Annotated in this window: 59 protein-coding genes (1 of these 59 running past the window's edge); 19 read left to right on the top strand and 40 right to left on the bottom strand. The window is 33.7% G+C overall.

From position 1 onward, the window contains the following. Positions 1-396, top strand: the 3' end of a protein-coding gene (locus AC1DY0_RS15270) for a M48 family metalloprotease (protein ID WP_477189443.1). It extends 465 nt beyond the left edge of the window; 396 of the gene's 861 nt are visible here — the last part of the coding sequence; its start codon lies off the left edge, out of view; it ends in the stop codon at positions 394-396. Positions 397-471: 75 nt separating this feature from the next. On the opposite strand, the gene AC1DY0_RS15265 is transcribed toward AC1DY0_RS15270, so the two are convergent. From AC1DY0_RS15265 to AC1DY0_RS15220, 10 genes are all read right to left on the bottom strand, one after another. Further along, entirely contained in the window at positions 472-1,299 is an 828-nt protein-coding gene (locus AC1DY0_RS15265; RefSeq protein WP_477189442.1) for an energy transducer TonB, read from the bottom strand. Between the two features lie 278 nt (positions 1,300-1,577). Further along, the gene (locus AC1DY0_RS15260; protein WP_477189441.1) at positions 1,578-2,129 is read right to left on the bottom strand and encodes an RNA polymerase sigma factor; all 552 of its coding nucleotides are present in this window, start codon (positions 2,127-2,129) and stop codon (positions 1,578-1,580) included. After that, complete coding sequence (locus AC1DY0_RS15255; protein WP_477189466.1) at positions 2,120-3,226, bottom strand: glycosyltransferase; 1,107 nt, start codon at positions 3,224-3,226, stop codon at positions 2,120-2,122. The genes AC1DY0_RS15260 and AC1DY0_RS15255 overlap by 10 nt, the downstream gene beginning before the upstream one ends. A 76-nt stretch (positions 3,227-3,302) precedes the next feature. After that, on the bottom strand, positions 3,303-3,917 hold the full coding sequence (locus AC1DY0_RS15250; protein WP_477189440.1) for an FMN-binding negative transcriptional regulator: 615 nt from the start codon (positions 3,915-3,917) through the stop codon (positions 3,303-3,305). Positions 3,918-3,928: 11 nt separating this feature from the next. Next, positions 3,929-4,375, bottom strand: a complete 447-nt coding sequence (locus tag AC1DY0_RS15245; protein ID WP_477189439.1) for a GNAT family N-acetyltransferase — start codon at positions 4,373-4,375, stop codon at positions 3,929-3,931. Positions 4,376-4,387: 12 nt separating this feature from the next. Next, positions 4,388-5,401: a UDP-N-acetylmuramate dehydrogenase gene (gene murB / locus AC1DY0_RS15240; RefSeq protein ID WP_477189438.1), complete on the bottom strand. Its 1,014-nt coding sequence runs from the start codon at positions 5,399-5,401 to the stop codon at positions 4,388-4,390. 34 nt (positions 5,402-5,435) lie between these two features. Continuing rightward, entirely contained in the window at positions 5,436-6,107 is a 672-nt protein-coding gene (locus tag AC1DY0_RS15235) for a DUF2461 domain-containing protein (RefSeq protein ID WP_477189437.1), read from the bottom strand. Between the two features lie 7 nt (positions 6,108-6,114). Beyond that, a complete protein-coding gene (locus tag AC1DY0_RS15230) occupies positions 6,115-6,813 on the bottom strand; it encodes a thioredoxin domain-containing protein (RefSeq protein ID WP_477189436.1) in 699 nt (232 codons plus the stop codon). Between the two features lie 261 nt (positions 6,814-7,074). Then, entirely contained in the window at positions 7,075-8,154 is a 1,080-nt protein-coding gene (recF, locus tag AC1DY0_RS15225) for a DNA replication/repair protein RecF (RefSeq protein WP_477189435.1), read from the bottom strand. A gap of 198 nt (positions 8,155-8,352) precedes the next feature. Beyond that, positions 8,353-9,120 carry an N-acetylmuramoyl-L-alanine amidase family protein gene (locus AC1DY0_RS15220; RefSeq protein WP_477189434.1) on the bottom strand — a complete coding sequence of 256 codons (768 nt, stop codon included), beginning with the start codon at positions 9,118-9,120 and terminating at the stop codon, positions 8,353-8,355. Positions 9,121-9,490: 370 nt separating this feature from the next. Here AC1DY0_RS15220 and AC1DY0_RS15215 point away from each other — a divergent pair, with 370 nt between their 5' ends. The 6 genes from AC1DY0_RS15215 (at position 9,491) to AC1DY0_RS15190 (ending at position 15,982) form a co-directional block, all read left to right on the top strand. Continuing rightward, positions 9,491-10,270 (top strand): tetratricopeptide repeat protein, encoded by a 780-nt coding sequence (locus tag AC1DY0_RS15215; RefSeq protein WP_477189433.1) that lies wholly within the window; start codon positions 9,491-9,493, stop codon positions 10,268-10,270. A gap of 100 nt (positions 10,271-10,370) precedes the next feature. Beyond that, positions 10,371-10,946, top strand: coding sequence for a 6,7-dimethyl-8-ribityllumazine synthase (gene ribH / locus AC1DY0_RS15210; RefSeq protein WP_477189432.1), 576 nt, complete (start codon positions 10,371-10,373; stop codon positions 10,944-10,946). A gap of 351 nt (positions 10,947-11,297) precedes the next feature. Next, positions 11,298-13,190 (top strand): DNA mismatch repair endonuclease MutL, encoded by a 1,893-nt coding sequence (gene mutL, locus AC1DY0_RS15205; RefSeq protein ID WP_477189431.1) that lies wholly within the window; start codon positions 11,298-11,300, stop codon positions 13,188-13,190. Further along, positions 13,187-13,942 carry a rhomboid family intramembrane serine protease gene (locus AC1DY0_RS15200; RefSeq protein ID WP_477189430.1) on the top strand — a complete coding sequence of 252 codons (756 nt, stop codon included), beginning with the start codon at positions 13,187-13,189 and terminating at the stop codon, positions 13,940-13,942. The genes mutL and AC1DY0_RS15200 overlap by 4 nt, the downstream gene beginning before the upstream one ends. 63 nt (positions 13,943-14,005) lie before the next feature. Then, positions 14,006-14,866: a rhomboid family intramembrane serine protease gene (locus tag AC1DY0_RS15195; protein WP_477189429.1), complete on the top strand. Its 861-nt coding sequence runs from the start codon at positions 14,006-14,008 to the stop codon at positions 14,864-14,866. A gap of 69 nt (positions 14,867-14,935) precedes the next feature. Further along, positions 14,936-15,982, top strand: a complete 1,047-nt coding sequence (locus AC1DY0_RS15190; RefSeq protein ID WP_477189428.1) for an endonuclease/exonuclease/phosphatase family protein — start codon at positions 14,936-14,938, stop codon at positions 15,980-15,982. Between the two features lie 101 nt (positions 15,983-16,083). Here AC1DY0_RS15190 and AC1DY0_RS15185 read toward each other — a convergent pair whose 3' ends face one another. The 13 genes from AC1DY0_RS15185 to dnaA form a co-directional block, all read right to left on the bottom strand. After that, entirely contained in the window at positions 16,084-16,707 is a 624-nt protein-coding gene (locus tag AC1DY0_RS15185) for a WbqC family protein (RefSeq protein WP_477189427.1), read from the bottom strand. Between the two features lie 68 nt (positions 16,708-16,775). Beyond that, positions 16,776-18,383 (bottom strand): signal peptidase I, encoded by a 1,608-nt coding sequence (gene lepB, locus AC1DY0_RS15180; RefSeq protein ID WP_477189426.1) that lies wholly within the window; start codon positions 18,381-18,383, stop codon positions 16,776-16,778. 11 nt (positions 18,384-18,394) lie between these two features. After that, positions 18,395-19,957: a signal peptidase I gene (gene lepB, locus AC1DY0_RS15175; protein WP_477189425.1), complete on the bottom strand. Its 1,563-nt coding sequence runs from the start codon at positions 19,955-19,957 to the stop codon at positions 18,395-18,397. A gap of 82 nt (positions 19,958-20,039) precedes the next feature. Continuing rightward, positions 20,040-20,747 carry a 4-hydroxy-tetrahydrodipicolinate reductase gene (gene dapB / locus AC1DY0_RS15170; protein ID WP_477189424.1) on the bottom strand — a complete coding sequence of 236 codons (708 nt, stop codon included), beginning with the start codon at positions 20,745-20,747 and terminating at the stop codon, positions 20,040-20,042. A gap of 47 nt (positions 20,748-20,794) precedes the next feature. Then, entirely contained in the window at positions 20,795-21,355 is a 561-nt protein-coding gene (locus AC1DY0_RS15165) for a DUF5683 domain-containing protein (protein ID WP_477189423.1), read from the bottom strand. Next, on the bottom strand, positions 21,355-22,254 hold the full coding sequence (locus AC1DY0_RS15160) for a ParB/RepB/Spo0J family partition protein (protein ID WP_077375483.1): 900 nt from the start codon (positions 22,252-22,254) through the stop codon (positions 21,355-21,357). The genes AC1DY0_RS15165 and AC1DY0_RS15160 overlap by 1 nt, the downstream gene beginning before the upstream one ends. Before the next feature lie 4 nt (positions 22,255-22,258). After that, positions 22,259-23,026, bottom strand: a complete 768-nt coding sequence (locus tag AC1DY0_RS15155) for a ParA family protein (protein WP_077375486.1) — start codon at positions 23,024-23,026, stop codon at positions 22,259-22,261. A gap of 258 nt (positions 23,027-23,284) precedes the next feature. Further along, positions 23,285-24,166 (bottom strand): SDR family oxidoreductase, encoded by an 882-nt coding sequence (locus tag AC1DY0_RS15150; protein WP_326402240.1) that lies wholly within the window; start codon positions 24,164-24,166, stop codon positions 23,285-23,287. A gap of 79 nt (positions 24,167-24,245) precedes the next feature. After that, positions 24,246-25,373, bottom strand: a complete 1,128-nt coding sequence (locus AC1DY0_RS15145) for a methionine aminotransferase (RefSeq protein ID WP_477189422.1) — start codon at positions 25,371-25,373, stop codon at positions 24,246-24,248. 331 nt (positions 25,374-25,704) lie between these two features. Continuing rightward, positions 25,705-26,550, bottom strand: a complete 846-nt coding sequence (locus AC1DY0_RS15140; RefSeq protein WP_477189421.1) for a tetratricopeptide repeat protein — start codon at positions 26,548-26,550, stop codon at positions 25,705-25,707. A 73-nt stretch (positions 26,551-26,623) separates the two neighbouring features. Further along, complete coding sequence (locus AC1DY0_RS15135; RefSeq protein WP_477189420.1) at positions 26,624-27,346, bottom strand: SAM-dependent methyltransferase; 723 nt, start codon at positions 27,344-27,346, stop codon at positions 26,624-26,626. 107 nt (positions 27,347-27,453) lie between these two features. Further along, positions 27,454-27,921, bottom strand: coding sequence for a low molecular weight protein-tyrosine-phosphatase (locus tag AC1DY0_RS15130; RefSeq protein WP_477189419.1), 468 nt, complete (start codon positions 27,919-27,921; stop codon positions 27,454-27,456). Positions 27,922-27,929: 8 nt separating this feature from the next. After that, positions 27,930-29,357, bottom strand: a complete 1,428-nt coding sequence (gene dnaA, locus AC1DY0_RS15125; RefSeq protein WP_116797344.1) for a chromosomal replication initiator protein DnaA — start codon at positions 29,355-29,357, stop codon at positions 27,930-27,932. A 183-nt stretch (positions 29,358-29,540) separates the two neighbouring features. On the opposite strand from dnaA, the gene AC1DY0_RS15120 reads away from it, so the two are divergent. Further along, on the top strand, positions 29,541-29,945 hold the full coding sequence (locus AC1DY0_RS15120; protein ID WP_310008943.1) for an acyl-CoA thioesterase: 405 nt from the start codon (positions 29,541-29,543) through the stop codon (positions 29,943-29,945). A 30-nt stretch (positions 29,946-29,975) separates the two neighbouring features. Here the strand turns inward: AC1DY0_RS15120 and AC1DY0_RS15115 are convergent, their stop codons facing one another. Genes AC1DY0_RS15115 through ribD form a run of 3 tightly spaced genes read right to left on the bottom strand, consistent with a single transcriptional unit; the run spans position 29,976 to position 32,255 of the window. Next, complete coding sequence (locus AC1DY0_RS15115) at positions 29,976-30,605, bottom strand: IMPACT family protein (RefSeq protein ID WP_477189418.1); 630 nt, start codon at positions 30,603-30,605, stop codon at positions 29,976-29,978. Positions 30,606-30,616: 11 nt separating this feature from the next. After that, positions 30,617-31,219 carry an HAD family hydrolase gene (locus AC1DY0_RS15110; RefSeq protein WP_477189417.1) on the bottom strand — a complete coding sequence of 201 codons (603 nt, stop codon included), beginning with the start codon at positions 31,217-31,219 and terminating at the stop codon, positions 30,617-30,619. Further along, positions 31,212-32,255, bottom strand: coding sequence for a bifunctional diaminohydroxyphosphoribosylaminopyrimidine deaminase/5-amino-6-(5-phosphoribosylamino)uracil reductase RibD (ribD, locus tag AC1DY0_RS15105; RefSeq protein WP_477189416.1), 1,044 nt, complete (start codon positions 32,253-32,255; stop codon positions 31,212-31,214). The genes AC1DY0_RS15110 and ribD overlap by 8 nt, the downstream gene beginning before the upstream one ends. A 107-nt stretch (positions 32,256-32,362) precedes the next feature. On the opposite strand from ribD, the gene AC1DY0_RS15100 reads away from it, so the two are divergent. Then, positions 32,363-32,854, top strand: coding sequence for a GNAT family N-acetyltransferase (locus tag AC1DY0_RS15100; RefSeq protein WP_477189415.1), 492 nt, complete (start codon positions 32,363-32,365; stop codon positions 32,852-32,854). Between the two features lie 28 nt (positions 32,855-32,882). Next, positions 32,883-33,740 (top strand): peptide chain release factor N(5)-glutamine methyltransferase, encoded by an 858-nt coding sequence (gene prmC / locus AC1DY0_RS15095; protein WP_477189414.1) that lies wholly within the window; start codon positions 32,883-32,885, stop codon positions 33,738-33,740. A 292-nt stretch (positions 33,741-34,032) separates the two neighbouring features. Here prmC and AC1DY0_RS15090 read toward each other — a convergent pair whose 3' ends face one another. Next, positions 34,033-35,277, bottom strand: coding sequence for an ABC transporter permease (locus tag AC1DY0_RS15090; RefSeq protein ID WP_477189465.1), 1,245 nt, complete (start codon positions 35,275-35,277; stop codon positions 34,033-34,035). A 1,440-nt stretch (positions 35,278-36,717) separates the two neighbouring features. On the opposite strand from AC1DY0_RS15090, the gene hisS reads away from it, so the two are divergent. Next, positions 36,718-38,088 (top strand): histidine--tRNA ligase, encoded by a 1,371-nt coding sequence (gene hisS, locus AC1DY0_RS15085; RefSeq protein WP_477189413.1) that lies wholly within the window; start codon positions 36,718-36,720, stop codon positions 38,086-38,088. A 265-nt stretch (positions 38,089-38,353) separates the two neighbouring features. Here the strand turns inward: hisS and AC1DY0_RS15080 are convergent, their stop codons facing one another. After that, positions 38,354-38,713, bottom strand: coding sequence for a hypothetical protein (locus AC1DY0_RS15080; protein WP_477189412.1), 360 nt, complete (start codon positions 38,711-38,713; stop codon positions 38,354-38,356). Between the two features lie 663 nt (positions 38,714-39,376). On the opposite strand from AC1DY0_RS15080, the gene AC1DY0_RS15075 reads away from it, so the two are divergent. Continuing rightward, complete coding sequence (locus AC1DY0_RS15075) at positions 39,377-40,360, top strand: DUF2971 domain-containing protein (RefSeq protein WP_477189411.1); 984 nt, start codon at positions 39,377-39,379, stop codon at positions 40,358-40,360. 154 nt (positions 40,361-40,514) lie between these two features. Here the strand turns inward: AC1DY0_RS15075 and AC1DY0_RS15070 are convergent, their stop codons facing one another. Then, a complete protein-coding gene (locus AC1DY0_RS15070) occupies positions 40,515-41,207 on the bottom strand; it encodes a carboxylesterase family protein (protein WP_477189410.1) in 693 nt (230 codons plus the stop codon). Between the two features lie 402 nt (positions 41,208-41,609). On the opposite strand from AC1DY0_RS15070, the gene AC1DY0_RS15065 reads away from it, so the two are divergent. Continuing rightward, positions 41,610-43,373: an Ig-like domain-containing protein gene (locus AC1DY0_RS15065; RefSeq protein ID WP_477189409.1), complete on the top strand. Its 1,764-nt coding sequence runs from the start codon at positions 41,610-41,612 to the stop codon at positions 43,371-43,373. Between the two features lie 77 nt (positions 43,374-43,450). Further along, positions 43,451-45,469 (top strand): OmpA family protein, encoded by a 2,019-nt coding sequence (locus AC1DY0_RS15060; RefSeq protein ID WP_477189408.1) that lies wholly within the window; start codon positions 43,451-43,453, stop codon positions 45,467-45,469. Positions 45,470-45,811: 342 nt separating this feature from the next. On the opposite strand, the gene AC1DY0_RS15055 is transcribed toward AC1DY0_RS15060, so the two are convergent. The 5 genes from AC1DY0_RS15055 to AC1DY0_RS15035 all read right to left on the bottom strand — a co-directional run bounded on the left by AC1DY0_RS15055 (position 45,812) and on the right by AC1DY0_RS15035 (position 48,798). Further along, positions 45,812-46,309 carry a PIN domain-containing protein gene (locus AC1DY0_RS15055; protein ID WP_477189407.1) on the bottom strand — a complete coding sequence of 166 codons (498 nt, stop codon included), beginning with the start codon at positions 46,307-46,309 and terminating at the stop codon, positions 45,812-45,814. Further along, a complete protein-coding gene (locus AC1DY0_RS15050; protein WP_477189406.1) occupies positions 46,306-46,563 on the bottom strand; it encodes a hypothetical protein in 258 nt (85 codons plus the stop codon). Before AC1DY0_RS15050 ends, AC1DY0_RS15055 begins: the two co-directional genes overlap by 4 nt. Before the next feature lie 55 nt (positions 46,564-46,618). Beyond that, entirely contained in the window at positions 46,619-47,539 is a 921-nt protein-coding gene (locus AC1DY0_RS15045) for a hypothetical protein (RefSeq protein WP_477189405.1), read from the bottom strand. Positions 47,540-47,767: 228 nt separating this feature from the next. Further along, the gene (locus AC1DY0_RS15040) at positions 47,768-48,367 is read right to left on the bottom strand and encodes a recombinase family protein (protein WP_477189404.1); all 600 of its coding nucleotides are present in this window, start codon (positions 48,365-48,367) and stop codon (positions 47,768-47,770) included. A gap of 161 nt (positions 48,368-48,528) precedes the next feature. After that, the gene (locus AC1DY0_RS15035) at positions 48,529-48,798 is read right to left on the bottom strand and encodes a helix-turn-helix domain-containing protein (RefSeq protein ID WP_477189403.1); all 270 of its coding nucleotides are present in this window, start codon (positions 48,796-48,798) and stop codon (positions 48,529-48,531) included. A 120-nt stretch (positions 48,799-48,918) separates the two neighbouring features. Here AC1DY0_RS15035 and AC1DY0_RS15030 point away from each other — a divergent pair, with 120 nt between their 5' ends. Further along, positions 48,919-49,386 carry a hypothetical protein gene (locus tag AC1DY0_RS15030; RefSeq protein WP_477189402.1) on the top strand — a complete coding sequence of 156 codons (468 nt, stop codon included), beginning with the start codon at positions 48,919-48,921 and terminating at the stop codon, positions 49,384-49,386. A gap of 42 nt (positions 49,387-49,428) precedes the next feature. After that, a complete protein-coding gene (locus AC1DY0_RS15025) occupies positions 49,429-50,004 on the top strand; it encodes a hypothetical protein (protein ID WP_477189401.1) in 576 nt (191 codons plus the stop codon). 52 nt (positions 50,005-50,056) lie between these two features. Here the strand turns inward: AC1DY0_RS15025 and AC1DY0_RS15020 are convergent, their stop codons facing one another. From AC1DY0_RS15020 to AC1DY0_RS15005, 4 genes are all read right to left on the bottom strand, one after another. Further along, a complete protein-coding gene (locus AC1DY0_RS15020) occupies positions 50,057-50,191 on the bottom strand; it encodes a hypothetical protein (RefSeq protein WP_477189400.1) in 135 nt (44 codons plus the stop codon). Between the two features lie 396 nt (positions 50,192-50,587). Continuing rightward, positions 50,588-51,289 (bottom strand): hypothetical protein, encoded by a 702-nt coding sequence (locus tag AC1DY0_RS15015; RefSeq protein ID WP_477189399.1) that lies wholly within the window; start codon positions 51,287-51,289, stop codon positions 50,588-50,590. Positions 51,290-51,728: 439 nt separating this feature from the next. Next, positions 51,729-52,232 (bottom strand): hypothetical protein, encoded by a 504-nt coding sequence (locus tag AC1DY0_RS15010; RefSeq protein WP_477189398.1) that lies wholly within the window; start codon positions 52,230-52,232, stop codon positions 51,729-51,731. Positions 52,233-52,321: 89 nt separating this feature from the next. Beyond that, positions 52,322-53,140 (bottom strand): hypothetical protein, encoded by an 819-nt coding sequence (locus AC1DY0_RS15005; RefSeq protein ID WP_477189397.1) that lies wholly within the window; start codon positions 53,138-53,140, stop codon positions 52,322-52,324. Positions 53,141-53,309: 169 nt separating this feature from the next. Here AC1DY0_RS15005 and AC1DY0_RS15000 point away from each other — a divergent pair, with 169 nt between their 5' ends. From AC1DY0_RS15000 to AC1DY0_RS14990, 3 genes are read left to right on the top strand one after another with little or no spacing between them, the layout of a single operon-like run. Further along, complete coding sequence (locus AC1DY0_RS15000; protein ID WP_477189396.1) at positions 53,310-53,738, top strand: hypothetical protein; 429 nt, start codon at positions 53,310-53,312, stop codon at positions 53,736-53,738. After that, a complete protein-coding gene (locus AC1DY0_RS14995; RefSeq protein ID WP_477189395.1) occupies positions 53,735-54,988 on the top strand; it encodes a tyrosine-type recombinase/integrase in 1,254 nt (417 codons plus the stop codon). The genes AC1DY0_RS15000 and AC1DY0_RS14995 overlap by 4 nt, the downstream gene beginning before the upstream one ends. A 52-nt stretch (positions 54,989-55,040) precedes the next feature. Next, positions 55,041-55,985, top strand: a complete 945-nt coding sequence (locus AC1DY0_RS14990; RefSeq protein WP_477189394.1) for an AbiTii domain-containing protein — start codon at positions 55,041-55,043, stop codon at positions 55,983-55,985. On the opposite strand, the gene AC1DY0_RS14985 is transcribed toward AC1DY0_RS14990, so the two are convergent. Together AC1DY0_RS14985 and AC1DY0_RS14980 are read right to left on the bottom strand one after the other, a co-directional pair. After that, complete coding sequence (locus AC1DY0_RS14985; protein ID WP_477189393.1) at positions 55,970-57,049, bottom strand: hypothetical protein; 1,080 nt, start codon at positions 57,047-57,049, stop codon at positions 55,970-55,972. The two genes, AC1DY0_RS14990 and AC1DY0_RS14985, sit on opposite strands and share 16 nt — an antisense overlap. Then, the coding region (locus tag AC1DY0_RS14980; RefSeq protein ID WP_477189392.1) for an AbiTii domain-containing protein at positions 57,036-57,671 on the bottom strand (636 nt) is incomplete at its 5' end. The genes AC1DY0_RS14980 and AC1DY0_RS14985, both read right to left, overlap by 14 nt.

Here is a 57,671-nt window from a genome sequence, read left to right as displayed (position 1 = left end):
ATTGATGCTGCAGCTTCACAATCTACTAAAGTGGCTGCTGTAACCGATAGTCAATTGGCTAAAATTGGTAGTGCAATGATTGACAGTAAATACAGTCGTAAACAAGAATCGGAAGCCGATTTGTTTGCTTATGAATTTATGAAAAAAAATGGGTATGATGTAAATGCTGAGGAATCTGCATTTAGAATATTGGCTAAAATGAGTGAAGGTGCTCAAAGCTCGTTTATTGATCAAATGATGAGTTCTCATCCTGATTCTAGTTTAAGAGCGGATGAAGCCAAAGCAAGGGCTGAGAAAGATGGTTTGTATAAACTTTATGTAAAAAAGCCTGCTGTGACAGCTCCTGTAAAGAAAACAACAACCAAAAAGAAGAAAACTACTAAAAAGAAAAAATAAATTTTCATACTGGAGTTTAATTAAAAAGAGAAAGCCGAACTTTTGAAGTTCGGCTTTCTCTTTTTAATTTAAAGCCTAATTAGGCTGGATGGTAATTGGTAGATTATAGGAAGTTCTAACCGCTTTGCCTTCAAACATACCTGGAGACCATTTAGTTTTTAAGGATTTTAAAACACGAATAGCTTCAGCTCCTAAACCATAACCAGGGTCTTTTAAAACTTTTATATCCGTCATGCTTCCATCTTTTTCTATAACAAAAGAAACACTTACTCGAATTGCATTTTCGCTTTCTAATTCTGGTTTTTCAAAATTATTACCAACATAAGTGTAGAACTTTTTGATTCCACCAGGAAATTCGGGCATTTTATCAACCACATTGCTTGATAGAATGGTGGTATCAGTAATGCCAGGAGTGCTTGCGACAGCAGTACCAGTTGAAGGAGTTGTTCCTACTCCTGAACTAACTATTCCTGATGTATTATCACTTGGATTGTTTTTGAGGTCAATGTTGGTTGCAATATCTTTTGGTGTTGCTGCTTCAGCATGAACAATCTCCGGATTTATAAGTTGTGCATTGGTATTGATATTCTCTGTAATTGGATTCTTAATTTCGGGAATAACAACTTCTTCAACTTTTGTTTCAGGTAGTACATAAGGATCGATATCCACAACTACAATTGGAGGTAAGTCTGGAACTAATGATGGAATCCGGTGTTCTGGATTTAGATAATTATAAACCATTGGTATACTAATGGCCGCAGTCAAAAGTGATACTCCCATAAAGAGTGCAAAAAAGGATGTCTTAGTGTTTTCTTGGCGTAAATGATACGCACCGTACTCTTTGTTTCTGTTTTCGAATACAAGGTTAATCCAGCTAGTTTCGAAGATGTTTGATTTAGACATAATTCATGGATTTAATGGTTAAGTAATAATTAAATCATAAGCTAAAGTAGTTTTAGTTTCTAACGCAAATAACAGGAATTTTAGTATATGTAAATGTGATTATTATTTAATAAAGTTGTTAAATGAATGTTGTTGTGAGTAAATATAGAAAAATTTACTGAATATAATCGTAATTATTTAACAAATTAAGTTCTGTTAATGTAATTAAGTTTTGGAGATTTTAATATAGCTGGGTAGTGTGTTTTCCGAGTATTGTTTAGTAAGATCTTTTAATGAAATTATCGTCTGTTTTGGATAATTTCTGAAAGTAATTTTTTGGCACGAAGCAATTTGATCTTTACATTGCTCAAAGGCTCGCCTATTTTATTGGCAATTTCCTGATAACTCATTTCCTGAAAATAACGCAACTGAATCACTTCTTGATAATGCGGTTTCAATTCTTTGATGAATTGTAATAGTTGTGAAAGATTTTGTTCGGTAATCAATACATCTTCTGCCGATGGAGTAGTGTCGGCAACATTATAAGCTGTTTGGTCTTGTTCATCAGTGATTTCGATAAAAAGACTCGATTTTTTTTTACGAATTAAATCGATATGCACATTCTTGGCAATAGAAATCAACCAGGTGTTGAATTGAAATTCGGAGTTATATGTGGCTATTTTGTCAAATGCCTTGGAGAATGTTTCTATGGTAATGTCTTCGGCAGTAGTTTCGTTTTCAGTGCGTTTTAGCATAAAACCATATACCTCATTCCAATAGTAATCTAACAGAAAAGTAAAGGCAACTTGATTTCCTTTTTTTGCTTTTTCTATTTGCTTGCTTATTTCCAATTCGCAGGTTTTGAGAAGATGTTGGTTATAAAGATATTAATTTGAGTGAATATAAGTATAATTTCTATAATAGGATACCAATACATCACATCTTTTTCTTTTAATTTTCCAGCTGCAAATCCAGTAACTATCCAAGTAATTAAATATCGAGATCCAATAAGGCTCAATACTAATATCCATTGAAACTGAAAAGCTAACAATAAAATTGGCAATAATAGAAACAACAATTGGGAACTAAAGAAAAGTCCTAGTTGTATTTTATCAAATGTTTTATAATGTTTGGCAGTGGCAACATGTCTTCTTTTTTGAATAAACCAATCTTGGAAAGTGGTTTTTGGAGCCGAGTATGTAAAACTATCAGGAGTATAACTAATTGTAGTATTATCTGAGTCCGCGGCTTGATTGATGAATAAATCGTCGTCACCCGAACGAATTTGTATATGATCGATAAAACCGTTCACGTTGAAAAATTCTTCTTTTTTGTAAGCTAAATTACGGCCAACTCCCATGTATGGTTTGCCTATTTTTGCCCAAGAAAAATATTGGGTTGCGGTAAGTAAAGTTTCGTATCGGATTATTTTATTCAAAAAGGAATTGGCTATTTTTTCATAACCTCCATAACCTAAAACAATAGTTTTTTGTTTTGTGAATTGGGAGCTCATAGCAGTTATCCAATCTTTCGTAGTTGGATAACAATCAGCATCAGTAAATAACAAGTATTCTTTTTTTGCAGCTTTGATTCCCAGTGTTAATGCGTATTTTTTGTTACCCCAAAAAGCTTCGTTGTTTTTTACTTTAACCAAACGAATATTAGGGTACTGTTTTTCAAATTCTTCAAAAATGTCCAAAGTATTATCTCTCGAAGCATCGTCAATTAAAACGATTTCAAAATCTGGATAATTTTGTTCGGCCAATAAAGGAATGTATTTAATGATATTTTCTTCTTCGTTTTTCGCACAAACAATTACAGAAATTGGAATGTTTTTAGGTTCAATTTCCTGTGCTCTGGCAAAAGAAAATTTTGCAAAAACTACTAAATAATAAAAAAGTTGAATGACAACTATTGCAATAAAAAAATATAAAGTAAAGGTTAGCATCATTTGTATTTTTTGGCTTTTAAAAACGATTGCAAATGTAATTAGCAATTGTCAATTATCAATGTAAAATCAGTAATTACTTTCTATTTTCAGCCATTTCTTTTGCTACAGCCATGGATTGAGGGTTTTCTGTTTTTTCTAATTCGGAAATAATATTCGAATAATTTTTGTCATCTCGGTTTTGCGACATTTTAGTTTGTGCCTGAATTTCTTCTATTTTAATTTCAAAAGCTACTATTCCTCTGGTTTGCATCATTGTTTTCTTTGATAAATCTGCCACTCGAACTGGACATTTGGAATTTTGCTCATATTTGTCCACCAGTTTGGTTAAGGAATCAATTACGGCATCTCCTTCAATGATTTTTATTTTTCCATAAACATGAACTGCCGAATAATTCCAAGTGGGTACATTCTCGTGGTCGTACCAAGAAGAAGAAATATAAGCGTGAGGTCCCGTGAATACTGCAAGAACTTGATCATTCGAGTCAAAGGCGGTCCACTGCGGATTTTCTTTTGAAATATGCCCCATCAAAACTTCTTCGCCTTCTTTGTTGATTTCTAGCTCTAATGGAATGTGGGTTGCCCATAATTTCCCGTTAGTTTGATTAATGAGTAGACCAAAAGCATTTGCATTTAGAAAGGTTCTGATAGCTTCTTTATCTTCGTTTTTATATAAATCTGGAATGTGCATTTTTTATAGATTTAAAGTGTTTTTTGAAAACAAACAGCGTCTAAGCGGTTTACATATTTACCGTAGTTTGGAATTTTTATATAATTTGATTTCAAGTAAAATGAACAAGCTTCTTCGTTTTTTACCCTTGTTTCTAAAACTAGCTTTTCATAATCCAGCTCTTTTGCTTTTGTTTCCAAAAAAGATAAAATAGATTGTCCAATATTTTTTCTAGGATATTTGGCAAACATTCGTTTTACTTCTCCTCTTTTTTCTGAGAGCGGTCTAATGGCTCCACATCCAACAATTTCGGCATTTAATTCGGCTATTACAAATACAAATTTAGGATTGTTGTATTCCCAATCTGTAAAAGAGTTTTTGCCGTCGCTTCCAAAACGGTCATAAAGATTCTGCGATAATTCCTCTATTATAGCATAAGCGTTAGGATTATTTGGATTTGAAATTTTAATTGCCAACATTTATTTTTGAATTTATATTATATTCACTTCAGCTTCGATGTGTATGCCAAATGTATTGAAAACTGTGTCTTGAACAGTTTTGGAAACATCTAAAATTTCTTGACCTGTTGCACCTCCATAATTCACTAAAACTAATGCTTGGTTTTTATGAATTCCGGCATCTCCAAAACGTTTTCCTTTCAAACCTGCATGCTCAATAAGCCAACCCGCAGGAACTTTGACTTCCGTTTCTGAAATGTCAAAGAATCTCATCTCTGGAAAATTTTGATGGATTTTCTTAAAATCAGATTTTAAAAGAATTGGATTTTTGAAAAAACTACCACTATTTCCTAATTCGGCAGGATCGGGTAATTTACTTTTTCTAATGGCAATTACTGCATTACTCACGTCTTTTAAACCGGGAGTTGTAATATTGTTTTTGGCTAATTCGGCGGTGATGTCTCCGTACGAAATATTTATTTTATGATTTTGTTTTGTTAGTTTAAAAACAACAGAAGTTATAATGTATTGGTCTTTTACCTCGTGTTTGAAAATGCTTTCTCGGTATCCAAAATTACATTCTTCTTTAGTAAAAGTCCTTATTTCCTGATTTTCGATATTGACCGCTTCGCAGGAAACAAAAGTATCTTTTATTTCAGTACCATAAGCACCTATATTTTGCACTGGTGTTGTGCCAACATTCCCTGGAATAAGTGACATGTTTTCGAGTCCGCCAAAGTTTTGTTCAATTGCCCAAAGCACAAATTGATGCCAGTTTTCACCTGCTTGACTTTCGACCCAAACATAATCGGCATCTTCTTTCAGTATTTTTTTTCCTTTTAAATCAATATGGATTACGAGAGCTTCGATGTTTTTTGTCAAAAGCATATTGCTTCCGCCTCCAAGAATAAATTTCTTTTGGTTTTTGTTTTGTTCCAAAATGCTTTTCAATTCAGATACACTGTGAACGGCAACAAATTGTTCGGCTTTGGCTTCAATGCCAAATGTATTGTAGTTTTTTAAAGAAAAATTATTTAAAATCTCCATAAAGAATTGTAATTAAGAGTGTTTTGCTTTGGATTTATTCCGAATATAAAGCTCTGTCGATAAAATTATTAAAAGGTTTCAATGCCATCATTTTTTCCACCATTATCGAAACGAAATCTTTTTGAGTCACCAATTTAGTATCGAAAGGTTGAGTGGCCGTAAAGCTTTTCAGTTTCAAGTATTCAACGGATGGATCTTCTTTATCGTAACCTTTTGGCGGATTTTTCAAAGTTGAATTTTCGTCCCTGTTCAGATTTTGATAAATGGATTGGAATTTTTTGTCGTTTATAATTTCGACCAAATCATCATAAAAAAAGTGAATTTCTTTTCTGATTTTCTGAAGTTGATCTGGTTGTGGGCAATATATTCCACCTCCAACAAAACATTTTCCGTTTTCTATATGGAGATAATAACCTGAAGCTTCAGTGTGTTTGGAACCTGCAGATATCCAAATACCCAAATTTGTTTTGTAGGGTGATTTGTCTTTGGCAAATCGAACGTCACGATTGATTCTAAAAACACAGTTTTTGACTTCCAACATTTCTAATGAAGGGTCAAGCGGTTTAAGTGCGTCAAGAAAAGCAGCAACCAATTGATGGTAGTCTTTCTTTACGGTTTCATAGCGTTTTTTGTTTTCAAGAAACCAATCGCGATTGTTGTTGGCTTTTAAATCTTCGAGGAATTGTAAGGTATCTTTTGAGAGCATAGACCGTTTATTGTAATTGGTTTTTTAAATCCTCTTCACTAGTGAATCCTGATTTTTGCCATTTTATTACTTTATTTTCATACAATACTAAAGTAGGAAGTTCACTGATTTTCAATTCCTGCATAATGGTTTTATTCTCGTCAGCATTTAACCTGATGATAACGACTTTGTCTCCCATTTCTTTTTGCATTTTTAGGATATAAGGTTCCATTTTTTTGCAGGGAGCACACCAAGGGGCATAAAAATTGACTAATACTTTCTTGTCGGATTTTAATAATTCGGCATATTCCTGAGGGCAAACACCAATGATTTTAGTATCGGGTTTTGCTAAACCCGCAGCTTCCCATTTTAGCATTCCGCCGTCAAGGTTGTAAACAGTTGTAAAGCCCAATTCGGCTAATTTTTCGGAAGCTTTGATACTTCTTCCTCCACTTTTACAATAAACAAAAACAGGTTTTGTTTTGTCGTACTTGTCGGTTCTTAAAACAAAACTCTCACTGAGAAAGTTTACATTGTCTGAGTTTTCGATATGTCCTGTTGCATATTCCTCGGGTGTGCGAACATCTAGGATTTGGGCATTTGGAGTTGCTTTTATTTTCTCTGAATACGAAGCAACATCAATAGTTTTAACATTAGGTGACGTTTGTCCATTGCAGGAAAATATGATAAAGGATATAAGGAATAAATAAAGAGGTTTGAAGTTCATTTGATTTTTGAATTATATATTGGTGTAAAATTAAGCAATTTGAAATTATTCAACTCATAGGGATAGGTTAAAAGTGATTCGTTATTCTGATTGTCAAAAAAACATATTATTTACAGATTTCCTGCAAGGTTTTTTTCAAACCTTGTAGGTATGAAATGAAGATAATGGTAAGTTTTTGAATTTTGATAATCAATTATAAAAAATACCTACAAGGTCAAAAAAAAAGACCTTGCAGGATTGTCGGTAGTCATTAAATAATAGTTACAAATTGAAAATAGTATAACTCTGAAGCGTCGATTTTACGATTGCTTCTGTGCGTTCGGGATGTGTGTCTGATATAAAAAGTTGTCCAAAGGTGTCGTTGTTGACCATTTCAATGATTTTGGATACTCGATTTTCGTCTAATTTATCGAAGATATCATCAAAAAGCAGGATGGGTTTTACGCCACTTTGTTTTTTTAGGAATTCAAATTGTGCGAGTTTCAATGCGATTAAAAAAGATTTTTGCTGTCCTTGTGAACCAAATTTCTTGATTGGATAATTATCGATTTCAAAAGAGAGGTCGTCTTTATGGATACCCACACTGGTGTATTGCAGCATTCTGTCTTTGTTGATGCTTTGCTGTAAAAGCGTCAATAAATCATTTTCGAATAAATGACTTTCATAAATCAATTGCACGGATTCCTGCGAACCTGTTATGTTGTGATGATGAAAGTTGAAAATAGGAACGAATTCGGCAATGAAAGCTTTTCTTTTTTCGAAAATGGATTGGCCAAATTCGGTTAGTTGCTCATTATATATAGATAAGGTATCATTATCATACGTATGGTTCAGTGCAAAATACTTCAGCAAAGCATTGCGCTGACTCATTACTTTTTGATATTGGATGAGTTGTTGTAGATAGTGCGGATCCAATTGGGATATCACGCTGTCCATAAATTTTCTTCGGGTTTCGCTTCCTTCCACGATTAAATCTCTGTCGGCTGGAGAAATAATCACCAACGGAATGAACCCGATGTGGTCTGAAAATTTATCGTAAGCTTTTCCGTTGCGTTTCAGTATTTTTTTTTGACCTTTTTTGAGACTGCAGACAATTTGTTCAGTTCTTTCGTTTTTTTCAAATTCGGCGTCAATTACAAAAAACTCTTCGCCGTGTTTGATATTTTGAACTGCCAATGGATTGAAATAACTTTTTCCATACGACAAATGATAGATGGCATCTAATACATTGGTTTTTCCGATGCCGTTTTTGCCTACAAAACAATTTATTTTGCTGTCAAATTCGAAATTGGCTTCGGAAAAATTTTTGTAATTGAATAAGGATATTTTTTTTAAATACATCTGAAGGTCTTGCTGGAATTGTTGACTTTGAAACCTTTTTTTGGAACGGTTTCTAAGAGGGTGCAAATTATTGAAAAATATCGATATAAAGGATGTGGATTTGTGTTTTTGGTTTTTTTTGAATCTGGTTCAATATGTGTTATCGAGTTTCTTTAAGTATTTGTTAAGTTTTTCTTCAAGAGTTTCTGCTCTGCCATCTCAAAAATTTTCATTCTTATAACTTATGATAGCATTCGCAATTGCTTTTGCAATATCGTTTTGTCCATCTTCAGATTCTAGTATGCTCACATCAGTTTGGTTAGAAATAAATCCTATCTCTATTAAAACTCCTGGCATTGTAGTAGCATCCAAAACCCATAGCGGTTCTTGTTTAATTCCTCTTGATTTTATGGTTATAGAATTTGAAAAATTAGTCTGTATTTTAGTAGCAAGATCAATACTACTCGTTAAATTACTTTCTTGTACGATTTGTAATCCTATTAATGTTTCCGGTTTGTTTGGATCAAACCCTTTATATGTTTTCTGGTAATTATCTTCTAAAAAGATTACGGAGTTTTCCGCTTTGGAAACTTCTAAATTCATATTTGCTCTTGACATACCCATTACATAAGTCTCGCTTCCGTTTCCAATCGGACTTCTGTTTGCATTACAATGAATTGAAACAAATAAATTTGCATTAGCCCGATTGGCAATTTTTGCCCTTTCTCTAAGTTCAATAAACTCGTCGGTTTGGCGAGTGTATATTAAAGTAATATTTGGATTTTGTTCTAATATTTTGCCTACTTTCAATGTAACTGCCAAGGTTAAGTCTTTTTCTTTATTGCCAAAATACTTGGCCCCATCATCTTTACCGCCATGACCCGCATCTAAAGTAACTTTGAAATTATCGGATTGTCCATAAGTATCGATCATTGATAGCATTGTTAAAAATGCGAATGCAATTTTTATGTTTTTTGAAATACTCATCTAATAGTTAATTTAAAGATTACAAATCTGTGCTGTTGGGTGCAAATTATTGAAAAATATCGATATAAAGGATGGGAATTTGTGTTTTCGTTTTTTTACTACGTCCGTTCGCTCGCGTGAGGGATAGAAGCTAGCTACCGAAGTAGCGTGGATAGCCCGACAGCAGCTAGGAAAAAGGGCCCTGACGACAAAGTGAATAGCCCTTTTTTCTAGCTGGTGGCACGCCCTGATTATTCGGATATTAGGGGGTGTTTTTTCAGTGAAAATAAGGGATTAAAAATATTTTTCTAAATTTTAATATAAAATTCATTTTTTTTACGTGCATTAGAATAAAAATTTTATTTTTGCCGTTCACTAAATTAAATTTTAAATGGCTACTTACAGTAAAAGAGGATATAAAACACCAAAAGAAAAGGAAGTTAAAGACGATGCAGTTGAAAATGTAATGATTGACGAAAAAGACAGTGCTACTGCTGAGGTTTTTTCAAAATTAGACGAAACAGCTTCTAAAACAGAAGACTGGGTTGCTAAAAATCAAAAAATTATTATTGGGGTTGTTGGTGCTATTACATTGGTAACTGTTGGATATTTTGCTTATCAAAAATTTATCGCTAATCCTAAAGAAGATGATGCTGCTAACGAAATGTTTGTTGCACAATCTAACTTTGAAAAAGCGACTAACGGTGTTGCAAGTGATTCATTGTACAAATTATCATTGAATGGATCTGAAGGTAAATTTGGATTTGTAAAAATAGCTGATGAATATTCTGGTACAGCTGCTGGAAATTTGGCTAACTATTATGCTGGAATCGCTTACTTGAATACAGGTAAATATGATGAGGCTATCAATTATTTAGGTAAATTCAGTTCAAGTGATTTAATGTTGAGCGCTTTGGCAAAAGGAGCTATCGGAGATGCTTACTCTCAAAAAAATCAACCAAAAGAAGCTTTGGAGAACTATATTAAAGCGGTTGAAGCTAGCAAAAATGATTTCACAACTCCACGTTTCTTGATGAAAGCAGGTAAAGTTGCTTTGGCTTTAGGAAATAAAGCGGATGCTTTGAAATATTTTACAGATATTAAAGAAAATTATGAAAACGCTCCTGAAGCTGCTACAGTGGATGGTTTGATAGGTTTGTCACAAGAATAGAAAGATTAAGATTATTGATTTAAGATTATTGATTTTTGATTTCAAAACTCTATCTTTAATATCTGAAATCTAAGTTCTAATTTCTAAAATCTAAAATTAAATGGCTACCGTAAATAAAAATTTATCGGATTACGATAAAAACACAGTCCCAAACGCGAAAGACTTTCGCTTTGGGATTGTTGTTTCAGAATGGAATGATACTATCACTGAAGGACTTTATAATGGAGCACTTGCTGCGTTATTAGAAAATGAAGTTCCTTCTCATCACATTATTCGTTGGAATGTTCCTGGAAGTTTTGAGTTGATATATGGTTCTAAAAAAATGTTGCAAACTCAAAATGTAGATGCTGTAATTGCCATTGGTTGCGTAATTCAAGGGCAAACAAAACATTTTGATTTTGTGTGTGAAGGAGTAACTCAAGGGATTAAGGACTTGAATGTCCAAACGGATATTCCGGTTATTTTCTGTGTATTGACCGATGATACTATGCAGCAATCTATTGACAGAAGTGGTGGTATTCACGGAAATAAAGGTACTGAAGCAGCTATAGCGGCCATAAAAATGGCTTATATTCGTCAACAAGCTTCATTAACTCATCGTGCGATTGACGACCAACATTTATTGTCGTCCGGAGCTTTGAGAATTGAAAATTTGCCTTTGCAAATAGAAGAATAAAAAATAGTTTTAAAATTTTAAAAGCCTATACTGTTCACTGAATGGTATAGGCTTTTTTTATGCTTTTTTTGTGATTAAGGAAATTTCAAGAAACATTCTTAATTGGTATATTTGAGGGGATAGTAAGTTAGCTTTTAGCTTTTAACAGCTAGGAGATAGCAGACAGTTGTAAAAAAAATTGACTCAAATATAGATAAGTGGAGATTCAGTTGTTGGTTTTAAAAGAGTTAGCTCTAATAGAAAATTGGTTTTTTTATGCCTTACAAACAGTCAAAACCCAATAGAAATTCCTTAAATTTGTCCTCCTTTGGTTTTTAAAAATAGTCCCCATAAATTAAAATAAGTTATTTAATGTCGAGTATAATTCAATTGCTTCCTGATCATGTTGCCAACCAAATTGCCGCTGGAGAAGTGGTGCAAAGACCTGCTTCAGTAGTAAAAGAACTATTGGAAAATGCGGTGGACGCAAAAGCAACTGACATTAAGTTGATTATTAAAGATGCAGGTAAGTCATTGGTGCAAGTGATTGATAATGGCTCGGGAATGAATGTTACTGATGCCCGTATGTGCTTTGAGCGTCATGCCACTTCCAAGATTCGCCAGGCCGAAGATTTATTTTCATTGCATACTAAAGGGTTTCGAGGAGAGGCATTGGCTTCTATTGCTGCGATTGCCCATATGGAAATGAAAACCAAATTGGAACAGGAAGAATTAGGAACTCATATCATTATTGAGGGGAGTAAGTTTATGTCCCAAGATGTCGCGGTTTTGCCAAAAGGAACTTCATTTGCGGTTAAAAACTTATTTTTTAATATTCCTGCCAGACGTAATTTTTTGAAATCAGATACTGTAGAGTATCGTCATATAATTGATGAATTTCAGCGTGTGGCTTTGGCACATCCCAAAATTCATTTTACGTTTTACCACAATGGTAGCGATATGTACAATTTGCCTCCGTCTAGTTTAAGACAGCGAATTGTTAATTTTTTTGGTGGAAAAACCAATGAAAAATTAGTTCCCGTAGTAGAAGATACAGAGATGATGAATATTCAAGGTTTTGTAAGCAAACCTGAATTTGCCAAAAAAAATAGAGGAGAACAGTTTTTCTTTGTTAATGATCGTTTTATAAAAAGCCCTTATTTGCATCATGCTGTTATGGCTGCTTATGAAGGCATTTTGAAAGATGGTTCACAACCTAGTTATTATTTGTATTTGACGGTGCCTCCAAATACTATCGATATCAATATACATCCGACGAAAACCGAAATCAAGTTTGATAATGAAAGTGCAATGTATGCTATTCTAAGGGCCTCGATAAAACACAGTTTAGGTCAGTTTAATGTAGCCCCTGTTTTGGATTTTGAGCGTGATGCCAATTTGGATACACCTTATCATTATAAAAATTTAGATGCAGAAGTGCCAACCATTCAGATAGACACGAATTTCAATCCTTTTGCAGAGGATAAGCCCAATAAGCTTTTTTCAACATATAAGAAAGTGGAACCAACTGCCAGTTGGGAAAGCTTGTATGTAGGTGTTAAACATGATACTGAAGTCGTTTCTGGTGGAGATGAATTTGCTTCCAGTAACAATGAATATACTTTTGAGAATAATGAATTTACTTTTGAAAATGAAGAGGTAACATCTTCTTTATTTGATTACGAGGAAGTGGAACAAACTGCTCATAAGAGCTATCAAATTAATAAAAAATATATAGTGTCGCCTATCAAGTCGGGGATGGTGATTGTGGATCAAAGCAGAGCTCATCAGCGTGTTTTGTATGAACAATTTCTAGTGAATATGACAGTTCAGCATGCGTCAAGTCAGCAATTGTTGTTTCCTATCAACTTGTTTTATTCAGCGACCGAAATGGAACTTATAGCAGAGTTGCAGCAATCATTAGTCAATACAGGATTTGTTTTTGAGGAGTCTAATCCCGATCATATAGTGATTTCGGGAATTCCTGTAAATATTACAGAGAGTGAAGTTGCTGCGGTTTTAGATCAGTTATTGAGTGATTTGCATAACGGAATTCCAGAAAATAGTTTCAGCCAAAATGATACTATTGCCAAATCAATGGCCAAAAGTTTGGCTGTAAAAACAGGTGCTTATTTAACCGAAAAAGAACAAGAGAATTTAGTAAATGGACTTTTCGCTTGCAAGGACCCGAATGTTTCCCCATTTCAGAAACCCACTTTCATAACTATGCGTGTGGAAGACTTAGATAAAAAATTTGCATTATGATGAATATTACACCTACAGTAAAGCAGTTATTAATTATAAATGTGCTGTTTTATATTGGCTCGATGATTGTTGGCGAGCCTGCTTATAAATTACTTTCGATGTATTTTTTCGAGAGTCCCGATTTTCATTTTTGGCAAATTTTCACACACATGTTTATGCATGCGCCATTACCTAACATCATGCATATTGCTTTCAATATGTTTGCTTTGTATTCTTTTGGTTCTGCGTTAGAACATTTTTGGGGAGGAAAAAAGTTTGTATTCTTTTATATTTCCTGTGGAGTGGGTGCCGCCTTATTGCATACTGCTGTGAATTACTATTTTTTTGAAGATGGATTGAACATATTGATGAATCAAGGTTTTTCTAAAGCAGAAATTATGGCAGTATTAAATGGGAAAGAGAATAATGAAATTGTTTCAATATTGAATAGTCCTGATTTTATAAATTTTGTTAGTGCATATTTTGGTAATGTAGTGGGTGCTTCAGGGGCTATTTATGGTTTATTGGTCGCTTTTGCTTTTATGTTTCCTAATGCTGAATTGGCTTTGATGTTTATTCCAATTCCAATCAAAGCAAAGTATTTTGTTCCTGGATTGCTTTTAATTGATTTATATTTGGGTGTTTCTGGAGGATCTTTATTTGGAGGGTCGAGTGGAATTGCACATTTTGCACACCTTGGAGGCGCATTGGTTGGTTATTTGATGATGTGGTATTGGAAGAAAAATCAATTCGATAACCACCGTTGGAATTAAAGCTCTTAAGCCATAAAAAGATTAATTAAAGAAAATGATAACCCATAACTGATTATATCAAATATGAACATCTTAGACGATTTGAAAATGCAATATAAATTAGGTGGCATCGCCTTAAAAATGATCTATTGGAATATAGGTTGCTTTTTGGTTTCCCTAGTGTTTTTCTATCAATTTAAGGTTGGGGCTTTTGACTTTCCTAATTGGATTGCTTTGTCATCAGAGCCAACCATCTTTGTATTAAAACCTTGGACTTTTCTGTCTTATGCTTTTTTTCATGATGGATTTTTCCATTTGCTTTTTAATATGATGGTGCTGAACTTTGCGAGTTACTTGTTTTTGACTTTTTTCTCTTCCAAACAGTATTTGGGACTATATATTTTAAGCGCCATTTTTTCGGGATTGATTTTTGCTTTGGGCTTTAATCTAATGCATTACAGTGGAGCCATAATTGGGGCATCGGCGGCAATAATGGCTATTTTGGTGGCGGTAACAACTTATAGTCCTTTGATGAATGTACGATTGTTGCTTATTGGGAATGTGAAATTATGGCATATTACGGCGGTAATTATTATTTTGGATTTAATGCAATTCCGATTAGAAAATTCTGGCGGACATATTTCTCATTTGGCGGGTGCTTTTTTTGGGTTTGTATATATTAAATTGCTTCAAAACGGAACTGATTTGAGTAAGATAGTGAGTGCTGTTTTGGATTTCTTTACCAATTTGTTTAAAAAGCCTTCGACACCTTTCAAAAAAGTACATAAAAATTATAGAAAACCAGTCGAAAAACCAGTTTCAAAAATAGTAGTAAAAGATAAAAAGCAACAGCAAATAGACGAGATTTTGGATAAAATTAGCCAGTCTGGTTATGAAAGTTTGAGCCAAGAAGAAAAAGAATTCTTGTTTCAAGCCGGAAAATAACCTATTTTTATCTAATTATTGAAGTGTAAAACGTTAACTTTTAGATTGCAAAGTTTAAACACATTAAATATGAAGAACCTTTCATGGTTTAATAAAGGAATGTTTTTTTTGAATTTAGTACTGATTGTGCTAACATTCATCGCCTATTTACTCCCTTTTTTGGCACCAAAAATCTTTCCGCTTTTATCGGTTTTCACTTTATTTATGCCTTTGTTTTTTTTGGCGAATGGATTGTTCTTTTTGTATTGGGCAATTCAGTTTAAAAAACGCATGATTTTATCAGGCTTAGTTCTTTTAGTTGGAATTACTTTTTTTAATAAGTTTTATAAGTTCTCTGCCAAAGAATTTGAGGAAAGCGATAAGGACTTTACTGTTATGAGTTATAACGTAAGATTGTTCAATGTTTTTAAATGGTTGGATCGTGACGATATACCAGATGTAATTTTAGAATTCATCAATACAGAGAATCCGGATATATTATGCATCCAGGAGTTTTCTAATTCTGCTAATATTGATCTAAAAGTATATCCTTATAAATTTGTTTTGATGGAGGGAAAACAAATTAAAACAGGCCAAGCAATATTTTCTAAATTTCCTATTATTGAACACGGAAATATTGTATTTCCGAATTCCAATAATAATGTTGTTTTTGCCGACATTAAAAAGGGAAAAGATATAATACGAGTGTATAATATGCATTTGCAGTCCATAAAAATTTCTCCGGATGTAAATGAAATTTCTGAAAATATTGATGTAATTGACCAACAAAAATCCAAGTTTCTTTTTATTCGTATCAGTAAAGCCTTTAAGCAGCAACAGGAGCAAGCAGCAATTTTTAAGGAGCATGAAAAGAATTGTAAATACCCAATTATTATCTGTGGCGACATGAATAACAGTGCTTTTTCCTATGTGTATAGGAATATAAAAGGAAAGCTTAAAGACAGTTTTGAAGAAGCTGGAGTAGGTTTTGGGGCTACATATAAGTTTAAGTATTACCCGGCCCGAATAGATTATATTTTTGCCGACGAAACTATGGAGGTAAAAGAATTTGAGAGCTTTCCCGAATTTCAAAACTCAGATCATTATCCCATTATGGCAAAGTTATCAATGAAATAGTTTTAATTCTTTTTAGAAAAAATAAAAACCCTTCCTAAAGATTTTTAAATTAGGAAGGGTTTAAAATTTTAAGAAGTTTGAGTTTTATTAAGTGCTGAATTTTATTTGATAAGGACTTGATTTTTTAAATAATCCATTGCAAATTTCCCCTCATTAAACAATAAATCAAGAACACTTAGATTGTTTAAATAACCGTATTTATCATCAAAAACCTGTGTATAGTTTTCAAAAACAGAATTGTCTTTTTTTCCGTTTACCAAATGTCTAAAATCGCTAATTTGAGGATTGTCTATTTCGTGAAAATATTCGGTTGTGGTGTCAAACTCAAATTTCATTCGCAAACACTTGCATGTTATTTCTAATACTTCAAAATTGAGATCCATTAAAAAAGTATGCTTCTTTTGAAAAATTGGAAGTAAATCATCTTCAAAATACTCAAAGAAAGGAGAGCTTCTGTAAGCGGCTTCAAGTGATTTAAAATGCTGTTTTTGCCAATCAAACTCTGATTCTATTTTAATGTCTTTTGTCTTCTGATGGTTTAAATTAGAATGTTTTATTGGGATATTCAACAACTGAATCCCGTTTGGACTATAAATGTAAGTTCTGTTGCGATTGGTTTGTTTTTGAAAATTATCCTCCATTTCAAACGTAATACTATCCGATTGGGCCATTGCAACAAAATGACTTATAGATGGGAAATAGGAGGGATGTATTAGGATATTCATTGTTTTAACGATTTTGAAGTTTAGAAAGGTTAGCTTAAAATCCTAAATTTTCTAAACAATATATACTTCTAAACTTTTTTCTCTTTTCTTTTTTTCCAAAAATACTCACCAACAAAGAAGGCTGCAACAGCGATTAAGAAATGAATTAAATAAGATTTAGGTTCACCATCATTTACAAAAGAGAAAACTCGATTCCATCTTATTTTATGGATTCCTTTACCATCTTTATCCCAACTAAACCAAATGAATACAGGTTTACCGACAACATGGTCAAAAGGAACATAGCCCCAAAATCTTGCATCTAAAGAGTTTTGGCGATTATCTCCCATCATCCAATAATAATCTTGTTTAAAAGTGTAGCTGTTAGCTGGCTTTCCGTTTATTATAATTTCATTACCATTAATGAGTAATGTGTTTTTTTCGTATTCCTGTATGATGCGTTTGTAAAATGGAAGTGTTTTTTTGTCTAATTTAATTGTCACTCCTTTTTTTGGAATATAAATAGGTCCAAAATTGTCTATGTTCCACCCTAACGAATGAATGTGCGGAAATACATCTCCATCTTCTCCCTTTGGGGCTAAATATTTTTTAACACCTTTAACTACTGGATTATTCGTTATTTTGATTGCTTCGTCGTCGGTTAAAGTTAATACATATTCCCCATTATTGGTCAATGCAAAATCTCCATTCACATCCTTCAAACCATCTCTAGCACCATAAATGTTTGCAAGGGAGCTCTGGTCCATATGTGTACCTTGAGTATTTACAAAAAAGTTATATTGGAGTTTTGCACTTTCGGGCAATTTGCTTGGCTTTCCATTGATGTAAATGTCTCCTTTACGAATCTCCAAAGAATCTCCGGGTATAGCAACACAGCGTTTTACTAAATTTGTTTTTTTGTCAATTGGTTTGTAATAATTTCTTGCCGGTTTAAAATTATCCATATCCAACAAAGTATCCGCGGGCTGATTAAACACTACTATGTCATTTCGTTTAATCGTTTCAAACGAAGGAAATCTAAAGTAGGGTAATTGAAACTTGTTCAAAATCGAAGTTTCCTTTTTTGTAATATCATCATTGAACAAGTATGACTTAACGCCTAAAAGCGGGATTGAATCATGCATCATAGGCATTGCAATCGTAGTCATAGGAGCTCTTGCCCCAAAATTTAATTTACTTACAAATAAAAAATCGCCAATGTATAATGTTTTTTCTAATGAAGAAGACGGAATCGTAAATGGCTGTATAAAATAGGTGTGAACCAAAGTAGCAACAATAATAGCAAAAAGCAAAGAGCTAATGGTATCGGCAGTTTTATTCTCTGGGTTTAAGTTCCGCTCTGCTTTATAATTTAATTTTTGTGTATAACTGATGTAATAAATGTAAAAGCCTAGAGTAACAATAGTTAAAAAGCTGTCTAATTTTGAATTCCTTCCAAAACTTCGTAATGTTTCCACCCAAATAACTGGAAACATGATCAGATTAATGATTGGAATAAATAGGAGTATAGTCCACCAAGTGGGTCTACCAATGATTTTCATCAAAATGATAGCATTGTAAACTGGAATTAAAGCTTCCCAGCGTTTTCTTCCTGCAATTTCATATAGTTTCCATGTTCCTAAAAAATGGACTACCTGTATGAACAGAAAAAAAAGAAACCATTGGTATATTGACATATTAGCCTTGTTTATAATTCTTTTTTCGCTTTTCTTTTTTTCCAGAAATACTCACCAACAAAAAAGGCAGCAAGGGCAATAAGGAAGTATTTAAAATAAGATTGTGGTTGTCCTTCACCACTAACGGTTGTGAATACTCTGTCCCAACGAACTTTCCAATTGCTCTTAGGACCATTAATACCATCGATGCTCATCCAGATAAAAATTGGTTTTCCTACGATGTGATTTTCAGGAACATAGCCCCAGTAGCGACTATCTTCAGAATTATGGCGGTTGTCTCCCATCATCCAATAATAGTTTTGATCAAAAGTATAGGTTGTAGCTACTTTACCGTCAATTCTGATTTCATTGCCATTTACTTTCAAATCCTTTTTCTCATAATCGGTTATGATGGTTTTGTAGAAAGGCAAACTCTCTAAGTTTAAGGCAACAGTTTTTCCTTTTTGAGGGATGTAGATTGGCCCAAAATTATCTCTATTCCATTTGTTGATATGTGGAAAAATGCCGTCTTCAACATTTTTTGAAATAATTCTGTTTACAGCTTTGATTCCTGGGATATTTTTGAATCTCTCTGCATTGGCAGCAGTTAAAGCACTGATGAATAAAGTGTCTCTTGTTTGTTGGTTTAAGAAACCAGCGCCATCAGTGATGTCCATGTCTTTGAAAAGATATTCAAAGTCAATAGGTGTTTTACCATCCAAAACTAAGTTGTAGGAGAACTGTGGTTTAGCACGTTCCGGCAAAATTAATTCTTTTCCGTTAATGTAAACCAATCCGTCTTTTATGGATAAGCTATCGCCGGGAACACCAACGCAACGTTTTACATAATTTGATTTTTTGTCAATTGGTTTGTCAACTCTTAGTCCAGATCGGTCTCTGAATTTATACACAGTATCTGCTGGCCAGTTGAAAACAACAATATCAGTGCGTTCAATGGTTTGAAAGCCTGGAAGTCTTAAATAAGGTAATTGAGGCCAAGTCAAATAAGATTTTCTTTTGGTCAATGGAATGGTATCATGTACCATTGGCATTGCTACTGTAGTCATCGGAACTCTAGCTCCATAATTCATTTTGCTCACAAACAAAAAGTCACCAACCAATAAGGATTTTTCTAATGAAGAAGTGGGAATAGTATAAGGCTGGATAAAATAGGTGTGAACAATAGTGGCCACAATTACTGCAAAAAGTAATGAGCTAATAGTGTCAGCTGCTTTATGGTCTGGACTTAAATTTCTATCTGCTTCATAATTTAAAGTCTGAGTGTAATTAAGGTAATAGATGTAAAATCCTAAAGTTCCAATTACAAGTACTGTGTCTAAAAAAGATTTTTTACCAAAACTGCGAATAGTTTCTACCCAAATTACGGGAAACATAATCAGGTTAATGATTGGGATAAAAAGTAAAAGTGTCCACCAAGTTGGTCGTCCAATTATTTTCATTAAAACAATTGCATTGTAAACTGGAATTGCTGCTTCCCAACGTTTTCTTCCCGCACTTTCATACATTTTCCAAGTTCCTAAGAAGTGAATAACCTGAACGGCCAAAAAGAATACAAACCAGAGATATAGTGTCATAATTTTAGATTTTAAACTTTAGAATTTTAGATCAAATTTCTATTAGAATTTTGGGGTTTTATTATTTGGGATTTAATTCTTTTTATTTAGAATTTAAATTCAATACGTCTTTCATAGTATAAACACCGTGTTTTCCGGCAAGCCATTCGGCAGCGATTACGGCACCCAACGCAAATCCTTCACGATTGTGTGCAGTGTGTTTTATTTCGATAGAATCTACTTCAGAGTTGTAAGTTACAGTGTGAGTTCCTGGAACTGTTCCTACTCTTACTGCTTCGATATGAATTTCGTTTTCTTTCGGGGTGTCTAATGTCCAATTAGTATAATTACTATTTTCAATAACACCTTTGGCCAATGAAATAGCTGTTCCGCTTGGTGCATCTAGTTTTTGATCATGATGGATTTCTTCCATGTCCACTTTGTAATGATCAAATTGAGACATAATTTTGGCCAAATATTCGTTGAATTCAAAAAATAAATTCACGCCAAGACTAAAGTTGGAACTAGAGATAAAACCTCCGTTTTTAGCTTTACAAAGAGCGATCATTTCATCATAATGTTGCAACCAACCTGTTGTTCCGGAAACTACGGGAACATTGGCATTGAAACAACTAGAGATGTTACTTACTGCAGCTGATGGGACACTGAAATCGATGGCGACATCAGCAGCGGAAAGTCCTTCGTAGGTGTTAAATTCGTCTTTTCTCAAAACAATTTCATGTCCTCTTTCTAAAGCAATTCTTTCGATTACATGCCCCATTTTTCCGTATCCTAAAAGCGCAATTTTCATTTGTATATATTTTTTGATTTTTAAAAAGAAACGAAGATTATTCGAATCTAAAAACGATAATTAAGTGTTAGTCCTAAATTTGATTTTAATGTTACAGGATCTGGAGTTATTTCTGGTTGAAAAGATAAACTCTGATTTACATTAAATTGTATTAAGGCAGCATCAACATTGGCATCTATAATGTTTAATACATAAAAACCAATTACAAAAAGCCCTGATAACGAAGCGTTTCTTTGATAGAACTCTTGAGCTGATATTAGTTGTTTGTCAGAGAGATAGTCGTAGTTAGGGTCTGGATTTCCGGCCAAACGACTTTTATAAGCATCTCTATATTCATTGTATTTTTTTTTGTTGTCAACATATAGATACAAGCTGGTTCCCATTGCTCCATAAACTAATGGAATTTTCCAGTATTTTTTATTGTATGCTTGACCTAAACCAGGTAATATAGCCGAATAGAAAGCGGCTTTTGCAGGTGTCAAAGGGTCTATGTCTATTGATTTTAAAGTGTCTTTAGGCTTTAAAACAGCTTCGGTTTTTGCTTGTGCAAAAACCGAAGCGTTTCCTAAAAGAAAAAGCAATAGCCCTATGGATATGATTTTATTCACTACCCTTCTATTAATTTTATAATTCTGTTGAAGTCTTCTTCAGAATGAAAAGGAATTGTGATTTTCCCTTTTCCGTTTCCGGCCACTTTTACATCAATTTTTGTTCCAAAATACTTATTGAAAGTACTCACGTCTTCGTCGTTGATTTCAAAAGAAGATGCTTTTGTTGGAATAGCAGGTTTTGGTTTTAAACTTTCGTGGTAATTTTTCACCAAAGTCTCAGTCTCTCTAACAGAAAGATTTTGACTTACTATTTTTTGGTAAATATCGGTCTGAACATCATGGTCTTCGATGTTGATGATAGCACGACCATGACCCATACTGATAAAACCATCACGAATTCCGGTTTGAATGATTGGGTCTAATTTTAAAAGTCTTAAATAATTGGCAATAGTAGAACGTTTTTTACCAACTCTTTCACTCATTTGTTCTTGAGTTAATTGAATTTCGTCAATCAAACGTTGGTAAGAAAGCGCAATCTCTATTGGATCCAAGTCATGACGCTGGATGTTTTCAACCAAGGCCATTACTAGAGACTCGTTATCGTTTGCAATACGAATGTAAGCAGGGACTGTTGTAAGTCCAATTAATGTGGAAGCTCGTAAACGACGTTCCCCAGAAATTAATTGATATTTATTGAAGTCTAATTTACGAACAGTAATAGGTTGAATTACACCTAACTCCTTGATAGAAGTGGCTAATTCACGTAATGATTCTTCATTGAAATTACTTCGGGGCTGAAATGGATTTATTTCTATAGCATCAATTTCAAGCTCTATAATATTTCCTACTACTTTATCTGCATTTTTATCTTCAACCGATTGAATATCGTTTTCAGGATCTTTTAATAACGCAGATAAACCTCTACCTAAGGCTTGTTTTTTTATTGCTTTTGACATACAACTATTTACTGTTTTTCTTTATAATTTCTTGAGCTAAATGAATATAATTTACCGCTCCTTTGCTGGTCGCATCATAGTTGATAATGCTTTCTCCAAAACTAGGTGCCTCGCTCAATTTTACATTTCTCTGTATCACAGTTTCAAAAACCATATCGTTAAAATGTTTTTGAACTTCTTCTACAACTTGGTTTGATAAACGCAATCTAGAATCAAACATTGTTAGCAATAAACCTTCAATGTCCAAATCGGGATTGTGAATTTTTTGAATACTTTTTATGGTATTCAATAATTTACCCAAACCTTCTAATGCAAAATACTCGCACTGAATTGGAATTACTACAGAATCTGCAGCAGTTAAGGCATTTAATGTCAAAAGTCCAAGAGATGGCGCGCAATCAATTAAGATATAATCGTATTGATCTTTTACACTTTCCAATGCTTTTTTAAGCATATATTCTCTGTTTTCTTTGTCGACTAGTTCGATTTCAATCGCAACAAGATCAATATGTGCAGGAATTACATCTACATTTGGTGATGAACATTTTATGATAGCCTCCGATGGAGTATGGCTATGTTCAAGAATTTGATAGGTTCCAATTTCAACTGTTTCTACATCAATCCCTAAACCTGATGTGGCATTTGCCTGAGGATCAGCGTCTATTAGTAATACTTTTTTTTCTAAAACACCCAATGAAGCAGCTAGGTTAATTGAAGTAGTTGTCTTTCCAACTCCACCTTTCTGATTCGCAATCGCTATGATTTTGCCCATTTATTTTCTAAATTTTGAACGGTAAAAATACAATTATTTATGGGTTTTGAAAATCTATTTTGTTAACAAAAACAAATAGTTTTCATAGTCCCCAATTTATCTTAACAATACTGTATATTCTTTGCTTTTTTGTTGACTAATATATCTGAAAAAAGAGAACTATACAAATAGTTCTCTTTTTTTTGAATTTATTATTTAGACTTTATTCGGGACTATTTTCAATCTTTATTGGTGCTAATCACGGAATATTGTAAACTACTAACTTCTTTTTTTTGCTTTAATCATCATTTCCAATTGATCCCAAAGTTCTTCAGGAATTGCTTCCAATAAATTGAATTGTCCTGCACCTTTCAGCCACTCACCTCCATCAATAACAACCACTTCTCCATTCACATAGGCAGAAAAGTCTGAAACTAAATAAGCGGCTAAATTGGCTAATTCTTGATGGTCACCGACTCTTTTTAATGGCACTTTTTTGGCCATATCAAATTTCTCTGCAAGGTCACCAGGTAATAGTCGGTCCCAGGCTCCTTTGGTAGGGAATGGTCCAGGTGCAATTGCGTTCGTACGAATACCGTATTTGGCCCATTCCACAGCAAGACTTCTTGTCATAGCCAGAACTCCTGCTTTTGCAGTTGCACTAGGGACAACATAAGCTGAACCAGTCCAAGCATACGTAGTGACAATATTTAGAACAGTTGATGAAGTTTGTTTGGTGTCTATCCAATGTTTTCCAAAGGCAAGGGTGCAGTTTTTGGTTCCTTTTAAAACGATGTCAATTACAGTATCAAAGGCATTGGCTGACAAGCGTTCAGTTGGTGAGATGAAATTTCCCGCGGCATTATTCAATAATACATCAACTTTGCCAAAAGCTTTTAACACAGCCTGAAGCATGTTTTCAACTTCTTCATAATGACGAACATCGCATTGCAATGGTAAACAAGTACCTCCTGTTTCTGTTTCTAGTTCTTGGGCAGTATTTTTAAGCTTTTCTAAATCTCTAGAGGTAATGGCTACTTGAGCTCCTAATTCTAAGAAATATTTGGTCATAGCTTTTCCTAATCCACTTCCACCACCAGTTACTACTATTACTTTGCCTTTTAAAGCATCGTCTCTCAACATTTTATCGGTATAACTCATAATTTATATTTTTTTTGGATTGTAAATGTAGCAAAATAAAATAGTATGCATGCATAATAAAAAAATAAAAATCTATTTTTTAAATTCTGGACAATCTTTTTGCGGCTTCTTCCAGTGTATGATTGTCTTTGGCGAAGCAAAAGCGTATTAATTTTAGATCTTTTCCATTGGCATAAAAAGTGGATATTGGAATTGCAGCAACTCTATAGTCCGTAATTAAGCGTTTGCAAAAATCAACATCATTCTCGTTGGAAATATTGGCATACGAAACTACTTGAAAATAAGTTCCTTCACAGGGCATCAATTGGAATCGGCTGTTTTTCATCAGAGATCTGAAATAATCTCTTTTTTCTTGATAGAATGGGCTAATTTCATTGATATCGACTAAATCTAAATATTCTGAAACTGCTATTTGGCAAATGCTATTGACGCTAAAAACCAAAAATTGATGCACCTTTTTGATTTCTTTCATCAAATACTCAGGAGCTACAAGATAACCTATTTTCCAGCCTGTAACGTGAAATGATTTTCCAAATGAAGAAACTGTAATACAACGGTCTAGTAGTTTTGTTCTTGTATGAGTAGAAATGTGTTTTTGTTCGAAGGTGATGTATTCGTAAACTTCATCGGAAAGTAACAGTACATTGGGGTGTTTTTCTAAAAGTGCTTCCAGATTTTCTAAATCAGATTCATTTAGAATTTTCCCCGTTGGATTGTGCGGATTATTGATGATGATCATTTTGGTTTTTTCCGAAAAGGCACTGGCGATAGTATTCCAGTTTGGTGTGTAATCATCATTGAGTGATACTCGTATTGGTTTTGCTTGGCTTAATAATATTGGAGCTTCATAACAATCGTAGCTTGGGTCGAGAATAATTACTTCGTCATTTGGTTTTAGCAAAGCCAGTAATGTGGTGAAAATGGCTTGAGTTGCACCTGCTGTAACGAGTATTTCCGTTTCTGGGAAAATAGTGCGGTTGTATGACGACTTTACCAATGTTGCAATTTTTGCCAACAATGGAGGGTAACCCGACATAGGCGTATATTGGTGAACATCTTCAAGTGCCAATCGAGAAACAATTTCAGTTAATCTTTCGTCAACTGGGAAGTTTGGAAATCCTTGGGAAAGATTGATTGCATTGTGTTCTGCTGCCATTTTGGACATCACCGTAAAGATGCTAGTCGTTACATTTGGTAGTTTACTCATGTAATAAATGAATTTATTTAGGAGTATAAAAGTAGTTTTTTTAAGCCGATTTTTCCTTTTTTGGAGGAATGATGTTCGGGGAAAATTAAATATCTGGTGTAAAACGAATGTTCTTGCGAGCTGCGTGAGGGGTAGGAGCTGGTTACCTTGTAACGCGGATGACCCGACAGCATAAAAGAAATGGGCCGACTCGCAAGTGTGATGAGTAGGCCCATTTTTTTTATGGTGGCACGCCCAAAAGGACTTTGTTATTTATATTTTATGGATGATAAAAATAGTGGGACGTTTGTGTAAATCGACAGTTTCTTTTTCCAGGTTAAAATTTTGAAAACTAATTTAGCTTTTCCAAATCCTTTTTAAATTTCTCGACATAAGGACCAAAGCGTTCGTCTTTGTCAATTTGAGTAAAGTTTACCCACTCGTTGAATTTTTTTAAATTATTCTGGCTGTAGAATGCACATAAAATATTAAATGCGTTTTCAGATTTATAAGTTTTGTCGGTTATATCCTTTTCTATCTTATAATAGGTTTTTAGTGCATCGGGGAGCTGGTTGTTATGTACTTGTGAATAAAGTAATTCTTTGTAAGCATAAGCATCGTTCGGTGTCTCTTTAATTGCTTCTTTCAGGATATTAATCGCATTTTGAGGTTGATTTAAACAATTATATGAAAAAGCAATCTCAGTTTTGAGTCCTTTGTAATTCGGGTCGATCTTTTTTACTTTTTCTAAGTATGTCAATCCTTTAGCGCATTCGTTCCAGATGTTATAAGTAGCGCCCCATCTGAGTAACCTATTGGTTGAGTTTTCGTCTTCTTGATATGCTTTGAGCCAATCGGGAGTTTTTGAAATATCAAATTCGGCAAAATAAGATTCAGGAATGATTGCTACTAATGATTTGTTTGGTTGTAATCTGATTTTCATGGAACGTCCTGCTTCATTTTTACTGATAAGAAATTTACCATTGCTGTTTATTTTGAGTGAACCAGCAAAATCGAAAGTTAAACCAGCTTGACTGTCCATGTATACAAAACCATAGGTGTAGGAGCCGAATGAGTCAGATGGAAAGACCACCCATTTATTTTCGCAATCAATAGGTTTTGAATCGAAATTTAATTTGTCTTGAGCTACACAACAAATGCTTATAAAAAAGCTTATAATTAAAATGAAGGTTTTCATATATCATTGTTGGTTTTAAAAAGAAGGCTTAGTCTTAAGATTGCATAAATAATGGTGCAATAAATCTAATTGCTTACATCTTATGGATGATAAAAATAGTGGGGCGTTTGTGTAAATCGATAGTTTCCTTTTTCCAGGCTGAAATTTTCTTTGTTTTGATGTATTCCGTAGGTAAGGTGATATCGGTGGCTATGCATAAATGTGTTTCAGGATGCAAGGTTTGGATTAGATCTTCCAATAATTTATTGTTGCGGTACGGTGTTTCGATGAAAATCTGAGACTGGTTTTTTTCAAAAGATATGCGTTCTAGGCTTTTGAAACTGGCTTTTTTTTCGTCTTTTTCAATGGGTAAATAACCATGAAAAGTAAAGCTTTGGCCGTTCATTCCGGATGCCATCATAGCCAATAATATGGAGGACGGACCTACGAGCGGAACAACTTGAATTCCTTTTTCGTGGGCCAATTTTACTATTACAGCGCCTGGATCGGCTACACCTGGACATCCTGCTTCGCTCATGAGTCCCATATCTTTACCTTCCAAAAGCGGTTTGATAAACTCCTGATGCTCTTTAGTTTCAGTATGTTTATTGAGGATGAAAAGTTTTAATTCGGATTGTTTTTTCTCTGGGTTGGTCAGTTTGATTGATTTTCTAGCTGTTTTGTCATTCTCAACCACATAGTAATCAATTAGATCTACGCATCTTTTTATGGTTTGCGGTAATACGTCCATAGGGTCGCATTCTCCCATAGTAGTTGGGATTAAATATAGTTTTCCAAGAAGAGGTGTTGATTTCATTTGATTGTTTTCAATTTTTGAAATGAGATGTTTTTTGCCGTCGGTGAATGACATTGGAGGATAGAGTCACCATTTTTAACAAAGTTATAAAAACTTATTTAGTTTTCTTAGGAATGTTTGGTAATCAGCTTTTGGGCAATTGCTTCGCAAGCTTCGTCGAGCATTTGATAAACCATATCAAAACCATTTGCTACTCCGTAGTATGGGTCTGGAACATCAACATTTTCATTTGGAAAGATGGCGTCCAAAATGAGTTGGACTTTTTCTTTTTGGGTCTCGCTTTGGGCGAGATGAATCACATCGTTGTAATTACTGTTGTCCATTACAAAAATGTAATCAAAAGAATCGAAATCGGTTTTTTGAAATTGTCTCCCTTTTTGGTTGGAAATATTTAAACCATTTTTTTTGGCAGTGGCTATAGAACGATTATCTGGGGATCGTCCAACATGCCAAGAACCAGTTCCTGCAGAATCTACAAGAAATTTGTCATTGGGGAGTTTGGAGGCTAATATACCTTCTGCCAGTGGAGAACGGCAGATATTACCCAAACAAACCATTAAAATTTTGACAGGCATATTGCTTTTTATAGCGTTAATTTTGAATTAATATCCTCGACATACTTTTTGAATTGTTTGTCGGTTGCTACTAAATTATCTACTGTTTTGCAAGCGTGCAATACAGTAGCGTGATCACGGTCACCAATTTGGGAACCGATATTGGCCAATGAAGCTTTAGTGAATTTTTTGGCAAAAAACATTGCCAATTGTCTTGCTTGTACAACGTGCCTTTTTCTTGTTTTGGATTGTAAAGTTTCTAAATCCAATTGGAAATAATCGGAAACAATTTTTTGAATGTAATCGATTGAAATTTCTCTCTTTACATTTTTTACAAATTTTTCCACGACACTTTTGGCAAGTTCGATGGTTACTTCTTTTTTGTTGAAAGAAGATTGTGCAATCAATGAAATGATAGCTCCTTCTAGCTCACGAACATTCGATTTAATGTTGCGGGCTACATATTCTATAATATCGTCTGGCATTTCAACACCATCACGATAAAGTATGTTTTTTAGGATTGAAATTCTTGTTTCATAATCCGGTTGGTGCAACTCGGCAGATAATCCCCATTTGAAACGGGATAATAAGCGTTGCTCAATGTCTTGCATGTCAACAGGAGCTTTGTCCGAAGTCAAGATAACCTGTTTTCCGTTTTGGTGCAAGTAATTGAAAATATGGAAAAATACATCTTGTGTTCCTGATTTTCCAGAAAGGAATTGAACATCATCAATGATTAAAACATCAATTAATTGGTAGAAATGTATAAAATCGTTTCTGTTGTTTTTCTTTACCGAATCAATATATTGTTGGGTAAAAATTTCGGCAGAAATATATAAAACTGTTTTTTCAGGATATTTGTCTTTGATTTCAACACCAATAGCGTGGGCTAAGTGTGTTTTTCCCAATCCAACACCACCAAAAATTAATAATGGGTTGAAAGATGTTCCACCTGGTTTATTGGCAACAGCCATACCTGCAGAACGGGCTAATCTATTAGAATCTCCTTCCAGGAAGTTATCAAAACTATAATTTGGATTCAGTTGGGATTCGATTTTTAAATTTCGAATACCAGGAATGACAAATGGGTTTTTTAATTCTGGGTTTAGGTTTTTGAATGGAGCATCTACTTCTTGAGCTTTCATTGGAGCTCTATTGGCACTTGGCAACTGTTCCGTAAACGGTTGTTTGTTGCCATAAGTGTTTTCCATTTTGATTTTATAGAGTAACTTTGCGTTTTTTCCAAGTTCTTTGGTTAGGGCCACTTTTAATAATTTCACATAGTGCTCTTCTAGCCATTCGTAGAAAAATTTACTTGGTACTTGAATATATAATGCATTATCGGTAAGTTCAACTGATTTAATTGGTTCGAACCAAGTTTTATAAGCTTGATCCTGAATGTTGTCCTTTATGAAGGACAAACAGTTTTCCCATACTGATTGTGCAGTCTTGTTCATATATCTAGTTAAATTTTTTTATTTGGGTACTTATTATCTTACAAAAAGAATGTGAAATAGATTCTTTTTTCGGGATAACAAATATGTGAACAATTATCTGTAAAAAAAAATATTTTAGGTTATAATTTTTGAAAATATTATTGTAAGGAGGTTTTTAAAATTTAAAATTTTAATTCATAATTAATGAAAGATCATCAAATTCAAGTTCGTGTTCGTTATTCAGAAACAGACCAAATGGGGGTTGTTTATCACGGAAATTACATACCCTATTTTGAGATAGGAAGGGTCGAATGGCTTAGAAACAAAGGGATTTCATATAAAGTCATGGAAGAAAGCGGTATTGGGCTCCCAATTGTGAACATGAATATCAATTATAAAAAATCAGCTGTTTATGATGAGTTATTGACCGTGCATACGGTTTTCAAAAGTCAGACGTCGGTGAAGATAGAATTTGATTGTGCAATTTATAATGAAGCCAAAGAGTTATTAACAACTGCCCAATTTATGTTGGTTTTCGTGTCCTTAAAAACGGGTAGGCCAACAGCTCCGCCAGATTACATTTTGGAACTACTAAAAACTTTTGAATAATCGTCAAAATGAGTTCTTTTAAATGAGAATTTATAGTTTTTTTATGTCAATTTCAAACAAAGAATTAAAAGTGTCGAATACCATTTCGGCATTTTTTTTTCTGGTTTTTATTACAATTTTTCCAATTGGCAAATTTGTTTCTTCATTTATCTCCATTTCTTGAGATGTAATTTCAAGTTTTTTTTCTTTAATCACTCGCATCACTTTATTCATGTTTTTATAATCAAATGAAATTTGAAAAGGGATGTCAATTGTTCTTTCGATAATTTCACAAGATTCCAAAGTGATTTGTGCCGAAGTTTTGTAGGCAGAAATTAATCCGCCAACTCCTAACTTAATTCCGCCATAAATTCGAACCACAACAACAAGTAAATTGGTAAGTCCGAAAGACTGTATTTGACCGTAAATAGGAGTTCCTGCTGTATTACTTGGTTCACCATCATCGTTGGCTCTGTATTGAATAGTTTCGGTTCCTATTTGATATGCATAGCAATAGTGAACAGCGTGTGGATGTTGCTTTTTTAAGATTTCTATAATGGGTTTTACTTCTTCTTCTGATTCGATTGGAAAAGCATAGCCGAAGAATTTGCTGCTTTTTTCCTTGAATAGTGATTCTTCAGAGGGAAATGCAATGGTATTGTAGGTGTCTTTAATTTCCAAAAGGGATTCTTCTAAATTATTTTTTTATCAAACAAATCAACTACATCCTCTTCGCCCACCTGTAAATTCCAAACGGGAAGTCCAAGTGCCAATGCGGCATCTGTATTTTCTTTTTTGTCATCAATGAATAAAGTATGTTTGGCTTGCAGTCCGTTTTGATCCAGAACGAAGTTGTAAACTTCTGGATTGGGTTTTCTCATTCCAATTTCAAATGAAAAATATATTTTTTCAAAACATTGATAAAAATCGCTATAAAATGAGGCCCCCGATTTTTGTTCGAAAGTGTCAATGTGAATCGCATCGGTATTGCTCAACAAAAATAGACGATACTTGCTGGAAAGCATTTGAAGGAATTCTAATCGATACAATGGAAAGTCTGCTAATATAGAATTCCAAGCTTCGCGAATGTCTTCAATTGAAGCATTGTTAGTATGTTTTTGAATTCCGTTCAAGAAATCATCTCCCGAAATAGATCCTATTTCATATTGTATATTCAATTGGTCTAAGTCTTCGTTCCAATGGGATATGCCAAGATCTTTCAAACCATCCATAGTTGCTTGTTTATCTAAATTGATAAACACATCTCCAAAATCAAAAATAATAGCATTAATCATGGTTTCTGATTATTAAAAATTCATCGGTGTCAATTATGTGCTTTTCGGAATTTGTTTTTGGTATAAAAGGAGCTTTGATTCCTTTTTCCAAATTTGTATTTCCTGTAAAAACTCGAGCTTCATCCCAAAGATTTGCATCGATAAAGGTTTGTAAGGTTTGGAGCCCACCTTCAATTATAACCGATTGAATGTTGTGTTTGTAAAGCGAATCAACAATTTGGTTGGCTATATTTTGTTTAAAATCAATTACTTCAAAGATAGTGTTTTCTTCGGAAATAGTGTTTTCGAAATTGCTAAAGACAATCGTCCTATTTTGATTATCAAAAACAGCATTCTCTTTCGGAATGCGATTGTTTTGGTCTAATATTATGCGTACAGGATTATTCCCGTACCAATCTCTCGCATTTAGTTTGGGGTTGTCGTCAATAACGGTTTGTGTTCCCACCAGAATGGCTTGTTCCTCGGTTCTCCATTTGTGAACCAATTGTCTGGAATAAGTATTGGTAATCCAAACTGGTTTTTTTTCCAATTTTTCAAGAGGGGCAATAAAACCATCTTGGCTTTGTGCCCATTTAAGAAGGATATAAGGTCTTTTCTTTTGGTGAAAAGTAAAAAATCGCTTGTTGAGTTCGTTGCATTCGTCTTCCAATATTCCGACAGTGACGTGAATCCCCGCTTCAATTAATTTTTTGATACCGTTTCCGGCGACCATTATATTTGGGTCCACAGTACCAATAACCACATTTGGAATTTTGTTTTTAATAATCAAATCACAGCAAGGAGGCGTTTTGCCAAAATGGCTACACGGCTCCAAACTCACATAGATAGTGGCTTTTTTTAGCAACGATTTATCCTGTACAGAATTTACTGCATTGACCTCGGCATGGGGTTCTCCTGCTTTTTTGTGCCAACCTTCGCCTATGATTTTGCCTTCATAAACAATGACGCTTCCAACCATGGGATTGGGATAGGTCGTTCCCAGTCCGTTTTTGGCTAGGGCTATGCAACGGCTTATATATTTCTCATGTATTTTCACTTAGCAAAAATACTAATTTTGGAATTAGGATTTAGTTTCAAAACTTAAGATGTTTTCCCATTTACAATCTCTATTTTTGTGTATTGAATTAATAATAGAACATTTTTATGGACAATTGGATTATTAGAAAAATACAAAAAGAAGACAATCAAGCTGTTGCTCAATTGATAAGAGATGTTTTTGACGAATTGAATATCCCGAAAGTAGGAACGGCTTATGAAGATCCATATCTTGATTTGATGTTTGAAGAATACAATAAGCCAAGATCTGTTTATTATGTAGTGGAAAGTGATGGCCGAATCGTTGGCGGAGCAGGAGTGGCACCACTCGCAAACGAAGCAGAGGTTTATTGTGAATTGCAAAAAATGTATTTTCTTCCAGAAACTCGTGGAAAGGGAATTGGAAGCCAAATGATGGAGCAATGTTTGCAAAGCGCCCGTGAATTTGGTTTCGAAAAGTGTTACTTGGAGACAATGCCTTTTATGCTGGATGCCCAAAAGTTGTATAAAAAAGTAGGTTTCGAAAATATCTGTTCTCCAATGGGAAGCACTGGTCATACAAGTTGTCCGGTTTGGATGCTTAAAGATTTGGCAGTCTAGTCACAAAAGGAAACTGAAAAAAATAAAGATGAAAATAAAAGAATACAGGAATCAATTTATTCAAGCGCTTACTTCGATGTATGGAGAAGGCGAAGCAGAGAGTTTTTTCTATTTGATATTGGAAGAAAAGGAACAACTGAAAAGAATTGATTTGGCTTTGCATCCCGATTTGGAAATTTCGGAGGAGGAAATTGTGGTTTGGAATTCGATTTTGGAACAATTGAAATTGGAAATTCCGATTCAGTATTTGCTGGGGAAAACGAGTTTTTATGGATTGGATTTTGAAGTCAATGCCAATGTTTTGATTCCGAGGCCGGAGACGGAAGAGTTAGTGGATTGGATTGTTTCCAATGTTCTAAAAAATGGAAGGTCTAAGAGTATAAAAATTCTCGACATTGGGACAGGGAGTGGATGTATCGCAGTTTCATTGGCAAAGAATCTCCCGAATGCAGAAGTTTTTGCAATTGATGTTTCCGAAAAAGCTTTGGCAACTGCCAAAAAGAATGCCGAACGCAATGAAGTGGAAGTGACTTTTATGGAGCAAAATATTCTTCAAACTTTAGATTTAAATCAAGAGTTTGACATTATTGTTTCGAATCCGCCTTATGTGCGTAATCTCGAGAAACAGGAAATTAAGAAAAATGTTTTGGACAATGAACCTCATTTGGCTCTTTTTGTAGAGGATAATGATGCCTTGATTTTTTATAGAAAAATAGCCGAATTAGCTCAGAAGAATTTATCAAATTCAGGACAACTGTATTTTGAAATCAATCAATATTTAGGGAAAGAAATGATTGGTTTACTTGAAGAAATGGATTTTAAAGACATAGAACTTCGTAAGGATATTTACGGTAATGATAGAATGATGTTGGGGATTCGTCAGTAGCATCTTTATTTATGCTATTAAGATTCTATTTTTATCAGCATTTCTGCAATAGCCCGCGGTTTTAACCGTGGGTAATATATCGAGAAACATTTTTTGACATTGAATTTCTCTTATTTTGTCTCCAACGGTTGAAACCGTTGGCTATGGCATAATCAAAATGGGGTCAATTGGATTATGACTAAAAACAATTTAACCAATGTTTAAATTTTTGGCTTGTGTCCACGCGATAGTTTTTTTAATGTGGTCACGCCCAAGTTATTCTTTTAAAAGTATTTGTTACTGAAAACAGAAACTATTCATAACGCAACGCCTCAATAGGATCAAGATTTGCCGATTTTATAGCAGGATACAAACCAGAAACGATTGCCACGATAAAGCTTACGATAAATGCTGCCATCATTGCTCCCCACGGAATTACAAAAACAAAGTTCATCGCTGTCGAAAGTCCAAAACCGATTAATATTCCAAAAATAATTCCGACCAAACCGCCTATTTGCCCAATCAGCAGTGTTTCTATAAAGAACTGAAAGGCAATGGTTGTTTTTTTGGCACCCAAAGCTTTTCGGACACCAATTTCACGGGTACGTTCGGTTACCGAAACAATCATAATGTTCATCAAGGCGATAGACGACCCAAGTATGGTAATAATCCCGATTAGCCACGATGCAAGTCCAAGATATTGGGTGATACTCAGGATTCGGTTAATCAAATCGTCGCTACGGACAATGGCAAAATTATTGTCTTTTATTGGGCTTAATTTACGGACTCTGCGCATCGTGCTGTTCGCGTTGTCAATAGCTTGGTCCAATAGTTCTTTTTTGCCAACCATAACACTCAGCGTATAGTTGATATTGGGAGCTGTAAACAGGGAACGGGCAACTTGTATAGGGATCAAAATCCTTAAATCCTGGCTGTTCCCAAAGGTGGAGCCTTTCTCTTTTAGCATTCCGATAACTTTAAATTTGGCCCCTCTTATGGAAAGTGTTTTGCCAATAGGGTTTACGTCTTTCAGAATTCCTTTTTTAAAATCGGAACCTACCACGCAAGTATAAGTATTGTTGGATATGTCAAAATTGGTAAAATTTCGCCCCATATCGGTTTCGAGTCCGGAGTTGGTCAAAAAATACTCATCAACACCCAAAACATTTATTTCGGGATCCGTTTTCAAGGCTTCGTATTTTACTTCGGCTGTTGATGTCGCGGTAAAAGACAGCGACGTTTCGGTCAATGGATAATTGTATTTGTTCTTGAAAGCCACCGCCTCGGGATAGGAAATAATAGGATTTATGATTTCGCGTTCCCCGCCACCGCGTCTTCGAGAGGTGTTTTCGTATTGATTAATGTTGAAAGTATTGGCTCCCATCGAAGCAAAATCGGAGGAAAGCGTGTTCTCCAGTGCCGCAACAACGGTCAGAATTCCAACTAAGGCAGTTATACCAATGGCAATAATCATTACCGTCAAAATGGTTCGCAACAATTGAGTTCGGATGGAACCAAAAGCGATTCGGATATTTTCTTTGAATAATTTTAGCATCATAGTCGTTTGACACGAAAATACAATTTTTGTTACAAATTCCATTTGAGAAATTAGCATAAATAGTTGTAAGGAGCTATTCCAGCTATCCGCTATATCTTTTATGCCGAACCCCGGCATAAAAGGATACCGCTTCTATCTGGGCTAAGGCATTCCGTTGTTAAATCTGCTTTACCTAATGGCACACGGATGACACAGATTTAACGGATTTACACAGATTGAAATTGGTTAATTTATTATTCTAACTTTTTAATTTACATCTAAAGAATCAGTGCCGATCTGTCTAATCCGTGTCATCTGTGGCCCATTATGGCGTATAATTTGTAACGATAGGGCATTCCGTCGTTGAAACCAAATTATCCAATGGCACACGTATGACACAGATATAACGGATTTACACAGATTGAAATTGGTTAATTTATTATTCTAACTTTTTAATTTACATTCAAAGAATCAGTGCCGATCTGTCTGATCCGTGTCATCTGTGGCCCATTATGACGTATAATTTGTAACGATAGGGCATTCCGGCGTTGAAACCAAATTATCCAATGGCACACGGATGACACAGATATAACGGATTTACACAGATTGAAATCAGTTAATTTATATTCTAACTTTTTAGTTGCCCCAAAGAATCAGTGTCGATTTGTCTGATCCGTGTCATCTGTGGCCCATTATGACGTATAATTTGTAACGATAGGGCATTCCGGCGTTGAAACCAAATTATCCAATGGCACACGGATGACACAGATATAACGGATTTACACAGATTGAAATCAGTTAATTTATATTCTAACTTTTTAATTTACATCTAAAGAATCAGTGCCGATCTGTCTGATCCGTGTCATCTGTGGCCCATTATGACGTATATTTTGTAACGACAGGGCATTCCGTCGTTGAAACCAAATTATCCAATGGCACACGGATGACACAGATATAACGGATTTACACAGATTGAAATCAGTTAATTTATATTCTAACTTTTTAATTTACATTCAAAGAATCAGTGTCGATCTGTCTAATCCGTGTCATCTGTGGCCCATTATGACGTATATTTTGTAACGACAGGGCATTCCGTCATTGAAACCAAATTATCCAATGGCACACGGATGACACAGATTTAACGGATTCACACAGATTGAAATCAGTTAATTTATATTCTAACTTTTTAGTTTGCCCCCAAAGAATCAGTGTCGATCTGTCTGATCCGTGTCATCTGTGGCCCATTATGACGTATATTTTGTGGCGAGATAATCGATCTAGGCTGCATTCCGTTATTAAAGAGCTTTAAATTAAATCACAAATTTTTCAAACGGAATTATTTTAAAAGTAAGATATTTGCATTTGGAAAATTTAAACGAACAGTTTGAGTTTTTTGCATAAAATATGATTTTGGATATCATAATCTAAAATCTGCAATCTAAAATCTGCAATCTAAAAAAAATGGCATCAAAACCGAGTATTCCAAAAGGAACCAGAGATTTTTCACCTGCTGAGGTGGCAAAAAGACAATACATTATCCAAATCATAAAAAGCAATTTCGAAAAATTTGGATTCCAACCTATAGAAACTCCTTCATTCGAAAACTCCGAAACCTTAATGGGGAAATACGGAGAAGAAGGCGACCGATTAATTTTTAAGATATTAAACTCGGGAGACTTTTTGGCAAAAGCCAATGAAACTCACCTGGAAGCCAAAGACAGCACACGATTAACATCAAGTATTTCAGAGAAAGCCTTGCGTTATGACTTGACTGTTCCGTTTGCTCGTTATGTAGTGCAACACCAAAACGAAATCGAATTTCCGTTCAAAAGATACCAAATCCAACCCGTTTGGCGTGCCGATCGTCCTCAGAAAGGGCGTTTCAGAGAATTTTTTCAATGTGATGCCGATGTTGTGGGATCTAAATCTCTTTGGCAAGAAGTAGAGTTGGTACAGTTGTACGATTCTGTTTTTACTGCTTTGGGTCTTGAAGGCGTTACCATAAAAATCAATAACAGAAAAATACTTTCCGGAATTGCCGAAGTAATCGGTGCATCGGATAAACTGATTGACTTTACGGTAGCCTTGGACAAATTGGACAAAATAGGCGAGGACGGCGTAAAGAAAGAAATGATCGAAAAAGGAATTGCCGAGGAAGCGATTGCCAAAGTACAGCCGTTATTCAATTTCACGGGCACAATCTCTGAGAAAATCGAAAAGCTTTCTGTTTTACTTTCTGCATCAGCCGAGGGAATGAAAGGGGTTGAAGAGTTGCGTTTCATTTGTGATAATGTCATCAATTTAGGATTGTCAACGGCTAGTTTGGATTTGGACGTAACATTGGCAAGAGGTCTGAATTATTATACAGGCGCTATTTTTGAAGTAGCTGCACCAAAAACCGTTGCTATGGGTTCCATCGGAGGTGGTGGTCGTTATGATGATTTGACCGGTATTTTTGGATTGAAAAATATGAGTGGAGTAGGAATTTCTTTTGGATTGGATCGAATTTATTTGGTGGTCGAAGAGTTAGGATTATTCCCAGAAGCGGTAACATCAACTTCAAGAGCTTTGTTTATCAACTACGGGGAGAAAGAAGCTTTCTATTCAATGAAAGCGATCAAAGAATTGCGTGCCTCAGGAATAAAAGTAGAATTGTATCCTGATAATGCCAAAGTCGCCAAACAATTCCAACACGCCGATAAACGATTTATTCCTTATGCAGTAATCGTGGGCGAAGAAGAAATGAATGACAATCAATATAGTTTAAAAGACTTAGTTTCTGGAGAACAGAAAAAAGTAAGCTTAGAAGAGCTGAAAGTGATTTTAAAATAATAAGACTGTCCGCTAAGCGGACCAAGATTGTTTTTTTGCCACAGATTAAAAAGATTTCGCGGATTTTTTAACTAAACAATAATTTTTGCTTTTAATCTGTGGAAATCTTTTTAATCTGTGGCCGAAATAACGGTTTGGTATTAAGAACCGATAGGTCTATAAAATAAAGAATATTAAATACTGAAAAAAGCGATTGTTGATAGGTAATACTATCCGCAATCGCTTTTTTGTTTAATTTTCTTTCCTCTTTCCTCTTTTGCGAACTTTATTTCAGCAGGTCTTTGTATATTTTATTCTCCAGCTTCAATGCATTTAGTTCTTCCTGCACTGCTTTCAATTCTGTTTCCAAAGCAATTTCTCTGGGAGTTACAAAAGGAATTGGCAATCGCGAAGCCAGATCGGCAAGGAGATTGCGGTTTATAGCCAACGAGATTTTCCAGAGAATACCAAATTGAAGCGATTCCTGCACCATATATCCGGTAGCCGTACTATCGGCAACGCCCAATTCTCGGGCTACTGCAGCTCTGTTTACGCCGTATTTGGCAAAATACTGTCTTAAAAACTGACCGATATGCGGATAAGAAACAGAACCCTGAGTTTGGTATTTTTTTGCCAATGCTTTCATAAATATATGTTTGTATTCATTTCAAAAATAGTAATTAAATTACAATTTGTTGGAATTTTCCTTATTTTTTACCAACACCGCCTTTCTAAAAGCTTGCTTTGGACTAACAAAAAGCACGAGATCGTAGCTTTAACATAAGAGAACGTAGGTTTAACCTAAGAGAGTGTAGGTTTATGCTAAGCCAACTTAGGTTTAACCTAAGGGAGCGTAGGTTTATCCTAAGTCAACGTAGGTTTATGCTAAGACAACGTAGGTTAGACCTAAGTCAAAGTAGGTTTAACCTAAGCCAACATACCTTTATCCTAAGTAAGCGAAGGTTTAACCTAAGTCAACGTAGCTTTATATTAAGGAGACTTATTAAGAATGAACGTATAGCTTGAGAATGGAGGTGTAGTGATGTCACATTTATAGTTAGGCTTTTTATTTTTTATGCTAATGCAGGAAATCGTAAAGAATACTAATAATAGTTTTGTAAGTTTGGTACTTACAGTAATAAACAAATTAACTTTTGCCAACCTAACATCAAGATTACTAGAAATGTTTAAATACTCTCCAATAAATTCATATGCTTTAAGGAATCTTCAGAACAATCAAATCTTCTTTAATAATCCATTAAACTTTAATGACCCTTTTGATACTTTTCATCCTGCCAAAATAAAGGAATTGAGTAATGAAAAATTCGTTGAACAATTTTGTAATTATAGTAAACGAAAGTTCAACAAAAGAGCTTTATTAGGAATATTAAACAAAAGTATATCAAAACAAGAATTCTATAATTTTTGTGATGAACATATTGATTACATTTTTGACTTTAATGGAGAAACCGAAAATCAAATTTTTAAAGACAAAAGCGATTTTCTAGAACAACTTAATAGTATCGAAGATTCAAAAGCTAGTTTCGTTGATAATATTGGAGATTTTTTTTCGGTAATTAAATTAAGACTACAGACAACAATTCAGGAAACTCTTCATAATATTCGAAAAGAATCTTTTTCAAAAATTGGTGTGAGTTGTTTTTCCAAAAACAATTTAAATTTACTAATGTGGTCGCATTACGCAGATAGTCATCAAGGTTTTTGTCTTGAATTTGATTCAATTTTTGAGCCATTTTCAAAAGCTTTTGAAGTTACTTATAAATCTGAAATACCTAATATCAATTCAGATTTACTTGTGAATGGGGAAATTGGAACAGAATCTATAAAAAAACTTCTTTCCTTCAAATCTATTGATTGGGAGCACGAAGAAGAATTAAGAATTTTTCATCAAGAATCAAATAAAAGTTACTTCTATCCTGCTCGTTCGCTAAAAGCAATTTATTTCGGAATTAGAGCAAATCAAAATGATATTGAAATAATTTGCTCTATTATTAAATCTCAAAATTCGGCAGTCAAATTTTTCAAGATGAAAAAGCTTGAACTGACTTTTGGAATTGAACCAGAAGAATTCTTTTATAGCACAGCAATAGAAGTTCAATCGAGCATATTATTAATTATTTCCCAATCATTTCCAAATGAAGAATTTACAGTCTATCAGATAAAAAAAGTTTTAAATAATATCACAGAGATTCAATTAAAAGCCCATTTAGAAGATTTAACAAACAAAAAAATTCTAGTTAAGAATAAGGACAATTATTTGTTGAATATATGAAGTACTAGTCACAACAGCCGTTTGGCAAGATTGGGTTTTTAGGCTTAATTTAAAGTTGTTTTTGGACTTTTCCTTAACCTAAAAACCTAGCCGAGTGTGAAATTTGTGCTTAAAATTGATATTTAATAAGTCAATCAAATACGGTTGCCTTTTTTTATGGAATAAATTTAACTTGGCTCAGCATCCAGTTGTAGATTTTGTCTTCTCTAAAATAGCGCTCGACACTGCCGTGATTTCCACCTTTAACAACGGTAAAGGTAAGATTGGCATCGGGATTGCAAGTCTGTATGGCTTTGACCATTTTTCTGGATTCCGAAATAGGTACAATATGATCTTTATTTCCGTGAATAACCCACAAAGGAACTGTTGCCAGGTTGCTGGCGTCTTTTGTGTTTCCGCCTCCACAAATGGCTACTACCGCAGTGATTTTGTCTGGATATTTGCCAGCAAAATCAAAAGTACCATATCCGCCTAAACTCATTCCGCACACATATACTCTCGATAAATCGGTGTTGTAATTGTTTTGCACATATTCCAAAAGCTTTAAGAGTTTGTCTGGATCCCAAGCACCGTGAGCAACCTGAGGCGCAATAACTATCGCCGGTATTTCTTTTCCTCTTTCGATCGCACGAATCACTCCGTAACGTTTTACTCGATCCAAATTGGTTCCAGAGAGGCTTTTCCCGTGAAGAAATAAAATGATAGGTGCTTTTTTGTCCAACACCTCCTGATTAGGCAAATTGATCCAGAAAGGGTATTCGGTTTGGTCTGTAATTGCTTTTAGTTGCGCTTGTGCAGTAGGAATGCCACAAAGCATAAGTAGGTAAAGTAAAATATAAAATCGCATTAGTTTGGGGGTAATGATTTGAAATGGGGTCGCAAAATACCTTTTATAATTTAAGGAGGCAACTTTTTGTGGATAAAAACATAATATCTCCCTTTAGCCCCGATAGTAGTGGAAATCCTTGTGAGCCGGGGTTCGGCTCACAAGATTGCAACGTATAGCGGGACCAATGCTTCTTAAAATGCCAAATGTTTCTGCTCCAAAAACTTATAATCGAATGTAACTGGCGTGAACTTCGGATAGTCATCTTGCCTTTAAATCGTTGACGATAAATCATTTATTTGGTTTTAAAAAAACAAAATACTGTGAATAATACAAGTTTTGGTACCAATTGTATAATATTTCTGAAGCATTGCACAACCACCTTTGCCTCATAAAATATTATAACTCTTAAAACAAAATAAAATGAAAATTAAAATTTTACTATTCACATTTGCAATACTATGTATTGCCTTAATTACCGGATGCGAAAATGACGATTTTGAAGAAGTCGTTGGTGTATGTCCTATTGTCGCGTCGACTACTCCTTTGAGCAACGCATTAAATGTTCCATTGGAGCAAGTCATTACCGCAACATTCAATGAGGAAATGGATCCAAGCTCAATTACTTCGACCTCATTTACGGTAGTTGGAGCTGCACCCATAGCGGGGACGGTTACTTATGCAGACAACACGGCCTCATTCACACCAGCAGTTCCGTTGGCAGAAAACACCACTTATACAGCTAGAATTACCACAAAAGCAAAAGACGTAAAGGGTAATTTTTTGCAGGCAGAATATGTGTGGGTATTTTCAACAGGTACAGTTTTAAGACCTGTAGTGATTACAACAGATCCAATTAATAATGCCATTGCTGTGAAGTTTGATAAAACAATATCGGCGACATTCAATATGGTTATGAATCCATCAACATTCAGCAGCACAACTTTTAAAGTTAATCAAGGCGTTAATGTTGTGGCAGGAACAATTTCCTATACAGGTTCAACGGTGTCTTTTGTTCCAACAAATCCTTTATTGGCTAATAAGATCTATACGGTAACTATAACGACTGGTGTTAAAAACGCATTGGGTACCGCAATGGTTGCAGATTATATCTGGAGTTTTACAACAGATGTTGTGCCAACAGTAATTGCAACAGACCCTCTTAATAATGCCATTAATGTTGCCTTAAACCAAACTGTAACCGCAAATTTCAGTACGATAATGGATGCTGCTACAATCAATGGGACTACGTTTACTTTGAAACAGGGAGCAACAACAATTCCAGGTACGGTTTCTTATTCAGGTACTACAGCATCGTTTAATCCAACCAATTCACTTGTGTTAGGAAAAGTTTATACCGCTACAATTACAACTGGTGCAAAAAATGCTGCAGGAACGGCATTGGCCAGTGATTATGTTTGGAATTTTACGACGATATCGACTCCTCCTGCCGCTATAGTAATAGATCTAGGTACAGTCTCTGTATTTGGTGCTTTTGGTGGAAACGCTGGAATAACAAATCAAGGATTGAATACAGTAATCAATAATGGAAGTATAGGAACAACTGCCGCTTCGACTCTAATTACAGGATTTCACGATAGTGTTGCAATTTATACAGAGACTCCTCTAAATGTAGGAAACGTGAAAGGAAGTATTTTTTCTGCGCCTCCAGCGCCAGGAAATGCTACTTCATTTGCAACAGCACAAAAAGCATTGCTTGATGCAAATGCAGCCTATTTAAGTATTTCGCCAGCTTCAAAACCGGGAGGTTCTGATCCAAATGCAGGTGAATTAGGAGGATTGACATTAGCTCCAGGGGTTTATAAATCAGCCAGTGGTACTTTCAAAATCAGTAATGGCGACCTTACGCTTGACGCAAAAGGTGACCCAAATGCAACTTGGATTTTTCAAACTGCTTCAGGGCTTACTGTTGGAATTGCAGGTCCTACAGGAGCTAAAAGTATAATAATGAAAAACGGCGGATTGGCTAAAAACGTTTTTTGGTACGTGGGTAGTTCGGCGACTATTAACAGTGCCGGTGGAGGAACGATGGTTGGAACTATTATTGCTAACTCGGGTGTTACTTTTTCTACTGCCGGAAATGCAAACCAAACGGTACTCAATGGTAGAGCAATATCTTTAGTATCATCTGTTACTATGGTAAATACAACAGTTAATGTACCATAATGACATTTCTAAACAGTATATCCCGTTTTCGGACGGGATTCTTCTCAATAAAAAAATAACATCTAAATAGACATAAAATGAAAACTAAAATTAGTTTTAAAACAGAATTATATACAACTTGGATTTCAGAGAACATTCTCCTAAACAGCCTTTTCTTATTGACGTTGTTGTGCCTAAGTGCTCAAACAAAGCTTCAGGCACAAGAGGTTAATTACACAAAACCTTCTTGGTACTTTGGTGTTGCAGCTGGAACCAATTTTAGTTTTTATCGTGGTTCGACACATCAGCTTAATTCGAGTTTAACTCCTCCGGTAACTTTTCATAATGGAGAAGGAGCAGGGCTTTATTTGGCACCGCTTATTGAATTTTATAAACCGAATACAATATTGGGGTTTATGTTTCAGGCAGGTTATGACAGTAGAAAAGGATCGTTTGATCAGAAAACCACTCCTTGTAATTGCCCAGCAGATTTATCTACAGAATTAAGTTATATCACTGTAGAACCAAGCATTCGTATTGCGCCTTTTAAATCTAATTTTTATATATACGGAGGGCCACGTTTGGCTTTCAATGTGGATAAATCATTTAAATATCAGTTAGGAATTAATCCTGCTTATCCCAATCAAGAAGCATCGGCTGAAGTAAAAGGTGATTTTGACAATATTGACGAAACGCTTATTTCGATGCAAGTTGGAGCAGGGTTTGACATTCCGTTATCCTCACAAAAACATAAAACACAATTTCTGTTGTCTCCGTTTGTGAATTTTCAACCTTATTTTGGACAACATCCACGTTCTACGGAAACTTGGAGTTTAAGTACTCTTAGAGTAGGTATGGCACTTAAATTTGGACAAGGAAGTAAAGCGGAAACTCCGGAAGTGGTAGTGTCTGAAGTGCAGTTTTCTGTAAATGCTCCTAAGAATACTCAGGGGGAACGTAACGTAAGAGAGGTATTTCCACTCCGAAATTATGTTTTTTATGATCTTGGATCAAATCAAATACCAAGTCGTTACAAATTATTGCGAAAAGAAGATGTGAAAGATTTTAATGAAGATCAAATTGCAACTACAGCAACGGTAAACCCAGCAGGTCGTTCCGCACGACAAATGACTGTTTATTATAACGTGATTAATATTCTTGGGAATCGAATGGTAAAAAATCCTTCAACGTCTATTACACTTGTTGGTTCTTCAGAAAAAGGATCAGAAGATGGTGTTGTGATGGCCGAATCTATCAAAACATACTTAGTTAATGTGTTCGAAATAAAATCATCAAGAATAACTACTAAAGGTCAGCTAAAACCAAACATTCCATCTGAACAACCTGAAGGGACAAAAGAATTAGTATTACTTCGTGAGGGAGACCGTAGGGTTTCTATAGAAAGTAATTCTCCTGAATTGTTGATGGAATTTCAAAGCGGAGAAGATGCACCATTAAAGCCATTAGAGTTTGTAGCTGTTCAAGAAGCACCTTCAAGCAGTTATATTGTTTTTGATGCAACAGGAGCAAACGTAGCATACTCATCTTGGTCATTGCAAATTACGGACCCAGACGGCAAGCTAAAATCGTTTGGCCCTTATACTCAAGAAAAAGTAAGTATTCCTAGTAAAGATATTATGGGAACTCGTCCTGAAGGAGATTATAAAGTGAAACTGATAGGACAAACTAAAAGTGGTCAAGTTGTGGTAAAAGAAACGACAACACATATGTACCTTTGGACGCCTTCTAAAACTGAAGAAGCACTTAGATATAGCATAATTTTTGAGTTTAATAAATCAAAAGCAATTGCTATGTATGAAAAATATTTGGCAGAGGTGGTTACGCCAAAAATACCCAAAAATGGAGTGGTTGTTATTCACGGCCATACCGATATTATAGGTGAAGAATCGTATAATTTAAATTTGTCTTTGGATAGAGCCAATGAAGTGAAAAGCATTATTGAAAAAACATTATCACAATCTGGACGAAAAGATGTTACATTCGAAGTGCACGGTTATGGTGAAAATGAGAGTGCATCTCCATTTGAAAATAAATTTCCGGAAGAACGTTTTTATAATCGTACCGTAATAATTGACATTATTCCTGCTGCAAAATAAAAAGTGTAATTCGGTTGTGATCTCTTTTAGAGTATGAAAAGACAGGAATTAAAAAGCCTGTCTTTTTGTTTAGAAGCAATAAAAAACCCTTAAACAATTGATGTTTAAGGGTTTGTTTTTTGTAGCGAAGACGGGAGTTGAACCCGTGACCTCAGGGTTATGAATCATAGATTTATAGCTAGTTTGTAGCTAAAACATTGATTTCATTGACTCCTAAATAGGCTAAAAACCTTAATAACCCTTTTTAAATTGTTTTCGTCACTCCTTATCGTCACTCCTTGTGAGGGTTAATATGGAGTGGGTGATGGCTGAGTATTTTAAGTTGAACGTAATTGCAATTAACTATTTCAAAAGATACAAGCTTCTTACATGATTAAAATTAATTACTTTATAATTGTTCCCCACCAGATATCCATAAAGGTCTAAATCAATAGTTATTGCAATAGCTCCAACATTACAAAGATTAACTATCGAACTGTCAGAAAGACCAAATTTAATATAAGCATGATTATTAGTTAGTATTTGAGATTTTTCATATACTTCGGGAATAGTGCTACAAATATTTTTAAGTAAACCCAACCCAAAATTCTCTTTGGCATATGTGTAAGATTCTAGTAGGTTGCTAGCCTCTGTGATTACATTAGGCGTTAGCATTACTTGACTTCCTTTTATTATTTTAATAAGTGAATCATAGTCTTCTTCTGAAAACATCTGAGTTCGCTTAAAAAGACTTATATGTTTTTTATCCAAGCTTCCTATTACAAGAAGTAAAAATACATTACAATCTAAAGTTACAATTTTACTTTTTAACTCAGAAATTAAACTTTCTAATTGTTTCATTTCATATCTCTAATCTTCATTGACCTAACATCACCTGCCTTTGCATCAATCTTGAAAATTTTGTATTTTCTTGATTTTGAAAGTAACCAACCACCACTATTATCTGGAGCGTCAGTACTTTCATAACTTAAAGTGATATTCCAATATTTACTGTCATCAGTTATTTCTATTTCTTCTAATTGAATTTTATCGGCATCAGGAAAAAAGCTTTTTAGGTAATTTGCGGCAATATCTGCAAGTTCTTTAATAGTCATAATTTATTTTTTTCCAAAATTAGTTAAATAAAATCAATTTTTATGTCAGCAGTTTTTAGTTATCCAAAAAATTCAATGATGGAAATCTTCTTTCATTGTTTAACTTTTTTGGAACTTTAAATTTAGGTTTCTCATCTGGCGTTAGCTGTGATATTGAAGTTATAAAACCTATAATCATTAATACAGAAAATAAAATTCCAATAATTGTTAAAATTAAAATATACACATTGTAAATTGAAAATGTTTTGGAATTGAAGAACTCATTGAATTCGAGTAAATAAAGTCCTTTGGTACTAAATTTTAATGATATTATTGTCCCGAAAATAGCTGTAGTAATTAAAAGAGACACTATGCCTAGCAAAAGTGGTTCCCATTCATAACTATTATTCTTTTCTTCTTCATAGTATGAAAATGGTAATGATTCGATTGTTAATTTTGGAGGCAGGTCATCAGCAGTAATAAGGAATTCGAATTTTTGTTTTTTATTTTCATTTTCTATCTCTTTAACTTGGGTCAAGCTATCTTGAATTAGAATTTTAAATACAAAATAATCACCTCCATTTAGTAAGGGCACATAAAATTCAATTAAGTTACAGTCATCGTTCTCAATTGTTTTAAAAGTAATATTTCTTCCTTCTGGTTCAATGTGTATAATATTTATGCCAAGTATTTTATTTTCTTTTGGTAATATCAGTTTTAAAGGTTCTATTATATCACGAATCGGAATATCTCCGCTGTTTGCAACTACAAATTGAGCTTGGGTAATATTTTCTATTTCTAAATCTTTATAACTAACTTTTAAGTTGTCTTTGAGTTCTGGGTCAAGTTCTGAAAATAACTTACTAGCAAATTGAACAAATGGAATAAGAGTTTTTTTCTTAACTGATTTTTGAAAGAAATGTAATGAAACAAAATAACTTGCCAATGCACCTATAATAATACCTCCAATTGTTAACCCTAACGTTATACTATCCATAAAATATTTCTATTTATTATTATTTTTTGCATAAAATATCAGCAGAAGAATTGTAGTGCAATTTTAAGTGTTATTACAACATCATAAGCTCTGTCTTCATCTAACATTTGGCAATCAATCGTTTGTATTTGTGATTAAGTCACTTATAACTGCACAAATTTATTTGCACTTCTTTATGACCAAATATACATTATATCTATGCGAAATATACAATTTTTCTGCGTTTTGCTATTTTATTTCATTTAATATTTTTCTAATCTTCACGATAGTGTTATTTGATAAATTGGTAATCAATGCAAGTTTTCTAATTGAATAGTTTTTGTCTTTAATTAGTAATAAATGCGATTGATTATATTTTGACAAAAATTGTTGAGGTGTTTCATTTGTATTCATTTGACGTCCTTTGTAAGTTCCTTTGGCTTTCGCTATTAAAATTCCTTCTCTTTGTCTTTCTAATAAACTACTTCTTTCCATTTCGGCTACATTGCTTAAAACATCAGTAATCATTTTGAATATAGAATTTGGTTTGTTTTCAATCATTGAGTACAAGCCAATGTTTTCTACATGTACATTTATGTTGAGATTGCTTAGCATGTTTAACGTTGTTTGAATATCAAAAGCATTTCTTCCTAGTCTATCTATGGAATGCACCGTTAAGTTGTCAATCTTTTTGTTTGCTATGTCGTTTAATAATTTGATTGCGCTTGGGCGTTCATTGAATGGAATTGAACCGCTACATTTATCAATGTACATTTTTACGCTGTTGTCTTCCTGTCTATCGGTTTTTTGTTCAGTTGTACTAATGCGGATATATTTTGCGGTTTTCATCTTTGCGTTGTTTTTGTTTCAACAAAGATAAATAAAATTATTTAATTGTATTAATATTAGAGTATTTATTTTTGATACATTATTAAATCAATAAATGTGTTTAGATTTTGATTAGAATTGTATTAACCCATGGGTATAATCTAAAAAAGTTACAGTTAGTTTTAATATTCATTAAAACCTTGAAAGAATTCTTCTAGTGTAACATTCATTAATTTTAAAATTCGGATAAGTGTGTTAAGTTGGATATTTGCTCCAGCTTCATATTTTCCATATTGAGGTCTGCTTATGTTTTTTTCATAGGCAAAGGTATCAGAGTTTGTGTATCCAGCTTTCTTTCTAAAATATTTTAATCTTTCTCCTATTTTTTTTAGATAGATTGATTCTGTGTTTTCTGATTCATTCTTAACGGGTGCAGTATTTTTTGAATCCATTTTTTTACTCTTTATATAGAGCAAATCAATAAAAAGCCTTTCAATTGTGTAACTCCATATACGGATACTCTGTATATGGAGAATTTTTTTTATGTTTGCGTAAATTTTAAAACAGATAACATGAAAAAAAAATTATTCTTTCTTCTTTTCCTAGCTATTGGACTAACAAGCTGTAACAAAGCTATTGAATCACCAGAACAAGTTAAGGGTTTCATTCAAGGAAAATGGCATGATGAAACTGTTCGCACGGGCGGTCTCATAACCTATTACAGATTTGAAATAACAGATACAGAAATAAGATGCTGGAAATCAGGTATTATCCTATCTAATAATGGACGAGCATCAGATAATGAAAAGAATGATTGGGAGGAACAGACTCCTGTTCCTTTATCAATTGGAAGTGTCCAAATGCAAGCGGGAAGCTCAAGTAAATATGATAAAACAATCAGAACACTGGGAAATTGCAGTTACGGAACATATACTTTTGAATATAGCGAAGGTTTAGGAAATATGCTAGTTTTTAAGGATATTAATGCTGATGAAGATGATTACCATTCAGGTACATTGGACAGGGGTTGGGAATATTGATAAAACATTTTAACTCTTAATATTAAATTTAAACAAACTCTTATGAAAAAAGTTTTATCGCTATTCTTAGCCAGCTTTCTATTTATCAATTGCTCAAATTCTGATGACTCTAATGATGATACCAACAACTCCGAAAAAACATCAGCAATAAATTTCAAATTAAACCAAATCGAGTACGAACAAAACTACTTGATGTCTGATGTAAATTGGATAAAAAACGATAATACAACAACTAGTGCTAATGAGTTTGAAATAACTGCATCTCCAAAAGTAAAAGGAAAGACTTCTGATATCTTAGAAATATTTAGTTTGACAATCAGGACAACTGATARTGTCTTAGTTGCAAATAAAACATACAATTTATACACAAAAAATACCTATTACTTTTTACCTCTAAATGACTCCTCACTTTGTTATAAAGAAGTAAGTCTTTGGGATATAGACGAAACATCTGGAACAATAAAAATCACTAGTTTTGATGGAAAAACCTTAAAAGGGGAATTCAATATTAGTAACTTAACCAATGATAATGGTTTTCCATTAGGTTACTGTGATGGTACTAAAATAGTAGAAAAAAGATTCAATATCACAACAGGTACATTTACGGCTATTCCGTAATAATATTATATTCTTGTTAACTAAAAGCCACTTCATTATACGGAGTGGCTTTTTACTTTTCTTTTTCATTGTAAATTACATCAATTGTTGCTCCGTTTGTTGACAATGATTTGCAACAAGGCGGTATTCCTATTTTGTCTATCAACATTCTCATCTGTGATGGTTTAAGTAAGATTCTTTTTTTCATGGCTCATTTAATTATAAATATCTGTTCCTGATTTTTTTTAGAAAAATATTTGAAACTGTTTTTAACCTATCGATGATAATATCGATTTTTGATATAAAAAGCTAGGTTTGACTAGTTGGTCTTATGAATGGATAACGGATAACGTTTTGCATTTTAAGAACCAAAAGGAACGGTTAATCGTATAAGAAGGTTTTATTTGGTAAAAAATTTATAAAAATAATTTTTCGAAAAACCGACTTAAAAAAACACTTCGACGAAATTTGCCTATCCATTGCCTAAATACGTCATCTTAATACAAAAGGAAATCTAATGGGGAGGTAACTTGGACATGTTAAGTGAGACGAGGGAAGGGTGTCCTCTTAGGAGGGAGGGCATCCTTCGCTTGATTGGAATTTTTTAAACTTGGCTCATTTTGTTGATTTTTGAAAGGACTTCATCTGTAATTATAATCCCTTTATAATCATTTTGTTTTTTTTCGCTATGAAGTCTTTTAGTGATAACGATGAATTTTTGAAAATCCATTGAAGTGGAATTTGCTTTTTCAATAAAATCTAGTACATCATCTGGTTCTTCATATCCAAGTTGACCTAAAATATCATAAACTGAAATTGTGTCACCCAATTGATGTTTAGTTAGTGTATTATCACTTGATTTACTTGTGTTGATTTTTACATTGTAATCGCTAACTTCTTCATTTGAATCCTCGTATTGAGTATCGGTCATTGATGGAATAGTTTGACTTGCTTCTTGTTTAGTTGAATCGATGTTTTGAATCGAAGTTTCATGAGCTAAAAAAGCATCAAGTTTGTCAATGTTAACCGTAATTTCATGTCCTGAAGTACTATTTTTTTCATTGTAATCTTTGCTCACGGATTTGAAGAATTCAAATTTGTTTAAAGATGATAAGACTGACCTGATACCACCATATTCCTTGCCAAATTTAGTAGCTAAGGTTCTATTGGTTTCAAAACAAATTTTACCAGTTCTCTGCCATCCAATTATGTAGGATACAAATAATTTTTGAGTTGAATTTAGTTTTTTAGTTGCAAGTAAATTATAATCTACTTGTAGAAATGTTTGGTCTTGATTTTCTTTCATATTTATTTTTTTAAGTTATTTATTTGTTGTTTTTTTTCAGCAGGCTGGTGCTGTTTTAACAGTAGGGTATATTGTTTTTTAAACATCCTCCTGTTGCTAAATAAGCAGGTATATGTTGATGTAGAAGCAGGAGGATGCCGAATTAAGCTCTTTCTATTATATCATTATTAAACTAAATAAGAATAGAAATAAGAAAAAGAACTATATCAATTATTATATTACTGAATAACAGAAAAGTTTCATTTGTTTTTTCTGATAATCAATTATTAAAAAGAATAATAATATTCATTTTTTATTTTCAATATTTCAAGGAACTTGCTTCAACGAGAAGATTTCATTTTTTTCAATATTTCAAAGAACTAACTTCAACGAGAGAAGGTTTTTCTTTTTTTCCAGAAGTAAGCTTTGAAAAGAAAGCATATCAACTTGAAAAAAGATTTCACTCCAATTTACCTCCCCCAATTCCGCTCGCCCCCTCCAAAACATGTTGGTTGTAAACTGTAATGCTTGTGTTGTATTTCTTGTTAAAGTAATCACACCATTCTTGACTTATACTTACGGCTAATTTTATGTATTGCTCTTCGGGATAACCTATTGACAATGCGTACTCACGAGCATTAGCTTCTGCTAAATCAAAAGGATGCCATTTTACGTCTTCAACATGTGAAATGTATTTGCTTTCAATAAATTCCTGTTTTATAATAAACTGATGCTGTGACCCAAATTCTCCAACATTGTCATTTAAAATTTCACCAGTGATATTTGATGAAGAAATTTTAAAGATTGAATATTCAGAGATGCCTAATTGACCAGAAGCAATCCTTTTTAACTGATTAAATTCGTTACAAACAAATATCTCAGAGAATATTGAAATTAGTCCATTTGATAAGATGGAATCTTTGTTTTCGATTGGTGAAATGTGATAGAATACGTTGTTTTTCATTTTTTTTTAAATTTTGGGTTAAGGCAGTTTTCTTCCTGTCCATTTTTGATGGATAGTTTGTCAAGTTGAAAAAGTATGGATTGAGTTATTTAGAGATTATCCCAAGTGCTTTTGTCTCTAATATCATAATCTTTTGATTTGTCTCGATTTCTTATGAATTCAGATGTTATAGTGACTATCTGTTGATTAAGTAAATAATGCTTAAATTTTTCTTTATTTAAAAATATTTCCTCAAATTCAGATTCCGCTTTTGGGCTTGGGTTGAACAAATCATAGCTAATCACTATTTCGTCGTTTGGTTCAATTTCCAATAGATTTATTGTATCATTTACGGTTCGATGCCCCATATGTTTAGATACTATAATGAAAGCTTTCTTTGTGCAATTGTATTTCGTCACAAAATCTCTCGCCCAAGCAATTTCCATTGTATTTGATTTTAGTGGTCTTAGTTGGAGTTTTAAAAATGTATTCTTTAAAATGTATTCTTCAAATTCATTATACAATTTATTTAGTTCTCTGTTCAAGCTGGTTGTTGAAAGTACTTTTTTGGTTTTGGTGTTGATATAGATATTTGAATCTGTTTCTAAGTTGTATTCTTCGTGATTGTTTGTAAAAAATTTTTCAGTACTGTATCGTGTAAACCAACTTAAATGTAGTATTTGCTTTGAGTTTTTTTTGGAATCTTCTATAATTAGTTCACTATAGCAACAATCGATATTTCCATCATTAAAAAGTTCAAAATTAATGAAGTCATTCCACTTTAATTTTAGTAAGGTTCCTATTTTGAGACCTAAACATGAGCCGTGGATACAAAGAAATCCGTATCCATAATCTCCTTTGTTTATTAGCCAAGTTCCGAATAAGACTAGATTTTCTGTTGACCAAATTATTTCGTTATCATTTTTCATAAGTCGCTGTATTTTCACAATTACAGTGCAAAGATAGCTAAATATTTCAAATACACAAATATATTTTCACTTTTTTTATGAAAATACAGATTTTTTATTTTTAGATTATTTGTAACCAACTGATATATAGTTTATTAATAATTACAATTTCTGTATTTTCATAAAAAAAATGAAAATAGCTTTTTTACATCATAAAAGTTTGCTACATTTGCAGTGTAATTATGAAAATACAGAAAATATGTTTATATGTCTTTCAATTTTAACTATAGCTGAGGTAGGAGATAAAATCAACTTAAAAGATGAAGATGCAATCAAAAAGTGGTTAATATCAAAAGATATTAGTATTCATAAAACTGGCAAATTTCGATTTGTATATGAAATTGATGTTGACTGTGCGATTGATAAAATAAGAGTCTTAGAGTTGAGGAAACAGTATCCAGACGATTGGATTGGATTGTACAAAAGAATTTCAAAAGATAGTGCTGTTTATGAAATGGTTGTTCATAATCTTCAAGGAGAAATAAGTACAAAGCCAACAACTAAAGTAAAACCAAATAACAAAACCGAGAATGAACTTTATAAAAAATATGCAAAATGAATAAATTAAAGCTTCCTAAGAATCCTCATAAAGGGATGAAGGTTTATTGTCATAAATGTAAACGAGATAATCCGACTTGTAATCATTATGATATACACAGGTATAAGGTCAAGATACATGTTGTTGGTGGAGATGGAAAAAAACGAACTAAGGTTCTGAATTCTAAAAATTATAATGATGCAGTTAAAGAAGCTATTGATTTCGAAAACGAATTAAAGGCTACTAATTATGAAAAGGTTGCTATCCAAGAAATAGGAAACGATTATTCGATTTTGGATGCAGTTGTTCAGTATCAACGTTATTTGTCAGGACAGCATAAGTATGTTCATAAAATTAAGAAAGTATCTATTGAGTATCAGAAGGAGTGTATGCGATATTGTAAATTCTTTTTGGACAGTCTAAATGAGGTTAGGAATTTAATGACTACAAGAATAGTTGAGGTGAATCAACATGATGTTGCTCGTTTTTATTTATGGGCAGAGAATCATTACGGTGCTAAATCATTCAACAAGTGTATGGGAGCTCTAAAAGCTTTTTTTGCTTTTTTAATTGATGTTGAAGAGATAGTAATGAAGAATCAATTTGCAGTTTATGAGTCAAAATCTGTGGTGATGAAAGATGTAACTACATTGACAAAAGAAGAATTTCAGATTATTATTGATTCAATTGGTGTTGCTAATTCGTTTCAGATTCTTGGAGGTAAAGGAGAAAGGAAAAACATGTACAAGCCGTATTTGGTTCAGGGTTTTAAATTGTTTTTACTGACTGGTGGGAGGAGAGAAGATGTTGTTGAGTTGAGGTGGTGCGATATACTTATTACGATTGAAGGTGTAAGATTTTTCAAAATCGCTAATAAGAAGGTTAACAGAATTAAAAAATCAGAACAGTATAATAAGTTTATTCCAATTAATGATGACTTGTTTGACTTGTTGTTAGAGATGGGATATGAGACAAAGAATTGTACTGACGATTATATTTTGTTTCCAGAACGAAATGTAAAAGCAAAAACAATAATGGATGCTTTATCGAAGTCGTTTTCTCATTATGTCAAAGAATCTGGGATACAAAAAGATGTTAGTTTGAAAAATTTAAGAAAGACATACATAACTTGGATGCATCGAGCAATGGGTAAAAATACGGGGTTATTAACTTCTCATAGTGGTGAAAAGGTTTTAAGAGACCATTATATTGATAGTACTGTGTTAACTGCTTTAGAAGAAGCTACATTGGGAATAAGGGTATTTGGTTAGTGTGAATCATCCTAATGAAAATGTTAAGTCCTTTTGCATTATATTTGTTTTTATGAAAGCACAAAACATTTCCGAGATTATTAATCTTTTATCCGACGATGACCAGTCTTTAGTAAAACCATTCTTAAAGGCTCAAATATTTGCAAAGCGTATTGGAAATGATGGACTTTATAAATGGGTAGTTCAAGAGTTGAATGGATATGAAATTGAATCTGAACTTCCATCTTATCGCAAGGCTAAGTGTAACCATTTTGCAGTTTTGAAACAGGGTGGTCAACTTACCGCAGAACAGTCTTTGCCTTTGGCTTCATTTTCGGAAGAAGTTAAGTCAATGATGTTAAAGTTTAGTGTTTTTAATAGTATACAATCTCTGGAAGGAATAGCAACGGCTGACCCCAAAGGAGCCTTATATAAGCCATATGGTGTTGATTTTTGTCAAATGCTATCTAATGACCTTAAAGAAAGAGGGTTGAGATTTGGTGTGTATTCATTGCGCACCCATGTTCAAGTATTTGAATTAGTTGAAGTTTTGACGAATATTCGCTCGAAATTGTTAGAGCTTATGCTAGAATTGGAGGAAGATTTTCCTAATATCGATACAGAATTAGAAACTCGTGAAGTAGATAAACAAGCAGTTAATCAAACAATAAATTATTATATGAATAAAATTAAAATAACAACAACGGGAGATGGTAATACAATTAATACTGGCGATAATTCAACGGTCATTAATAATGCGGTTGTCATTAAAGGTAATAAGGAATCACTTAAAAAATTCCTAAATGAAAATGGTGTGTCAGATGAAGACGTAGCACTTCTAACGGAAATAATTGATGAAGAGGCGTCTGTAACAACACCAACAAAATTTGGTTCTAAAGTAGGAGGATGGATTCAGATGATGATAGGAAAAGTCGTTTCTGGTTCTTGGGAAATTGGAATTGGAGCCGCTGGCTCTTTGCTTGCTGAAGGTATTCTTAAATACTATGGTTTTGCCTGAGGTTGAATCGTAACATTATTGCCAAGATTAGTAATATTGCCACTACCTTCAGTTTTTATTGAAATGTTATTTACAACTGTTGAGGTGGGATTAAGGACGGAATTTAATTCTTGAAAATATTCTTTTTCATTTTTTAGCCAAATATTAAGGATTTTAATGTATTTCATTTCCTTTTTGCTATATGCTTCAAGTAGTGAAACTTGTTTTATTCTATGAGCTTCATTGATTATTTCAAGCTGATGTTTTTGTGTATCAATTATTTTTGTTGAGTCAATTTTTGATAGAAAAGTTTTTGTTGTGTTTATTAAAATTTCAACAAATTCTCCATTAGTGCGGGTTTTATACTTTGTAAGCTGTGTGAATTTATTGTAATGAGGAGAATGCACTAAAAGTCCTAATGGAAATATTTTTTCTAATTTTTCTTTCTCTTTAATTACGCTCGGCAGAGCCTTAACCCATTTTTGATAAGTTCCGTGTAAGATGTTAATATCTGTTTTGGCTTTTTTCTCTGCGCTTTTTTCGTCTTTAAAACTTTCGTTTATGAATTCAATTAGAAGTTTTCTTTTCCAGAGCGGGAAATTGTCTTTAAAGTTATTATTTTTTAAGTAATTTAACATATGAGAGATAATATCGCTTAATCCAAAAGTTGGTGTTCCAAAGCTGTCAAAAATATAATCAAAATAGTCGGTAATCTCTCTAAGCCAATCTTCTTTCTCGATATTTTGGTCTAGAAAGCATTCTACATATATCCATTGTGTGACAATTTTTTCAGGGACGTGGTCATAAAGTTCTTTTTTGAACCAACCTTTTTTGCTGATGTTTTTATGAAAGTTACAGCAATTAGGAAACTTCTTGAAGTTTTCAAGAGCATTTTTTTTTATTGATTTATGGAATTCACAGCAATTTGGGTAATCAGTAGGCATAACAACAGTACAATGAGGTAAGGCATTAAAGCCTAAATCCCAAATATGCTCACCATCAATGGTAGTGAAATTTTTGGTAACTAAATCGTTTATAAATTTATCACTATCATGAATGTCAATGTTGAAATTACGATTTCCCATTTGCTGTTAAATTAGTGTTGTTGCCAGTATTTATAATGTTATTGCTTCCATCTGTAGTGATATGATTCAGAATTTTATAAATTGTTTGGTTTACTTCGTTATTTCTTGCCATTAATTTCGCCATGTCTATTTTGTATCCAAATTCCTTTTCTATCTCTAACATGATATTTAAAGCATTGTTTCTTATCATAGAAATCGCATGTTCAATTGCTCCTGTGCCAATTTGACGAGTTGCAGAATAAATTTGGGCGAGCGGATTGCCATGATTTTGCAAATTTTGAGTAAGATAGTTGAGAATGTCTGGCGAAACAGCTATTCCCACGGTACTTGACTTTCCAGATAATAAATGTTCCAATTCTGAAATTCCTTGGTAAAATTCAAACTTTTCAAAAGTATCACGAATCTCTGATGGAAACCCGTCCAAAGTAATAAGATGGTTTGTCAAATTCCATCTTCCATTCATGATGTTACCATAAATGTTACATTTAGAAATTCGATATTCAGGTAAAATATCATCTCCGTTATATCCCTCAATTTCCTTAGTTACCCAATCGATTAATCTTTGGTTTTTTAATCGTACAGCAAAAACTTTAACTTTTAATAGGATTGACGTAAGTGAGGT

It is taken from the genome of Flavobacterium sp. P1_E4, from assembly GCF_056405915.1.
Note: the sequence above shows the minus strand (reverse complement) of the source record. Positions and strands in the feature narration are given on the sequence as shown.

Excerpts from the sequence above, each read along its gene's own strand:
- AC1DY0_RS15005 (WP_477189397.1), bottom strand. The coding sequence starts at position 53,140 with ATGAAAAATGATAACGAAATAATTTGGTCAACAGAAAATCTAGTCTTA.
- AC1DY0_RS15245 (WP_477189439.1), bottom strand. The coding sequence starts at position 4,375 with ATGTTGGCAATTAAAATTTCAAATCCAAATAATCCTAACGCTTATGCT.
- AC1DY0_RS15120 (WP_310008943.1), top strand. The coding sequence starts at position 29,541 with ATGAAAGATCATCAAATTCAAGTTCGTGTTCGTTATTCAGAAACAGAC.
- AC1DY0_RS15140 (WP_477189421.1), bottom strand. The coding sequence starts at position 26,550 with ATGAAAACCTTCATTTTAATTATAAGCTTTTTTATAAGCATTTGTTGT.
- AC1DY0_RS15190 (WP_477189428.1), top strand. The coding sequence starts at position 14,936 with ATGAAGAACCTTTCATGGTTTAATAAAGGAATGTTTTTTTTGAATTTA.
- AC1DY0_RS15015 (WP_477189399.1), bottom strand. The coding sequence starts at position 51,289 with ATGAAAGAAAATCAAGACCAAACATTTCTACAAGTAGATTATAATTTA.
- AC1DY0_RS15230 (WP_477189436.1), bottom strand. The coding sequence starts at position 6,813 with ATGAACTTCAAACCTCTTTATTTATTCCTTATATCCTTTATCATATTT.
- AC1DY0_RS15035 (WP_477189403.1), bottom strand. The coding sequence starts at position 48,798 with ATGGATTCAAAAAATACTGCACCCGTTAAGAATGAATCAGAAAACACA.
- AC1DY0_RS15235 (WP_477189437.1), bottom strand. The coding sequence starts at position 6,107 with ATGCTCTCAAAAGATACCTTACAATTCCTCGAAGATTTAAAAGCCAAC.
- AC1DY0_RS15155 (WP_077375486.1), bottom strand. The coding sequence starts at position 23,026 with ATGGGCAAAATCATAGCGATTGCGAATCAGAAAGGTGGAGTTGGAAAG.
- AC1DY0_RS15255 (WP_477189466.1), bottom strand. The coding sequence starts at position 3,226 with ATGCTAACCTTTACTTTATATTTTTTTATTGCAATAGTTGTCATTCAA.
- AC1DY0_RS15030 (WP_477189402.1), top strand. The coding sequence starts at position 48,919 with ATGAAAAAAAAATTATTCTTTCTTCTTTTCCTAGCTATTGGACTAACA.
- AC1DY0_RS15010 (WP_477189398.1), bottom strand. The coding sequence starts at position 52,232 with ATGAAAAACAACGTATTCTATCACATTTCACCAATCGAAAACAAAGAT.
- AC1DY0_RS14985 (WP_477189393.1), bottom strand. The coding sequence starts at position 57,049 with ATGGGAAATCGTAATTTCAACATTGACATTCATGATAGTGATAAATTT.
- recF (WP_477189435.1), bottom strand. The coding sequence starts at position 8,154 with ATGTATTTAAAAAAAATATCCTTATTCAATTACAAAAATTTTTCCGAA.
- AC1DY0_RS15100 (WP_477189415.1), top strand. The coding sequence starts at position 32,363 with ATGGACAATTGGATTATTAGAAAAATACAAAAAGAAGACAATCAAGCT.
- AC1DY0_RS15060 (WP_477189408.1), top strand. The coding sequence starts at position 43,451 with ATGAAAACTAAAATTAGTTTTAAAACAGAATTATATACAACTTGGATT.
- AC1DY0_RS15195 (WP_477189429.1), top strand. The coding sequence starts at position 14,006 with ATGAACATCTTAGACGATTTGAAAATGCAATATAAATTAGGTGGCATC.
- AC1DY0_RS15130 (WP_477189419.1), bottom strand. The coding sequence starts at position 27,921 with ATGCCTGTCAAAATTTTAATGGTTTGTTTGGGTAATATCTGCCGTTCT.
- AC1DY0_RS15145 (WP_477189422.1), bottom strand. The coding sequence starts at position 25,373 with ATGAGTAAACTACCAAATGTAACGACTAGCATCTTTACGGTGATGTCC.
- AC1DY0_RS15090 (WP_477189465.1), bottom strand. The coding sequence starts at position 35,277 with ATGATGCTAAAATTATTCAAAGAAAATATCCGAATCGCTTTTGGTTCC.
- AC1DY0_RS15265 (WP_477189442.1), bottom strand. The coding sequence starts at position 1,299 with ATGTCTAAATCAAACATCTTCGAAACTAGCTGGATTAACCTTGTATTC.
- AC1DY0_RS15020 (WP_477189400.1), bottom strand. The coding sequence starts at position 50,191 with ATGAAAAAAAGAATCTTACTTAAACCATCACAGATGAGAATGTTGATA.
- hisS (WP_477189413.1), top strand. The coding sequence starts at position 36,718 with ATGGCATCAAAACCGAGTATTCCAAAAGGAACCAGAGATTTTTCACCT.
- AC1DY0_RS15150 (WP_326402240.1), bottom strand. The coding sequence starts at position 24,166 with ATGAGTTATACCGATAAAATGTTGAGAGACGATGCTTTAAAAGGCAAA.
- AC1DY0_RS15070 (WP_477189410.1), bottom strand. The coding sequence starts at position 41,207 with ATGCGATTTTATATTTTACTTTACCTACTTATGCTTTGTGGCATTCCT.
- murB (WP_477189438.1), bottom strand. The coding sequence starts at position 5,401 with ATGGAGATTTTAAATAATTTTTCTTTAAAAAACTACAATACATTTGGC.
- AC1DY0_RS15065 (WP_477189409.1), top strand. The coding sequence starts at position 41,610 with ATGAAAATTAAAATTTTACTATTCACATTTGCAATACTATGTATTGCC.
- AC1DY0_RS15050 (WP_477189406.1), bottom strand. The coding sequence starts at position 46,563 with ATGACTATTAAAGAACTTGCAGATATTGCCGCAAATTACCTAAAAAGC.
- AC1DY0_RS15055 (WP_477189407.1), bottom strand. The coding sequence starts at position 46,309 with ATGAAACAATTAGAAAGTTTAATTTCTGAGTTAAAAAGTAAAATTGTA.
- AC1DY0_RS15000 (WP_477189396.1), top strand. The coding sequence starts at position 53,310 with ATGAAAATAGCTTTTTTACATCATAAAAGTTTGCTACATTTGCAGTGT.
- lepB (WP_477189426.1), bottom strand. The coding sequence starts at position 18,383 with ATGTCAATATACCAATGGTTTCTTTTTTTTCTGTTCATACAGGTAGTC.
- AC1DY0_RS15135 (WP_477189420.1), bottom strand. The coding sequence starts at position 27,346 with ATGAAATCAACACCTCTTCTTGGAAAACTATATTTAATCCCAACTACT.
- dapB (WP_477189424.1), bottom strand. The coding sequence starts at position 20,747 with ATGAAAATTGCGCTTTTAGGATACGGAAAAATGGGGCATGTAATCGAA.
- AC1DY0_RS15250 (WP_477189440.1), bottom strand. The coding sequence starts at position 3,917 with ATGCACATTCCAGATTTATATAAAAACGAAGATAAAGAAGCTATCAGA.
- AC1DY0_RS15110 (WP_477189417.1), bottom strand. The coding sequence starts at position 31,219 with ATGATTAATGCTATTATTTTTGATTTTGGAGATGTGTTTATCAATTTA.
- mutL (WP_477189431.1), top strand. The coding sequence starts at position 11,298 with ATGTCGAGTATAATTCAATTGCTTCCTGATCATGTTGCCAACCAAATT.
- AC1DY0_RS15185 (WP_477189427.1), bottom strand. The coding sequence starts at position 16,707 with ATGAATATCCTAATACATCCCTCCTATTTCCCATCTATAAGTCATTTT.
- AC1DY0_RS15080 (WP_477189412.1), bottom strand. The coding sequence starts at position 38,713 with ATGAAAGCATTGGCAAAAAAATACCAAACTCAGGGTTCTGTTTCTTAT.
- ribH (WP_477189432.1), top strand. The coding sequence starts at position 10,371 with ATGGCTACCGTAAATAAAAATTTATCGGATTACGATAAAAACACAGTC.
- AC1DY0_RS15040 (WP_477189404.1), bottom strand. The coding sequence starts at position 48,367 with ATGAAAACCGCAAAATATATCCGCATTAGTACAACTGAACAAAAAACC.
- AC1DY0_RS14995 (WP_477189395.1), top strand. The coding sequence starts at position 53,735 with ATGAATAAATTAAAGCTTCCTAAGAATCCTCATAAAGGGATGAAGGTT.
- AC1DY0_RS15215 (WP_477189433.1), top strand. The coding sequence starts at position 9,491 with ATGGCTACTTACAGTAAAAGAGGATATAAAACACCAAAAGAAAAGGAA.
- AC1DY0_RS15220 (WP_477189434.1), bottom strand. The coding sequence starts at position 9,120 with ATGAGTATTTCAAAAAACATAAAAATTGCATTCGCATTTTTAACAATG.
- lepB (WP_477189425.1), bottom strand. The coding sequence starts at position 19,957 with ATGACACTATATCTCTGGTTTGTATTCTTTTTGGCCGTTCAGGTTATT.
- dnaA (WP_116797344.1), bottom strand. The coding sequence starts at position 29,357 with ATGAACAAGACTGCACAATCAGTATGGGAAAACTGTTTGTCCTTCATA.
- AC1DY0_RS15045 (WP_477189405.1), bottom strand. The coding sequence starts at position 47,539 with ATGGATAGTATAACGTTAGGGTTAACAATTGGAGGTATTATTATAGGT.
- AC1DY0_RS14990 (WP_477189394.1), top strand. The coding sequence starts at position 55,041 with ATGAAAGCACAAAACATTTCCGAGATTATTAATCTTTTATCCGACGAT.
- AC1DY0_RS15200 (WP_477189430.1), top strand. The coding sequence starts at position 13,187 with ATGATGAATATTACACCTACAGTAAAGCAGTTATTAATTATAAATGTG.
- AC1DY0_RS15160 (WP_077375483.1), bottom strand. The coding sequence starts at position 22,254 with ATGTCAAAAGCAATAAAAAAACAAGCCTTAGGTAGAGGTTTATCTGCG.
- prmC (WP_477189414.1), top strand. The coding sequence starts at position 32,883 with ATGAAAATAAAAGAATACAGGAATCAATTTATTCAAGCGCTTACTTCG.